The 55,710-nt window shown below is 62.8% G+C and carries 53 protein-coding genes (1 of these 53 only partly in view); 37 read left to right on the top strand and 16 right to left on the bottom strand.

The window, feature by feature from the left end; genetic code table 11:
* Positions 1–874: the end of an aminomethyl-transferring glycine dehydrogenase gene (gcvP, locus tag E2H86_RS04795; RefSeq protein ID WP_133325278.1), read on the top strand. The gene continues 2,000 nt to the left of window position 1, outside the view; only the last 874 of its 2,874 coding nucleotides appear in the window; its start codon lies beyond the left edge, outside the window; its stop codon occupies positions 872–874.
* Between the two features lie 13 nt (positions 875–887).
* Here the strand turns inward: gcvP and E2H86_RS04790 are convergent, their stop codons facing one another.
* The 3 genes from E2H86_RS04790 to E2H86_RS04780 form a co-directional block, all read right to left on the bottom strand.
* Positions 888–1,202 (bottom strand): DUF2388 domain-containing protein, encoded by a 315-nt coding sequence (locus E2H86_RS04790; RefSeq protein ID WP_133325266.1) that lies wholly within the window; start codon positions 1,200–1,202, stop codon positions 888–890.
* A gap of 88 nt (positions 1,203–1,290) precedes the next feature.
* Positions 1,291–2,976 carry a GspE/PulE family protein gene (locus E2H86_RS04785; RefSeq protein WP_133325264.1) on the bottom strand — a complete coding sequence of 562 codons (1,686 nt, stop codon included), beginning with the start codon at positions 2,974–2,976 and terminating at the stop codon, positions 1,291–1,293.
* A 92-nt stretch (positions 2,977–3,068) separates the two neighbouring features.
* On the bottom strand, positions 3,069–3,386 hold the full coding sequence (locus tag E2H86_RS04780; RefSeq protein WP_133325262.1) for a hypothetical protein: 318 nt from the start codon (positions 3,384–3,386) through the stop codon (positions 3,069–3,071).
* Between the two features lie 126 nt (positions 3,387–3,512).
* Between E2H86_RS04780 and E2H86_RS04775 the strand changes: the two genes are divergently transcribed.
* Entirely contained in the window at positions 3,513–3,983 is a 471-nt protein-coding gene (locus tag E2H86_RS04775) for an Lrp/AsnC family transcriptional regulator (RefSeq protein ID WP_133325260.1), read from the top strand.
* Between the two features lie 5 nt (positions 3,984–3,988).
* Here the strand turns inward: E2H86_RS04775 and E2H86_RS04770 are convergent, their stop codons facing one another.
* Entirely contained in the window at positions 3,989–5,356 is a 1,368-nt protein-coding gene (locus tag E2H86_RS04770) for a CYTH domain-containing protein (protein ID WP_133325258.1), read from the bottom strand.
* A 142-nt stretch (positions 5,357–5,498) separates the two neighbouring features.
* Between E2H86_RS04770 and argE the strand changes: the two genes are divergently transcribed.
* Both argE and argA read left to right on the top strand, forming a co-directional pair.
* Complete coding sequence (argE, locus tag E2H86_RS04765) at positions 5,499–6,641, top strand: acetylornithine deacetylase (protein ID WP_133325256.1); 1,143 nt, start codon at positions 5,499–5,501, stop codon at positions 6,639–6,641.
* Between the two features lie 125 nt (positions 6,642–6,766).
* Positions 6,767–8,065, top strand: coding sequence for an amino-acid N-acetyltransferase (gene argA / locus E2H86_RS04760; RefSeq protein ID WP_133325254.1), 1,299 nt, complete (start codon positions 6,767–6,769; stop codon positions 8,063–8,065).
* A gap of 153 nt (positions 8,066–8,218) precedes the next feature.
* On the opposite strand, the gene E2H86_RS04755 is transcribed toward argA, so the two are convergent.
* Complete coding sequence (locus tag E2H86_RS04755) at positions 8,219–9,595, bottom strand: glutamine synthetase family protein (protein ID WP_133325252.1); 1,377 nt, start codon at positions 9,593–9,595, stop codon at positions 8,219–8,221.
* A 574-nt stretch (positions 9,596–10,169) separates the two neighbouring features.
* Between E2H86_RS04755 and E2H86_RS04745 the strand changes: the two genes are divergently transcribed.
* The 7 genes from E2H86_RS04745 to E2H86_RS04715 all read left to right on the top strand — a co-directional run bounded on the left by E2H86_RS04745 (position 10,170) and on the right by E2H86_RS04715 (position 18,495).
* On the top strand, positions 10,170–11,528 hold the full coding sequence (locus tag E2H86_RS04745) for a glutamine synthetase family protein (RefSeq protein WP_133325250.1): 1,359 nt from the start codon (positions 10,170–10,172) through the stop codon (positions 11,526–11,528).
* A gap of 48 nt (positions 11,529–11,576) precedes the next feature.
* Positions 11,577–12,938, top strand: coding sequence for an aspartate aminotransferase family protein (locus tag E2H86_RS04740; RefSeq protein ID WP_133325248.1), 1,362 nt, complete (start codon positions 11,577–11,579; stop codon positions 12,936–12,938).
* A 168-nt stretch (positions 12,939–13,106) separates the two neighbouring features.
* On the top strand, positions 13,107–14,204 hold the full coding sequence (locus E2H86_RS04735; protein ID WP_133325246.1) for a polyamine ABC transporter substrate-binding protein: 1,098 nt from the start codon (positions 13,107–13,109) through the stop codon (positions 14,202–14,204).
* A gap of 175 nt (positions 14,205–14,379) precedes the next feature.
* On the top strand, positions 14,380–15,474 hold the full coding sequence (locus E2H86_RS04730) for a polyamine ABC transporter substrate-binding protein (RefSeq protein WP_133325244.1): 1,095 nt from the start codon (positions 14,380–14,382) through the stop codon (positions 15,472–15,474).
* A gap of 71 nt (positions 15,475–15,545) precedes the next feature.
* A complete protein-coding gene (gene potA / locus E2H86_RS04725; protein ID WP_133325242.1) occupies positions 15,546–16,688 on the top strand; it encodes a polyamine ABC transporter ATP-binding protein in 1,143 nt (380 codons plus the stop codon).
* On the top strand, positions 16,685–17,605 hold the full coding sequence (locus E2H86_RS04720; RefSeq protein ID WP_133325240.1) for an ABC transporter permease subunit: 921 nt from the start codon (positions 16,685–16,687) through the stop codon (positions 17,603–17,605). The genes potA and E2H86_RS04720 overlap by 4 nt, the downstream gene beginning before the upstream one ends.
* Positions 17,602–18,495 carry an ABC transporter permease subunit gene (locus tag E2H86_RS04715; RefSeq protein ID WP_133325238.1) on the top strand — a complete coding sequence of 298 codons (894 nt, stop codon included), beginning with the start codon at positions 17,602–17,604 and terminating at the stop codon, positions 18,493–18,495. Before E2H86_RS04720 ends, E2H86_RS04715 begins: the two co-directional genes overlap by 4 nt.
* Positions 18,496–18,601: 106 nt before the next feature.
* Here E2H86_RS04715 and E2H86_RS04705 read toward each other — a convergent pair whose 3' ends face one another.
* The gene (locus E2H86_RS04705; RefSeq protein ID WP_133325236.1) at positions 18,602–19,057 is read right to left on the bottom strand and encodes an REP-associated tyrosine transposase; all 456 of its coding nucleotides are present in this window, start codon (positions 19,055–19,057) and stop codon (positions 18,602–18,604) included.
* A gap of 321 nt (positions 19,058–19,378) precedes the next feature.
* Here E2H86_RS04705 and E2H86_RS04700 point away from each other — a divergent pair, with 321 nt between their 5' ends.
* The 11 genes from E2H86_RS04700 (at position 19,379) to E2H86_RS04650 (ending at position 31,470) form a co-directional block, all read left to right on the top strand.
* Positions 19,379–20,467: an efflux RND transporter periplasmic adaptor subunit gene (locus E2H86_RS04700; RefSeq protein WP_133325234.1), complete on the top strand. Its 1,089-nt coding sequence runs from the start codon at positions 19,379–19,381 to the stop codon at positions 20,465–20,467.
* Positions 20,464–21,528 carry an efflux RND transporter periplasmic adaptor subunit gene (locus E2H86_RS04695; RefSeq protein ID WP_133325232.1) on the top strand — a complete coding sequence of 355 codons (1,065 nt, stop codon included), beginning with the start codon at positions 20,464–20,466 and terminating at the stop codon, positions 21,526–21,528. Before E2H86_RS04700 ends, E2H86_RS04695 begins: the two co-directional genes overlap by 4 nt.
* Positions 21,525–24,578, top strand: coding sequence for an efflux RND transporter permease subunit (locus E2H86_RS04690; protein WP_133325230.1), 3,054 nt, complete (start codon positions 21,525–21,527; stop codon positions 24,576–24,578). The genes E2H86_RS04695 and E2H86_RS04690 overlap by 4 nt, the downstream gene beginning before the upstream one ends.
* A gap of 187 nt (positions 24,579–24,765) precedes the next feature.
* Complete coding sequence (gene oscA / locus E2H86_RS04685; protein WP_016489716.1) at positions 24,766–24,948, top strand: sulfur starvation response protein OscA; 183 nt, start codon at positions 24,766–24,768, stop codon at positions 24,946–24,948.
* A 48-nt stretch (positions 24,949–24,996) separates the two neighbouring features.
* Positions 24,997–26,004 (top strand): sulfate ABC transporter substrate-binding protein, encoded by a 1,008-nt coding sequence (locus E2H86_RS04680; protein WP_133325228.1) that lies wholly within the window; start codon positions 24,997–24,999, stop codon positions 26,002–26,004.
* Positions 26,005–26,088: 84 nt separating this feature from the next.
* Positions 26,089–26,907, top strand: a complete 819-nt coding sequence (gene cysT, locus E2H86_RS04675; RefSeq protein ID WP_133325226.1) for a sulfate ABC transporter permease subunit CysT — start codon at positions 26,089–26,091, stop codon at positions 26,905–26,907.
* A gap of 11 nt (positions 26,908–26,918) precedes the next feature.
* The gene (cysW, locus tag E2H86_RS04670; protein ID WP_133325224.1) at positions 26,919–27,791 is read left to right on the top strand and encodes a sulfate ABC transporter permease subunit CysW; all 873 of its coding nucleotides are present in this window, start codon (positions 26,919–26,921) and stop codon (positions 27,789–27,791) included.
* Positions 27,792–27,794: 3 nt separating this feature from the next.
* A complete protein-coding gene (locus E2H86_RS04665) occupies positions 27,795–28,784 on the top strand; it encodes a sulfate/molybdate ABC transporter ATP-binding protein (RefSeq protein WP_133325222.1) in 990 nt (329 codons plus the stop codon).
* 238 nt (positions 28,785–29,022) lie between these two features.
* Positions 29,023–29,604: an alpha/beta hydrolase gene (locus E2H86_RS04660; RefSeq protein WP_133325220.1), complete on the top strand. Its 582-nt coding sequence runs from the start codon at positions 29,023–29,025 to the stop codon at positions 29,602–29,604.
* Positions 29,605–29,668: 64 nt separating this feature from the next.
* Positions 29,669–30,499 carry a sigma 54-interacting transcriptional regulator gene (locus tag E2H86_RS04655; RefSeq protein ID WP_133325218.1) on the top strand — a complete coding sequence of 277 codons (831 nt, stop codon included), beginning with the start codon at positions 29,669–29,671 and terminating at the stop codon, positions 30,497–30,499.
* A 185-nt stretch (positions 30,500–30,684) separates the two neighbouring features.
* A complete protein-coding gene (locus E2H86_RS04650) occupies positions 30,685–31,470 on the top strand; it encodes a MetQ/NlpA family ABC transporter substrate-binding protein (protein ID WP_133325216.1) in 786 nt (261 codons plus the stop codon).
* A 290-nt stretch (positions 31,471–31,760) separates the two neighbouring features.
* On the opposite strand, the gene E2H86_RS04645 is transcribed toward E2H86_RS04650, so the two are convergent.
* The 3 genes from E2H86_RS04645 to E2H86_RS04635 all read right to left on the bottom strand — a co-directional run bounded on the left by E2H86_RS04645 (position 31,761) and on the right by E2H86_RS04635 (position 35,603).
* Entirely contained in the window at positions 31,761–32,582 is an 822-nt protein-coding gene (locus E2H86_RS04645) for an alpha/beta fold hydrolase (protein ID WP_133325214.1), read from the bottom strand.
* 23 nt (positions 32,583–32,605) lie between these two features.
* Positions 32,606–34,972 (bottom strand): penicillin acylase family protein, encoded by a 2,367-nt coding sequence (locus E2H86_RS04640; protein WP_133325212.1) that lies wholly within the window; start codon positions 34,970–34,972, stop codon positions 32,606–32,608.
* 64 nt (positions 34,973–35,036) lie between these two features.
* A complete protein-coding gene (locus tag E2H86_RS04635) occupies positions 35,037–35,603 on the bottom strand; it encodes a DUF6436 domain-containing protein (protein WP_133325210.1) in 567 nt (188 codons plus the stop codon).
* A gap of 98 nt (positions 35,604–35,701) precedes the next feature.
* Here E2H86_RS04635 and E2H86_RS04630 point away from each other — a divergent pair, with 98 nt between their 5' ends.
* Entirely contained in the window at positions 35,702–36,628 is a 927-nt protein-coding gene (locus E2H86_RS04630; protein WP_133325208.1) for an alpha/beta hydrolase, read from the top strand.
* A gap of 1 nt (position 36,629) precedes the next feature.
* Here the strand turns inward: E2H86_RS04630 and E2H86_RS04625 are convergent, their stop codons facing one another.
* Positions 36,630–37,382 carry a DUF2059 domain-containing protein gene (locus E2H86_RS04625; RefSeq protein ID WP_133325206.1) on the bottom strand — a complete coding sequence of 251 codons (753 nt, stop codon included), beginning with the start codon at positions 37,380–37,382 and terminating at the stop codon, positions 36,630–36,632.
* 110 nt (positions 37,383–37,492) lie between these two features.
* Here E2H86_RS04625 and E2H86_RS04620 point away from each other — a divergent pair, with 110 nt between their 5' ends.
* Together E2H86_RS04620 and E2H86_RS04615 are read left to right on the top strand one after the other, a co-directional pair.
* Positions 37,493–38,128: a 2OG-Fe(II) oxygenase gene (locus tag E2H86_RS04620; RefSeq protein WP_133325886.1), complete on the top strand. Its 636-nt coding sequence runs from the start codon at positions 37,493–37,495 to the stop codon at positions 38,126–38,128.
* Positions 38,115–38,618: a DUF523 domain-containing protein gene (locus E2H86_RS04615; protein ID WP_133325204.1), complete on the top strand. Its 504-nt coding sequence runs from the start codon at positions 38,115–38,117 to the stop codon at positions 38,616–38,618. Before E2H86_RS04620 ends, E2H86_RS04615 begins: the two co-directional genes overlap by 14 nt.
* 40 nt (positions 38,619–38,658) lie before the next feature.
* On the opposite strand, the gene E2H86_RS04610 is transcribed toward E2H86_RS04615, so the two are convergent.
* Complete coding sequence (locus E2H86_RS04610) at positions 38,659–39,141, bottom strand: transporter substrate-binding domain-containing protein (RefSeq protein ID WP_133325202.1); 483 nt, start codon at positions 39,139–39,141, stop codon at positions 38,659–38,661.
* Positions 39,142–39,337: 196 nt separating this feature from the next.
* On the opposite strand from E2H86_RS04610, the gene E2H86_RS04605 reads away from it, so the two are divergent.
* Positions 39,338–39,814, top strand: a complete 477-nt coding sequence (locus E2H86_RS04605; protein WP_133325200.1) for a DUF4399 domain-containing protein — start codon at positions 39,338–39,340, stop codon at positions 39,812–39,814.
* A 64-nt stretch (positions 39,815–39,878) separates the two neighbouring features.
* On the opposite strand, the gene serA is transcribed toward E2H86_RS04605, so the two are convergent.
* On the bottom strand, positions 39,879–41,108 hold the full coding sequence (gene serA, locus E2H86_RS04600; RefSeq protein ID WP_133325198.1) for a phosphoglycerate dehydrogenase: 1,230 nt from the start codon (positions 41,106–41,108) through the stop codon (positions 39,879–39,881).
* Positions 41,109–41,272: 164 nt separating this feature from the next.
* Between serA and E2H86_RS04595 the strand changes: the two genes are divergently transcribed.
* The 4 genes from E2H86_RS04595 to E2H86_RS04580 all read left to right on the top strand — a co-directional run bounded on the left by E2H86_RS04595 (position 41,273) and on the right by E2H86_RS04580 (position 45,414).
* Positions 41,273–42,670, top strand: a complete 1,398-nt coding sequence (locus E2H86_RS04595; protein ID WP_133325196.1) for an FAD-binding oxidoreductase — start codon at positions 41,273–41,275, stop codon at positions 42,668–42,670.
* 23 nt (positions 42,671–42,693) lie between these two features.
* Positions 42,694–43,359: a fumarylacetoacetate hydrolase family protein gene (locus E2H86_RS04590; protein WP_133325194.1), complete on the top strand. Its 666-nt coding sequence runs from the start codon at positions 42,694–42,696 to the stop codon at positions 43,357–43,359.
* 141 nt (positions 43,360–43,500) lie between these two features.
* Entirely contained in the window at positions 43,501–44,421 is a 921-nt protein-coding gene (locus E2H86_RS04585) for an SdiA-regulated domain-containing protein (RefSeq protein ID WP_133325192.1), read from the top strand.
* An 87-nt stretch (positions 44,422–44,508) separates the two neighbouring features.
* Positions 44,509–45,414 carry an SdiA-regulated domain-containing protein gene (locus E2H86_RS04580; protein WP_133325190.1) on the top strand — a complete coding sequence of 302 codons (906 nt, stop codon included), beginning with the start codon at positions 44,509–44,511 and terminating at the stop codon, positions 45,412–45,414.
* A gap of 94 nt (positions 45,415–45,508) precedes the next feature.
* On the opposite strand, the gene rpiA is transcribed toward E2H86_RS04580, so the two are convergent.
* Positions 45,509–46,183: a ribose-5-phosphate isomerase RpiA gene (gene rpiA / locus E2H86_RS04575; protein WP_133325188.1), complete on the bottom strand. Its 675-nt coding sequence runs from the start codon at positions 46,181–46,183 to the stop codon at positions 45,509–45,511.
* A 134-nt stretch (positions 46,184–46,317) separates the two neighbouring features.
* Between rpiA and ilvA the strand changes: the two genes are divergently transcribed.
* The 4 genes from ilvA (at position 46,318) to ptsP (ending at position 51,180) form a co-directional block, all read left to right on the top strand.
* The gene (gene ilvA, locus E2H86_RS04570) at positions 46,318–47,832 is read left to right on the top strand and encodes a threonine ammonia-lyase, biosynthetic (RefSeq protein WP_133325186.1); all 1,515 of its coding nucleotides are present in this window, start codon (positions 46,318–46,320) and stop codon (positions 47,830–47,832) included.
* Positions 47,833–47,878: 46 nt separating this feature from the next.
* Positions 47,879–48,304 (top strand): DUF2269 family protein, encoded by a 426-nt coding sequence (locus tag E2H86_RS04565; protein ID WP_133325184.1) that lies wholly within the window; start codon positions 47,879–47,881, stop codon positions 48,302–48,304.
* Between the two features lie 94 nt (positions 48,305–48,398).
* A complete protein-coding gene (locus E2H86_RS04560) occupies positions 48,399–48,878 on the top strand; it encodes an RNA pyrophosphohydrolase (protein WP_003249017.1) in 480 nt (159 codons plus the stop codon).
* A gap of 22 nt (positions 48,879–48,900) precedes the next feature.
* Entirely contained in the window at positions 48,901–51,180 is a 2,280-nt protein-coding gene (ptsP, locus tag E2H86_RS04555) for a phosphoenolpyruvate--protein phosphotransferase (RefSeq protein ID WP_133325182.1), read from the top strand.
* A 107-nt stretch (positions 51,181–51,287) separates the two neighbouring features.
* On the opposite strand, the gene E2H86_RS04550 is transcribed toward ptsP, so the two are convergent.
* Positions 51,288–52,034, bottom strand: coding sequence for an NRDE family protein (locus E2H86_RS04550; protein ID WP_133325180.1), 747 nt, complete (start codon positions 52,032–52,034; stop codon positions 51,288–51,290).
* 129 nt (positions 52,035–52,163) lie between these two features.
* On the opposite strand from E2H86_RS04550, the gene E2H86_RS04545 reads away from it, so the two are divergent.
* From E2H86_RS04545 to E2H86_RS04535, 3 genes are read left to right on the top strand one after another with little or no spacing between them, the layout of a single operon-like run.
* Complete coding sequence (locus tag E2H86_RS04545; RefSeq protein WP_133325178.1) at positions 52,164–52,946, top strand: sulfite exporter TauE/SafE family protein; 783 nt, start codon at positions 52,164–52,166, stop codon at positions 52,944–52,946.
* Between the two features lie 16 nt (positions 52,947–52,962).
* A complete protein-coding gene (gene lgt / locus E2H86_RS04540) occupies positions 52,963–53,769 on the top strand; it encodes a prolipoprotein diacylglyceryl transferase (protein ID WP_133325176.1) in 807 nt (268 codons plus the stop codon).
* A 51-nt stretch (positions 53,770–53,820) separates the two neighbouring features.
* Positions 53,821–54,792 carry a thymidylate synthase gene (locus tag E2H86_RS04535; RefSeq protein ID WP_133325174.1) on the top strand — a complete coding sequence of 324 codons (972 nt, stop codon included), beginning with the start codon at positions 53,821–53,823 and terminating at the stop codon, positions 54,790–54,792.
* Between the two features lie 39 nt (positions 54,793–54,831).
* On the opposite strand, the gene cadR is transcribed toward E2H86_RS04535, so the two are convergent.
* Both cadR and E2H86_RS26375 read right to left on the bottom strand, forming a co-directional pair.
* Complete coding sequence (gene cadR / locus E2H86_RS04530; RefSeq protein WP_133325172.1) at positions 54,832–55,275, bottom strand: Cd(II)/Pb(II)-responsive transcriptional regulator; 444 nt, start codon at positions 55,273–55,275, stop codon at positions 54,832–54,834.
* Between the two features lie 70 nt (positions 55,276–55,345).
* Positions 55,346–55,603 (bottom strand): transposase, encoded by a 258-nt coding sequence (locus tag E2H86_RS26375; protein ID WP_306767642.1) that lies wholly within the window; start codon positions 55,601–55,603, stop codon positions 55,346–55,348.
* Positions 55,604–55,710: the final 107 nt, after the last annotated feature.

Genomic DNA, 55,710 nt, shown 5'->3' with positions numbered 1-55,710 from the left:
CGAGGTGGTGCACCAGCACGGCGGGCAGGTGTACATGGACGGTGCCAACCTCAATGCCCAGGTCGGTCTGGCACGACCGGCGGACATCGGTGCCGATGTTTCGCACATGAATCTGCACAAGACCTTCTGCATTCCCCATGGCGGCGGCGGGCCGGGCATGGGGCCGATTGGCGTGCGCGCCCACCTCACGGCCTTCGTCGCCAGCCATCCGGTGGTTCCAGTGCCTGGTCTGGACCCGAACAACAGCGCGGTCAGCGCTGCGCCCTGGGGCAGTGCGAGCATTCTGCCGATCAGTTGGATGTACATCGCCATGATGGGACCGCAACTGGCCGATGCCAGCGAGGTGGCGATTCTCTCGGCGAACTACCTGGCCGGACAACTGGGCGGTGCCTTCCCGGTGTTGTACCGCGGGCGCAACCAACGCGTGGCCCATGAATGCATCCTCGATCTGCGCCCGCTCAAGGCGCAGACCGGGATCAGCGAAGAGGACGTGGCCAAGCGCCTGATGGACTATGGCTTCCATGCACCGACCATGTCGTTTCCGGTCCCCGGCACTTTGATGGTAGAGCCCACCGAAAGCGAGTCGAAAGCCGAGTTGGACCGTTTCATCGAGGCGATGCTGGCCATTCGCGAAGAGATCGGTCTGGTCCAGGACGGCACGTGGCCGGCAGAGGACAATCCGCTCAAGCACGCGCCACATACCTTGGCCGATGTGCTGGCGCCGTGGGACCGCCCGTATGGCCTGGAGCGCGGTATCGCGCCCAGTGCTCACGTGCGCCAGCATAAGTATTGGCCAGCGGTGAACCGGGTCGACAATGTCTATGGCGATCGTAATCTGTTCTGCGCGTGCGTGCCGCTGGAGGCGTATCGCTGAAGGCGATGGGGGCTTAGTCGGCCACCGCGTTCCTGGCCAGGATGGCGTTCGCCAGTTCCATGTCGGTGGCTTGCAGATCAGGTTGCTCGGCGCGCACCTGGCGCATTGCCGCCTCGAGGAACGGGCCGCGGATCTGACCGTCGCTGGCGACGAAGCTGCCGGCATCGTCCTGGGCGGCCATGACCAGCTTGTGATCACGGGAGGTGATGTAGGACGTGGCGGTGGTCGCGCCGGACGTCATGACATTGCGCCAGAAGGTGTCGGCCACGGCGGAGCCGAGAGGCAGGGAGACCAGGGCAGCGGCGGCGACGAGGGTGTTGAGACGCATGGTGAATTACCTCTGATGATGAGGGCGATTGGGTGCCGGTTAGTCATGTTGGTCCGGGCCAAGTTCCTCGTTCACAAGGATATTTTGTTCAGCCACAGACCCGCATGATTTCGCTTTCGCAGGTTGTCCCGCAGGCCACCTTGAGCTCCCCGCAGGCGCGCAGGTCCAGCATTCCCTCGGCCCGTGCCTGCTGGCGCAATCTGGTCAGGTCGGTGCCTGGCCCGATCAGGGTGCGTAGCCCGTCGCTCATCACCAATACCTCGTACAACCCGGTACGCCCCTGGAACCCCGTACCACGGCAATCGCGGCAGGCCTGGCCGTCGGTGGTGGCCCCGCAGCCCAGGCAATGGTTGCACAGTCTGCGCACCAGGCGCTGGGCCATGACGCCGATCAGCGTGGCCTTGATCAGGTAGTCGGCCACACCCAGTTCCTGCAGGCGGATGACCGCGGCACAAGCATCCTGGGTATGCAGCGTGGACAGCACCAGGTGCCCGGTCAGTGCCGCCTGTACCGCCACTTGGGCGGTTTCGCGGTCGCGGATCTCGCCGATCATGATGATGTCCGGGTCCTGGCGCAGCAGGGCGCGCACGCCGTTGGCGAAGCCAAGGTCAAGGCTCGGCTGGACCTGCATCTGGTTGAAGGCCGGCTCCAGGCGTTCGATGGGATCCTCGATGGTGCACAGGTTGACCTGCGGCGTGGCCAGTTGCCGGAGGCTGGTGTACAGCGTACTGGTCTTGCCAGAGCCGGTGGGCCCGGTGACCAGAACGATGCCTTGGCGCCGGGCCAGCAGGGCTTGCCACTGCGCCCGTTGCTCGCCTTCGAGCCCGAGTTGTGCAAAGCCTTGCTCAGGCTGTTGGCAGTCGAACAGGCGCAGCACCAGCTTTTCGCCAAAGGGGGTGGGCAGGCTGGACAGGCGCAGCTCGACCTCGCTACCGCCCGACAGCCGACGCTTGACGCGGCCATCCTGCGGCCTACGCTTTTCCGCCACGTCCATGCGTGCCAGGTGCTTGAGGCGGCTGACCAGCGCCACGGTCACGCTCGGTGGGAACCGGTACACGGTGTGCAGCAGTCCGTCGATGCGGTAGCGCAGGTGGCCCTGGTCGCGGCGGGGCTCGAGGTGGATATCGCTGGCGCGTTGATCGAGGGCGTACTGCACTAACCAGTCGACGATGTGCACGATATGCGCATCGTCGGCGCTGGCATCGGTCTGGCGCCTGCCCAGTTCCAGCAGTTGCTCCAGCTCGCCCAGGCTGGCGGCTTGTTGGTGCTGGGCGCCCTGCACCGAGTGGGCCAGGCGCAGCAGGGACTGCGCCAGTTCGCGCAATTGCAGCGGGCTGGCCAGTACGCGGCGAATCGGTTTGCCGAGGCTACGCGACAGGTCGGCCTGCCAGTCGTCCTGATAAGGCTGGGCGCTGGCGATGGTCACGGCGTCCGCATCGGCGGCCACGGCAAGAATGCCGTGGCGTTGGGCGAAGGCGGGCGACATCAGGCCGCCGACCTGGGCCAGGTCGATGCGTAGCGGATCGATGCGCAGGTAAGGCTGGCCGACCTTCTCGGCCAACCATCGACACAGGCGCTCGAGATCCAGCGGCTGGCCGGGTCGCTGGCGGTCCGCCAGGCGGGCGGCGGCAATGGCTTCCAGGGGGTGGGCGGCGGGGCGGTTGTTGGCCTGTTGCAACACGTGCAGGATGTCGTTGGCATCGAGATGCTGGTCGGCCAGCAGGGCATCGAGCACGCGGTGTAGATCGAGGGCGTGGTTGTGGGGATCGTGCATATCGGCGTCCGTGCCAGGTAGCGGGTGACTGAAGGCTAGTCGGCGATGCTGGACGCGAGGTGTTGAAACCGTTTCTGGGCGTTGCCGGGCCTTCAGACAGCGGCCAGTTCCACACGGGCCAGGTTGTCCAGGCTGACCTCGCAGACGCAGATCAGGTTGCGCATTTTTTGCGCGATCACCTGTGCCCGATGCCAGCTCAGGCCCGCAACGCCAACCTCGATGTCGAGCAGGTCCTCTCGCTGGCTGACCTGCACCCTGTGGGGCGTCAGGAACTGCAGGGCGAACAGGTTGAGCACGCGGCACAGGGTGTCGGGCTCGGCTTCGGCCTGCAGCCTGTAGTTGACTGTGCCGTGGTGGGCTGAGGCGGCCCAGACGTCGGTACGGGGCGAGGGGCGTTCGAGTGCGTTCATGCTGGTCTCCGCGAATGTGCGAGAAATTCTTGCACGCAGATCGGGGTATTTCTTCGCTATGATTCGATGAAAGTCCCTACTACGCGAATTGAACTAGTCGCCGAACATGATCCTGGAGAAAGAACGATGCAAAGCGTGTTGGATGCCTACGACCGGCGTATTCTCGAGCTGCTGCAGGAGGATGCTTCGCTGTCCAGCGCACAGATTGCCGAGCGAGTAGGACTTTCCCAGTCACCGTGCTGGCGGCGCATCCAGCGGTTGAAGGAGGAGGGAGTGATTCGGGGTCAGGTGACCTTGCTCGACCGCAAGAAGGTTGGGCTGAACACGCAGATTTTCGCTGAAGTGAAGCTCAACGCCCATGGGCGCTCCAACTTTACCGAGTTCACCGAGGCGATCCGTGGCTTTCCCGAGGTATTGGAGTGCTATGTGCTGATGGGATCGGTGGATTTCCTGTTGCGTATCGTCACGTCGGATATCGAAGCGTATGAAAGGTTCTTCTTCGAAAAATTGTCGAACGTGCCGGGAATACAGGAGGTGAACTCGATCGTGGCATTATCCGAGATCAAGTCCACCACCACTTTGCCGCTATCGCGCTGAACCCATCAGCCTTTGAGCAGGTGCTTCCAGCCGCGGCTCTGGTCGACTGCTCGAGCCTGCTCGACACGCGCTTCCAGCAGCTCGTCGCTCAGCGGTTGCTCGGCCAGTTCGTGCAGTTTTTTCAGGTCGCCATACAGGCGGTCCATCTGCGGCGCGTCGAGCACCTGGCGGGCATGGTGCAGCCAGGCCAGCAGCTGTTCGATGCGTGGCAGTTGCTCGGCCAGGTCTTCGGGGCGCTGGGTGTACAGCGGCAGTTTCAGTGCACGGCCTTCCTCGCCCAGCAGGTGCGCCAGCCAGCCGGCCAGTTGCGCCTTGCCCTGGCGTTCGCCACGGCCCTTGCGCTCGGCGGTCCAGGCGCGGGCCAGCAGCCAGCGCGAGGTGTTCAGGGAGAACTGGCCCCAGCGCACGTCTTCGAGCTCTTCGCTGAACTGCTCGGGCGCGACGCGGCGGACATCTTCGTCGTCATTGCCGGCCTGGACCAACGGACGCCAGTCTTCGAGCAAGGCATCCAGGCTGCTGCGCAGCTCGCGGGTGGTCGCCCGCGGCGCCGCCTGGCCCAGGCTGGTGACCAGCGCGCGCAGTTCGCTCAGGCACTGCACCCAGTCCTGCAGCAGGCGCCAGTGGCCGTTGTGGCGATACTGCTCGGCCAGGCGCTGGCTGCTGCCCAGCAACTGCCAGGCGAGCGCGGCAAAAGCATCGTCCAGGGCCATTTCCGCGTCCAGTTCGGTAGTGGGCAGGCTCAGGTCGTAGCTGTTGGGCTCGAGCAGGCGGTAGCCGCGTTCGGCCTTGCTGATATCGCAAGGCATCAGCGGCAGGCTGGCAGCAAGCTCCGAAGCCAGCTCCAGCAGGGCCTCCGGTGCGCCTTCACGGAGCTCCAGTTCCAGCTCGCAGATTTCTTCCTTGCGCTTGCCGGCAATCACGAAACCTTGGTCCAGCGCGGCTTCGATCACGACTTTGCTCTTGCCACGGCCCCAGGCGATCTCGGCGTATTCGCGGGTGAAGTCGGTGGTGAACAGTGGCTTGATGGTTTTCTTGTCGAGGCCGGCCAGTTGTTCTGGCCAGCAGGTGGCATCGAGCTTTTTCAGGTCCAGCTTGACTTTATCCAGCTGCCATTCGAATTCGTTGCGCTCGGACAGGCCGGCGACGCTCTGGCCGCGACACTTGAGGGTCTGGATGATGACTTCGCCGTCGCGGCGCAGGCGCAGGGCGACACGGGCGGCGCTGAGGTCGCGCGCGGGAGTGTCGAAGTACTGGTTGAGCAGTTCGCGGGTCTGCCAGCCTGACTTGTTGCGCTTCTTCAGCAGGGGGTGCTCGCGCAAGGCGGCGAGGGTCTCGCGGCTGGCGCGGAGCTTGAGTTCGGTTTCTTTGTGCATCGCAGGCTCGAAGGAGGGGCGTGATGCTGCAGAGTCTACAGGAGTCGGCAGTGGGCTGCCGGATTGCGCTGCTTTCTTCATCGGCTTGCCCTGCCAGAGCACGGCATTGTTATGATGGGCAACGCATCAGAGGAGTACGCGCATGCCGTTGCCGACACTGAAAGAGCAGTTCGCCGCACTGATCGCCGCGCCCTCGGTCAGTTGCACGCAGCCTTCGCTGGACCAGTCCAACCGCCAGGTGATCGACCTGCTGGCCGGCTGGCTGGAGGACCTGGGCTTCAGCTGCGACATCCAGCAGGTCAGCCCAGGCAAGTTCAACCTGCTCGCCAGCCGTGGTACCGGCCCTGGCGGTCTGGTACTGGCCGGCCATAGCGATACCGTGCCCTATGATGAGCAACTGTGGAGCAGCGACCCGCTGAAGCTGACCGAGACCGATGGTCGCTGGGTTGGTCTGGGAAGCTGCGACATGAAAGGCTTCTTCCCGCTGATCATCGAGGCCGTGCTGCCGTTGCTGGCGCAGGATTTCAAGCAGCCGCTTTTGATTCTCGCGACCTGCGATGAAGAAAGCTCCATGTCCGGCGCCCGTGCCCTGGCGGCGGCCGGCCAGCCACTCGGCCGGGCGGCGGTGATCGGTGAGCCCACTGGCCTGCGGCCGATCCGCATGCACAAGGGCATCCTCATGGACCGCATCGATATCCTTGGGCGCAGCGGTCATTCCTCCGACCCGAGTCTGGGCCACAGTGCCCTCGAGGCCATGCACGCGGTGATGGGCGAGCTGATGGGTCTGCGTCGCCAGTGGCAGGAAACCTACCGCAATCCGCAATTCACCGTCCCCACGCCGACCATGAATTTCGGTTGCATCCACGGCGGCGACAACCCCAACCGCATCTGTGGCCAGTGCGCCCTGGAGTTCGATCTCCGCCCGCTGCCGGGCATGGATGTCGAGCAACTGCGCGCCGCCATCGGTGAGAAGCTCCGACCAGTGGCCGAGCGCCATGAAGTGCGCATCGACTATGCGCCGCTGTTCCCCGCGGTACCGCCGTTCGAGCAGGTGGCCGACGCCGAGCTGGTGCGCGTGGCCGAGCGGCTGACCGGACATCGCGCCGAGGCGGTGGCATTCGGCACCGAAGCGCCTTATCTTCAGCAACTGGGTTGCGAGACCATCGTGCTCGGCCCCGGCGACATCGCCTGCGCCCACCAACCGGGCGAATACCTTGAAATGTCACGTATCGAGCCTACCGTGCGTCTATTGCGTGACCTGATCAGGCACTATTGCCTGCAGTAAACGTCCATCGAGTTGTTTCGTATTTGCCTAGAGGAGACCACGCGTGACCGCAAGCCTGTTCCGACGATGATCCTGAACGCCGTGTGACTCACCGTTCTCCGTCCACTTTATCCACAGGCCCTGTCATGCCCGAATACGTCAACTGGTTGCGTCATGCCTCCCCCTACATCAATGCCCATCGCGACTGCACCTTCGTGGTCATGCTTCCTGGCGATGGGGTGGAACATCCCAATTTCGGCAATATCGTCCACGATCTGGTACTGCTGCACAGCCTCGGTGTGCGGCTGGTACTGGTGCATGGCTCGCGCCCACAGATCGAAAGCCGCCTGGCTGCCCGTGGCTTGACCCCGCACTACCACCGGGGGCTGCGCATCACCGACGCGTCCACGCTGGACTGCGTGATCGACGCGGTCGGTGCGCTGCGCCTGGCCATCGAGGCGCGACTGTCGATGGACATCGCCGCCTCGCCGATGCAGGGCTCGCGCCTGCGCGTGGCCTGCGGCAACCTCGTCACCGCGCGGCCGATCGGCGTGGTCGAGGGAGTCGATTACCACCACACCGGCGAAGTCCGTCGGATCGACCGCAAGGGCATCGGCCGTCTGCTCGATGAGCGTTCGATCGTGCTGCTTTCGCCGCTGGGCTATTCGCCGACCGGCGAGATCTTCAACCTGGCCTGCGAAGATGTCGCCACCCGCGCGGCGATCGAGCTGGGGGCCGACAAGCTGCTGCTGTTCGGTGCCGAGTCGGGGCTGCTCGACGATAAAGGCAATCTGGTCCGCGAGCTGCGCCCGCAACAGGTGCCTCAGCATCTGGCGCGTCTGGGCAGCGATTACCAGGGCGAGCTGCTCGATGCCGCCGCCGAGGCGTGCAAGGGTGGGGTGCCGCGTAGCCATATCGTCAGCTACGCCGAAGATGGTGCGCTGCTGACCGAGCTGTTCACCCGGGGCGGTGGCGGTACCCTGGTGTCCCAGGAGCAATTCGAAGTGGTGCGCGAGGCGACCATCGACGATGTCGGCGGCCTGCTGGAGCTGATCAGCCCGCTGGAAGAGCAGGGCATCCTGGTTCGCCGCTCACGGGAGGTGCTGGAGCGTGAGATCGAACAGTTCAGCGTGGTCGAGCGCGAGGGGATGATCATCGCCTGTGCGGCGCTGTATCCGATCGCCGATTCCGAAGCCGGCGAGCTGGCCTGCCTGGCGGTGAATCCGGAGTACCGTCATGGCGGGCGCGGCGATGAGTTGCTCGAGCGCATCGAGAGCCGGGCGCGGCAGTTGGGCCTCACGACCCTGTTCGTGCTCACCACGCGCACCGCTCATTGGTTCCGCGAACGCGGCTTCGTGCCCAGCGGTGTCGAGCGGCTGCCGTCGGCACGGGCCTCGCTGTACAACTATCAGCGTAATTCGAAGATTTTCGAGAAGTCTCTGTAAGCCTGTACCGACCTCTTCGCGGGGCAAGCCCGCTCCCACTGAGAACTCACCGGATTGAAATCCCGTGCAGTGACTGTGTGAGCGGGCTTGTCCCGCGAAAAGGCCGGTGCGGTCGCGAACGAAAAACGCCGCCCTTGTGGGCGGCGTTCTTGCTTACACGGTGTGCAGGTACCAGTTGTACTCGAGGTCGGAGATCGAGTGTTCGAACTCCTCCAGCTCGCTCTCCTTGCACGCGACGAAGATGTCGATGTACTTCGGATCGATGTACTTGTTGAGGATCTCGCTGTCGTCCAGCTCGCGCAGGGCATCGCGCAGGTTGTTCGGCAGACTCTGCTCCAACTGCTCGTACGAGTTGCCTTCGATCGGTTCGCCCGGTTCGATCTTGTTGGTCAAACCGTGGTGCACGCCCGCAAGCACCGCTGCCATCATCAGGTACGGGTTGGCGTCGGCACCGGCCACGCGGTGTTCGATGCGCACGGCGTCCGGCGAGCCGGTCGGCACGCGCAGGGCCACGGTGCGGTTGTCCAGACCCCAGCTCGGTGCGTTCGGCACGTAGAACTGGGCGCCGAAGCGGCGATACGAGTTGACGTTCGGGCAGAGGAACGCCATGGACGCGGGCAGGGTCTCGAGCACACCGCCGACAGCGTGACGTAGCGCGGCGTTCTGCTCGGGATCCTCGCTGGTGAAGATGTTGTTGCCATCTTTGTCCAGCACGGAGATGTGAACGTGCAGGCCGTTGCCTGCTTGCCCTGGGTAGGGCTTGGCCATGAACGTGGTGTCCATTTCATGGTCGTAGGCGATGTTCTTGATCAGGCGCTTGAGCAGCACTGCGTAGTCACAGGCCTTGAGCGGGTCGGCGACGTGGTGCAGGTTGACTTCGAATTGGGCCGGGGCGCTTTCCTTGACGATGGCGTCTGCCGGAATGCCCTGCTCCTTGGCACCTTCGAGGATGTCCTGGAGGCAGTCGGCGTATTCGTCGAGGTCGTCGATCAGGTAGACCTGGGTCGATTGCGGACGCTTGCCGGAAATCGGCGAGCGTGGCGGCTGCGGGCGACCATTCACGTTCTCCTGGTCGATCAGGTAGAACTCCAGTTCGAATGCGGCGCAGATGGTCAGGCCCATGTCGGTGAACTTGCTCACCACCTGACGCAGCACTTCGCGCGGGTCGGCGAAGAACGGCTCGCCTTCGAGCTCGTGCATGGTCATCAGCAGCTGAGCGGTGGGGCGCTTCTGCCAGGGCTCGTTGGAGAGTGTGTCGGGGATCGGATAGCAGATGCGGTCGGCATCGCCGATATCCAGGCCCAACCCGGTACTTTCGACGGTGGAACCGTTGATGTCCAGGGCAAACAGGGAGGCAGGCAGGTTGATGCCTTTCTCGTAAACCTTGTGGAGGCTGGTGCGCTCTATGCGCTTGCCACGCACCACACCATTCATATCTGCAATCAGAAGGTCAACGTAGAGAACCTCAGGATGTTCCTTAAGGAACGCGTTCGCTTCGTTAAGCTGAACGGCACGCGGGGGTACCGACATGATGCAACACCTTTGTTGTTAAAAATATCAATCAAGGGGGGCTTGCAGGTCCAGTCAATCGAAAAGACATACTGATGTCAAGCCAACCCCATGATGCCCTGAAATGGCACATCGACGGCAGATTTGCTGCATATCGGGGCGTACCATTATCCGCTATTTCGCCTGTGTAGGGCTATCTCCGACAGTCCGTGTTTTATTTTTTACGGAGGTGTTGTGTAAAAAAATGAACAAGGCTAAGCTCGGTCACAACCCAGAACACAATAATACGAGGGTCACATGGTCCGCTTCTCGCGACCTGAAAGCGCTGCCTGCGCAGTGCAGTCGGGTGAATTCGCCGTACTTGCCCGCCTTCGAGGCGCGCTACCTACGCTGGCCGCAATAATTGACGGAAATGGCCATCAGGCCTCACGTCGACGTGACCCTTCGCACGCTCCAACCTCTTTCTGCCCAATCTGCTCATCCGAGGTACTCTGTTTTTCAGTGTATCCACTGTGCTCCTGCGCGGGGGTTTTTGCTTTAGCAATGTACTCCATCCAGAATCAACGCGCGGACAACCTTACCTCCTGAGGTATTTATGAGTAACAACCTCGACCAGCTCACCGATTGGTTGAAAGAGCACAAGATCACCGAAGTCGAATGCCTGATCAGCGACCTGACCGGCATCACCCGCGGCAAGATCTCGCCCACCAACAAGTTCATCGCCGAAAAAGGCATGCGCTTGCCTGAGAGCGTGCTGCTGCAGACCGTGACCGGCGACTATGTCGACGACGACATCTACTACGAACTGCTCGATCCGGCCGACATCGACATGATCTGCCGGCCCGACGAGGATGCGGTGTTCCTGGTGCCTTGGGCCATCGAGCCGACCGCCCAGGTGATCCACGACACCTACGACAAGAAGGGCAACCCGGTCGAACTGTCGCCGCGCAACGTCCTGAAGAAGGTGCTCAAGCTGTATGCCGACAAAGGCTGGCAGCCCATCGTCGCGCCGGAGATGGAGTTCTACCTGACCAAGCGCAGCGAAGACCCGGACTTCCCTCTGCAGCCGCCGGTAGGCCGCTCCGGACGCCCGGAAACCGGTCGTCAGTCGTTCTCGATCGAGGCGGCCAACGAATTCGATCCGCTCTTCGAAGATGTCTACGACTGGTGCGAACTGCAGCAGTTGGACCTCGACACGTTGATCCATGAGGACGGCACCGCGCAGATGGAAATCAACTTCCGTCACGGCGACGCCCTGCACCTGGCCGACCAGATCCTGGTGTTCAAACGCACCATGCGCGAGGCCGCGCTCAAGCACAACGTGGCCGCGACCTTCATGGCCAAGCCCATGACCGGCGAGCCCGGCAGCGCCATGCACCTGCACCAGAGCGTGGTCGACGTGGCCACCGGCAAGAACATCTTCTCCAATGAAGATGGCAGCATGAGCGAGCTGTTCCTGCACCACATCGGCGGCCTGCAGAAGTTCATCCCCGAGGCGCTGCCGCTGTTCGCGCCCAACGTCAACTCATTCCGCCGCTTCCTGCCCGACACCTCGGCACCGGTGAACGTCGAGTGGGGCGAGGAAAACCGCACCGTCGGCCTGCGTGTGCCGGATGCCGGGCCGCAGAGCCGCCGGGTCGAGAACCGTCTGCCGGGTGCCGACGCAAACCCCTACCTGGCCATCGCCGCCAGCCTGTTGTGTGGCTACATCGGCATGGTCGAAGGCATTGCCGCCAGCGCGCCGGTACAGGGTCGGGGCTACGAGCGACGCAACCTGCGCTTGCCGTTGACCATCGAGGACGCCCTCGAGCGCATGGAAAACAGCCGTGCGCTGGTGCAGTACCTGGGCAAGAAATTCATCACCGGCTACGTCGCCACCAAGCGCGCCGAGCATGAGAACTTCAAACGCGTCATCAGCTCCTGGGAGCGAGAGTTCCTGCTGTTCGCCGTCTGATCAACCCTGAGGCCGCCTGGCGGTGGCCGCTGGAAACTGGAGAGGCACATGAGCGTCAACAACCCGCAAACCCGTGAATGGCAAACCCTGAGCGGCGAGCATCACCTTGCACCTTTCTCTGACTACAAGCAGTTGAAGGAGAAGGGCCCGCGCATCATCACCAAGGCGCAGGGTGTGCATTTGTGGGACAGCGAAGGGCACAAGATCCTCGATGGCATGGCTGGCCTGTGGTGCGTGGCGGTGGGCTATGGTCGTGAAGAGCTGGTGCAGGCGGCCGAGAAGCAGATGCGCGAATTGCCGTACTACAACCTGTTCTTCCAGACCGCCCACCCGCCAGCGTTGGAGCTGGCCAAGGCGATCACCGAGGTGGCGCCCGAAGGCATGACCCATGTGTTCTTCACCGGCTCCGGCTCCGAAGGCAACGACACCGTGCTGCGCATGGTCCGCCATTACTGGGCGCTCAAGGGCAAGCCGCACAAGCAGACGATCATCGGCCGCATCAACGGCTATCACGGCTCGACCGTCGCCGGCGCCAGCCTGGGCGGGATGAGTGGCATGCATGAACAGGGCGGCCTGCCGATCCCGGGCATCGTGCACATCCCGCAACCTTACTGGTTCGGCGAAGGTGGCGACATGACCCCGGACGCGTTCGGCATCTGGGCGGCCGAGCAGTTGGAGAGGAAGATTCTCGAAGTGGGCGAAGACAACGTCGCCGCCTTCATTGCCGAACCGATCCAAGGCGCCGGTGGCGTGATCATTCCGCCCGATAGCTACTGGCCGAAGATCAAGGAAATCCTCGCCAAGTACGACATCCTGTTCGTCGCCGACGAGGTGATCTGTGGATTCGGTCGCACCGGCGAGTGGTTTGGCTCGGACTACTACGATCTCAAGCCCGACCTGATGACCATCGCCAAGGGTCTTACCTCCGGTTACATCCCCATGGGCGGTGTGATCGTGCGTGACAAGGTGGCCCAGGTACTCAGCGAAGGCGGCGACTTCAATCACGGCTTCACCTATTCCGGCCATCCGGTTGCAGCTGCGGTGGGCCTGGAAAACCTGCGCATCCTGCGCGATGAAGGAATCGTCGAGCGCGCTCGCACGGAAGTGGCACCCTACTTGCAAAAACGACTGCGTGAGCTGCAGGACCACCCACTGGTGGGCGAGGTACGCGGCCTGGGCCTGCTCGGTGCGATCGAACTGGTCAAGGACAAGGCGACTCGAAGCCGTTACGAAGGCAAAGGCGTGGGCATGGTCTGCCGCAACTTCTGCTTCGACAACGGCCTGATCATGCGCGCGGTAGGCGACACCATGATCATCGCTCCGCCTCTGGTGATCAGCCGCGAGGAAGTCGATGAGCTGGTGGAAAAGGCACGCAAGTGCCTGGATCTGACGCTAGAAGCGATCAAATGATCAGCTGCTAGGCTAGCAAAGTGACATTAAGTCGTTACAGGGGGCTGCTTTCCTTGAAACAGCGCCTTGTAACTTGCCAGACTAACGGCTGTTTCAGTCGCCCAGCGCTTGCACCATGGGACCTGGCTGCTGAACAGATGGCTAAATAAAAATTCTGGAGCATTACGCATGAAGAAAATGGGCAAGACGTTGCTGGCCGCCGCCCTGATGGGTGCCATGGCGACCGCTGTGCAGGCTGAGGACAAAGTGCTGAACGTCTACAACTGGTCGGACTACATCGCACCGGACACCATCGCCAAGTTCGAGAAGCAGACCGGTATCAAGGTCAAGTACGACGTTTTCGACAGCAACGAAACCCTGGAAGCCAAGCTGCTGGCCGGCAAGTCCGGTTACGACATCGTGGTGCCGTCCAACAACTTCCTGGCCAAGCAGATCAAGGCCGGTGTGTATCAGGAACTGGACCGTACCAAGCTGCCGAACTGGAAGAACCTGGACGAGGACCTGCTCAAGGCCGTGGGTGATGCCAGCGACCCAGGCAACAAGCACGCCTTCCCGTACATGTGGGGCTCCATCGGCATCGGCTACAACCCTGAGAAGGTCAAGGCCGCGCTGGGCGTGGACAAGATCGACTCGTGGGATGTCGTGTTCAAGCCGGAGAACATCGCCAAGCTCAAGAGCTGCGGCGTGAGCTTCCTCGATGCCCCGACCGAGATGCTGCCCGCTGCGCTGCATTACCTGGGCCTGCCGACCGACAGCACCAAGAAGGCAGACCTGAAGGCCGCCGAGGACCTGTTCCTGAAAATTCGTCCTTCGATCACCTACTTCCACTCGTCCAAGTACATCGGCGACATGGCCAACGGCAACATCTGCGTAGCGGTGGGCTACTCGGGTGACCTGGAGCAGTCCAAGGCCCGTGCCCACGAAGCTGGCGACAAGGTCAAGGTCGACTACGTCATTCCGAAAGAAGGCGCCGGTACCTTCTACGACATGGTCGCCATGCCCAAGGATGCCGAGCACAAGGAAGCCGCCTACAAGTTCATGGACTTCCTGATGCAGCCGGAAATCATGGCCGAAATCACCAACGCCGTGCGCTTCCCTAACGGTAACAAGGCCGCTACCGAGTTCGTCGACAAGGAAATCACCAGCGACCCAAGCATCTATCCGCCAGCTGACGTGAAGAAACAGCTGTATGCGATCGCTGCCCCTGAAGCAGCGGCCCAGCGTCTGATCACCCGCAGCTGGACCAAGATCAAATCGGGCAAGTAAGCCCGATGCGGTGCCCTCTGGGCCGGGGTTTTCCCGCCCAGAGGCAGTTAAAGGCAATTCATGATTGCGGCATCGAAGCTGCGAAGGTAAGTTGCGCGCCGGTTTTGCGTGAGCGGTCGCGCCCAGGCCTGTAAACATGCCGCCACCGAAGGCACTGATTGTGAGGACCACCCACTTGTCTATTTCTGTATTTCGCAAGGCCTTGATGGCTGGAGCGGGCCTGACGCTGGCATGCAGCGTCCAAGCGGCGCCTACGGTGCACCTGTACAACTGGTCCGACTACATCGGGCCGAACACCCTCGAAGACTTCCAGAAGGCCACTGGCATCACGCCCGTGCAGGATGTGTTCGACTCCAACGAGACGCTCGAAGGCAAACTGCTGGCCGGCAACACCGGCTACGACGTGGTCGTGCCGTCCAACCATTTCCTCGGCAAGCAGATCAAGGCGGGCGCGTTCCAGAAGCTCGACAAGAACCTGCTGCCCAATTATTCCAACCTGGATCCGGCGTTGATGAAGCGCCTCGAGAAGAACGATCCGGGCAACCAGTATGCCGTTCCCTATCTGTGGGGCACCAACGGCATCGGTTACAACGTCGACAAGGTCAAGGCCGTGCTGGGCGTCGATCACATCGACTCCTGGGCGGTGCTGTTCGAGCCTGAGAACATGAAGAAGCTGTCCACCTGTGGCGTGGCCTTCCTCGACTCGGCCGATGAAATGCTTCCCGCGGTGCTGCAGTACATGGGTCTGGATCCCAACAGCCGCGATCCCAAGGACTACAAGAAGGCTGAGAAGAAGCTGCTGGCGGTCCGTCCCTACGTGACCTACTTCCACTCATCCAAGTACATCTCCGACCTGGCCAACGGCGATATCTGCGTCGCGGCAGGTTTCTCCGGCGATGTGTTCCAGGCCAAGTCCCGCGCTGAAGAGGCGAACAAGGGCGTGAACCTGGCCTACGCGATTCCCAAGGAAGGCGGCAACCTCTGGTTCGACGTACTGGCGATCCCCAAGGATGCCAAGAACGTCAAGGAAGCCCATGCACTGATCGACTACCTGCTCAAACCTGAGGTTATCGCCCAGGTCAGCGACTATGTCGGTTATGCCAACCCCAACCCCAAGGCTGGCGACCTGATGGATCAGGATGTGAGAACCGACCCTGCGGTCTATCCACCGAAGGAAGTGCTGGACAGGATGTTCGTCAATGCTGAGTTGCCCCCCAAGGTGCAACGTCTGATGACCCGTAGCTGGACCCGAATCAAGTCGGGCAAGTAACAACTATCCAGGCCCGCCGCCTGCCTTGCGAAACAGGCGCGGGCACACAAATCTTGTTGGGAGTTTCACTCATGGCAGTTGCCTCCGGTGCCTATAAGAAAGCCCTCGAGGGTGACCAGCAACCCAAGCAGGTGCTGGTCAAGATCGATCGGGTCACGAAAAAGTTCGACGAAACGGTCGCCGTGGACGATGTTTCCCTGGAAATCCGCAAGGGCGAGATCTTCGCCCTGCTGGGCGGTTCCGGTTCCGGTAAGTCGACCCTGCTGCGCATGCTGGCCGGCTTCGAGCGCCCGACCGACGGGCGGATCTTCCTCGATGGCGTAGACATCACCGACATGCCGCCTTACGAGCGGCCGATCAACATGATGTTCCAGTCCTACGCGCTGTTCCCGCACATGACCGTGGCGCAAAACATCGCCTTCGGCCTGCAGCAGGACAGGATGCCCAAGGCCGAGATCGACGCGCGCGTCGCCGAGATGCTCAAGCTGGTTCACATGACCCAGTATGCCAAGCGCAAGCCGCACCAGCTGTCCGGTGGCCAGCGCCAGCGGGTGGCCCTGGCGCGCTCGCTGGCCAAGCGGCCCAAGTTGCTGCTGCTCGATGAGCCGATGGGCGCGCTGGACAAGAAGCTGCGCTCGCAGATGCAACTGGAGCTGGTGGAGATCATCGAGCGCGTCGGCGTGACCTGCGTGATGGTGACCCACGACCAGGAAGAGGCCATGACCATGGCCCAGCGCATCGCCATCATGCATCTGGGCTGGATTGCCCAGATCGGCTCGCCGGTGGACATCTACGAGACCCCCACCAGCCGTCTGGTGTGCGAGTTCATCGGCAACGTCAACCTGTTCGAGGCCGAAGTCATCGACGATGCCGAGGGGCACGCGATCATCGCCTCGCCCGAGCTCGAGCGTAAGATCTACGTCGGTCACGGCGTCTCGACCTCGGTCGAGGACAAGCACATCACCTATGCACTGCGCCCGGAGAAGATGCTGGTGACCACCCAGCAACCGGACTTCGAGTACAACTGGTCGCGCGGCAAGGTTCACGACATCGCCTACCTGGGTGGCCACTCGGTGTTCTACGTCGAGCTGCCGAGCGGCAAGATCGTCCAATCCTTCGTCGCCAACGCCGAACGCCAGGGCGCCCGCCCGACCTGGGGCGATGAAGTGTACGTGTGGTGGGAAGACGACAGCGGCGTGGTACTGCGGTCATGAAACTGCGCAAGCTCAAGCGAGCCTTCCAGCGCATTACCCCGCAGGGGCGGCACCTGGTGATCGGTGTGCCGTTCATCTGGCTGTTCCTGTTCTTCATGCTGCCGTTCTTCATCGTGCTGAAGATCAGCTTCGCCGAAGCCGACGTGGCCATCCCGCCATATACCGAGATTTACAGCTACGTCGAGGACAAGGTCCAGTTGGTGCTGAACCTGGCCAACTACGGGTTGCTGACCGACGATGAGCTGTACATCTCGGCCTACCTCGGTTCGTTGAAGATGGCGTTCTTCAGCACCTTGCTGTGTCTGCTGATCGGCTACCCGATGGCCTATGCCATCGCCAATGCCAAGAAGGAGACCCAGACGGTCCTGCTGTTGCTGATCATGATGCCGACCTGGACCGCGATCCTGATCCGCGTCTATGCCTGGATGGGTATTCTCAGCAACAACGGCTTGCTCAACGGCTTCTTGATGTGGCTCGGATTGATCGACCAGCCGCTGCAGATCCTCAACACCAACCTGGCGGTGTACATCGGCGTGGTCTATTCGTACCTGCCGTTCATGATCCTGCCGCTGTTCGCCAACCTGGTTAAGCACGACCCGAGCTTGCTCGAGGCTGCGTCCGACCTGGGCTCGAGCACCTTCAACAGCTTCTGGAAAATCACCGTACCGCTGTCGAAGAACGGCATCATCGCCGGCTGCATGCTGGTGTTCATCCCGGTGGTGGGCGAGTTCGTGATTCCTGAGCTGCTGGGCGGCCCGGAAACCCTGATGATCGGTAAAGTGCTGTGGCAGGAATTCTTCAATAACCGTGACTGGCCGGTGGCCTCGGCCTTGGCAGTGGTGATGCTGTTGATCCTGATCGTGCCGATCCTGCTGTTCAACCGTAGCCAGGCCAAAGAGATGGAGGGCAGGGCATGAAGCGCTTCAGTTTCTCCAAGCTGATGCTGGTGCTCGGCTTGCTGTTCATTTACCTGCCGATGCTGATCCTGGTGATCTACTCGTTCAACGCCTCGAAGCTTGTGACGGTGTGGGGTGGCTGGTCGGTGAAGTGGTACGTCGGCCTGCTCGACAACACCCAGCTGATGGGTTCGGTGATGCGTTCGCTGGAAATCGCCTGCTACACCGCGGTAGCTGCGGTGGCGTTGGGCACCCTGGCGGCGTTCGTGCTGACAAGGGTCACCCGCTTCAAGGGACGCACGCTGTTCGGTGGCTTGGTCACCGCGCCGCTGGTGATGCCCGAGGTGATCACCGGCCTGTCGCTGTTGCTGCTGTTCGTGGCCATGGCGCAGATGATCGGCTGGCCCGAGGAGCGTGGCATCGTCACCATCTGGATCGCCCACACCACGTTCTGCGCGGCCTATGTGGCGGTGGTGGTGTCGGCACGCCTGCGAGAGCTGGACCTGTCGATCGAGGAAGCGGCCATGGACCTGGGTGCCAAGCCGTGGAAGGTATTCTTCCTGATCACCATCCCGATGATCGCGCCGTCCCTGGCGGCTGGTGGGATGATGTCCTTCGCCCTGTCGTTGGACGACCTGGTACTGGCAAGCTTCGTGTCCGGGCCGGGCTCGACCACGCTGCCGATGGAGGTGTTCTCGGCTGTGCGTCTGGGCGTGAAGCCGGAGATCAACGCCGTGGCCAGTCTGATCCTGCTGTCGGTATCGATAGTGACCTTCCTGGTCTGGTACTTCAGCCGCCAGGCCGAGGAACGCCGTCGTAAAGCCATTCAGCAAGCCATCGAGGAGGGCGCTGCGGCCAACGCTTCGCAGCCGCAGGTCAAGCGCCCGGTCCAGGCAGCAGCTTCGGCCTGATCGGCCTGTTCGCGGGTAAACCCGCTCCTACAGGGTCATGTGCAGTTTTCAAGACCTGCGCAGTACCTGTGGGAGCGGGTTCACCCGCGAAGGCCCCACCACCGATTCAGAGCCATACAGCATCCCAGTGTGGATAGTCCCTGACATTTCTGACGAGCCCAGCCCGCAATGGGTTGGCAACGATGTACCTGGCTACGTGCCGGATACTCTCCTCGCGCCGCAGAGCGCGGTCCTGGTAGCCGGGTTGCCAGATGGGATTGTGCTTCACACCTGCCCGGCGTAATGCGATGCCGGTACGAGACTTGAACCTGCGCATCAAGGTAGCCAAAGTCACCTCCTTCAACTCAATCAACCAATGCAGATGGTCTGGCATGAGTACCCATGCTAGCGTCAGGCAATCCTGGGTTTGATGGGACAGGCGTAGCTGATTGATGACCAGACGAGCATGGTGCAAGTCATGGAACAGAGGCTCGCGCTGATGGGTCACGGTCGTGAGTAGGTAGAGTCTGCCGGGCTCCGAAAAGCGACCTTGGCGTAGCAGGTAGGATTCAGCTAGCGACATCGCGTTCGTCCTTGAAAGCAAATGGTTTGCGAACACTAGCGCTTCTGACAAGGGACTACAGGGGCTGATGGTTACTGGATATGGCTGGAGTGCGGCATGGGCCCCTTCGCGGGCAAGCCCGCTCCCACACGCGCTGCACTGGCCTTGAGACAGCGCGGTACCTGTGGGAGCGGGCTTGCCCGCGAAGGGGCCGGCAGCGCCAACCCATTCTTAGCCTGCGCCACACCACTGCTTCGCGCCCCGGCAATGATGTTTATCGAACCCTGATCTACGCTAAGAGTCGCATCTCACAAATCATTTGTGCGCAAGCTAGGAGCCTGCATGACGGTGACTCGTCCGCTGTTGGTCGTTGCCCTGGGGCTGTTGTCTGTGCTCGTCGGGTGTAGCAAGGAAGAGACTCCCGAGGTGTTGCCCCGGGTTGGAGTGCTGCAAGTCAAACCCACCGATTTCGCCGCGCGGGTGACGCTCACCGGTGACGTGCAGGCTCGCGTACAGACCGACTTGTCGTTCCGCGTCGGCGGCAAGATCATTTCGCGTAGCGTCGATGTCGGCGACCACGTCAAGGCCAATCAGGTGCTGGCGCGGCTCGACCCCAAGGACCTGCAGAACAATGTCGATTCGGCCAAGGCCGAGGTGTTCGCTGCCCAGGCCCGCGTGACCCAAACCAGCGCCGCCTTCGTCCGTCAGCAAAAACTGCTGCCCAAGGGCTATACCAGCCAGAGCGAGTACGACGCAGCCGAAGCCTCGTTGCGCAGCAACCAGAGCGCGCTCAAGGCCGCCCAGGCACAACTGGCCAACGCCAAGGAGCAACTGGGCTACACCGCACTGGTGTCGGAAGCCGATGGGGTGATCACCGAACGCCAGGCCGAGGTCGGCCAAGTGGTGCAGGCGACCATGCCGATCTTCAGCCTGGCCCGCGATGGCGAACGCGACGCCGTGTTCAACGTCTACGAGTCGCTGCTGGTGGCGCCGCCCAGCGATGCCGGGGTGATCGTGAGCCTGCTCGACGATCCCAAGGTCAAGGCCCATGGCTATGTCCGTGAAGTCACCCCGACCGTATCGGCACAGAGCGGTACGGTCGAGGTCAAGGTGGCGCTCAAGGATGTACCACCGCAGATGCAACTGGGCGCGCCGGTGACTGCCAGCACCAACGCCCAGGGCCGGCCGAGCATCGAACTGCCCTGGTCGGCGCTGACCAAGGCCTTGCATGAACCGGCGGTGTGGGTGGTCGGGGAGGGCGACAAGGTCGAACTGCGCAAGGTCGAGGTCACCCGCTACCTCACGGGCAAGATCGTCGTCGCCAGCGGGCTCAAGAGCGGCGAGACCGTGGTGGTCAACGGCGGCCAGTTGCTGCACCCGGGCATGCAGGTGGAAAAAGTCGACGGCAACGCCCCGGGAGGTGAGCTATGAGGCATTTGCCGTTGATGCTGGCCGCCAGCCTGCTGGCTGCCTGCGGTAGCGAAGAGCAAGCGCCGGAGCCGATCCGTCCGGTGCTGTCGATCAAGGTCGAGCCCCAGGTGCAGACGCAACTGGGCCGTTTCGCCGGCACCATCCAGGCCCGTTTCGAGAGCACCCTGGGCTTTCGCGTGTCCGGACGCATCGCCCGGCGGTGGCTGGATGTCGGCGCCCAGGTCAAGGCAGGGGATACCCTGGCCACCCTCGACCCGACCGATCAGCAGAACCAGTTGCGCGCTGCCGAAGGCGACCTGGCGCGGGTCCAGGCGCAATGGATCAACGCCCAGGCCGATGCGCGCCGCCAGCAACAGCTCTACGACCGGGGCGTAGGCGCCCAGGCCCAACTGGACATCGCCCAGACCAACCTCAAGACCACCGCTGCGTCGCTGGAGCAAGCTCGCTCGGCGCTCAGCCAGGCCCGCGATCAGCTCGACTACACCACCTTGCGCAGCGACCATGCCGCAGTGATCACCGACTGGAAGGCCGAAGCCGGGCAGACGGTCAGCGCCGGCGAGGCAGTGGTCACCCTGGCCCGCCCGGATGTGAAAGAGGCGGTGATCGATCTGCCCATCGGCCTCGCCGAGCAGTTGAGCAAGGGGCTGACTTTCACCGTCGCCTCGCAGCTGGAACCAAGCATCAACACCACCGCCAGCCTGCGTGAACTGGAGCCCCAGGCGGATGCCACCACCCGCACCCGACGGGCCCGGCTGACCCTGGCCAGCACCCCGGCGGCCTTCCACCTCGGCACCGCGATCAGCGTGACGCTCACGTCGCAGGTCACGCCGCGCAGCGAACTGCCTCTCAGCGCCTTGCTCGAGCGCGACGGCAAGCAGCAAGTGTGGGTAATCGACCCCGCCAGCAAGACCGTGACCACTCGCGATGTCGCCGTGATCGATCGTACCGATCAGACCTTCATCCTCGACGCTGGGGTTCAACCCGGGGAGCGAGTGGTGACGGCCGGAGTGAACAGCCTCAAGCCTGGCCAGAAGGTCGCCTTCGAAGAGGATGCACAATGAAAGGAAGCTTCAACCTCTCCGATTGGGCGCTCAAGCACCAGTCCTTCGTCTGGTACCTGATGTTCGTCGGCCTGTTGATGGGGATCTTTTCGTACTTCAACCTGGGCCGCGAGGAAGACCCTTCCTTCACCATCAAGACCATGGTCATCCAGACCCGCTGGCCGGGCGCGACCCAGGACGAAACCCTCTACCAGGTCACCGATCGCATCGAGAAGAAGCTCGAGGAGCTCGATTCGCTGGACTACACCAAGAGCTACACCCGACCTGGCGAGTCCACGGTTTACGTCTACCTGCGCGACACCACCAAGGCCGCCGACATCCCGCAGATCTGGTATCAGGTCCGCAAGAAGATCAACGATATCCGTGGGCAGTTCCCCGAAGGCATCCAGGGTCCAGGCTTCAACGATGAGTTCGGCGACGTGTTCGGCTCGATCTACGCCTTCACCGCCGACGGCCTGACGTTCCGTCAGTTGCGCGACTACGTGGAGCAGGCTCGGGCGGAGGTGCGCGATGTGCCCAACATCGGCAAGATAGAGCTGGTCGGCACCCAGGACGAGGTGCTCTATCTGAACTTCTCGACCCGCAAGCTGGCGGCCCTCGGCATCGATCAACGTCAGGTGATGCAGGCCTTGCAGGCGCAGAACGCGGTGACCCCGGCAGGGGTGATCGAGGCCGGGCCGGAGCGTATCTCGGTGCGTACCACCGGTCAGTTCGCCTCGGAAAAAGACCTGCAGAACGTCAACCTGAGGATCAACGACCGCTTCTTCCGTCTGGCAGATATCGCCGACATCGAACGCGGCTACGTCGACCCACCCTCGCCGATGTTCCGCTACAACGGCCAGCCCGCCATCGGACTTGCCATTGGCATGAAGGCTGGCGGTAATATCCAGGTGTTCGGTGCCGCGCTGAAGAAGAAAATGGACAGCGTGGTGGAGGACTTGCCGGTGGGCGTGGGCGTGCACACCGTGTCCGACCAGGCCGTGGTGGTCAAGCAAGCCGTAGGCGGTTTCACCAGCGCGTTGTTCGAGGCGGTGGTGATCGTGTTGGCGGTGAGTTTCGTCAGCCTGGGCATGCGTGCCGGGCTGGTGGTGGCCTGCTCGATTCCATTGGTGCTGGCCATGGTGTTCGTGTTCATGGAGTACAGCGGCATCACTATGCAGCGGATCTCGCTGGGGGCGCTGATCATTGCCCTGGGCCTGCTGGTGGACGATGCGATGATCACCGTGGAGGTCATGGTCACGCGCCTGGAAATGGGCGAGAGCAAAGAACAGGCGGCGACCTTCGCCTACACGTCCACGGCGTTTCCCATGCTCACCGGAACCCTGGTGACCGTGGCCGGTTTCGTGCCCATCGGGCTCAACGCGAGTTCGGCCGGCGAATATACCTATACGTTGTTCGCGGTGATCGCCGTGGCCTTGCTGGTGTCATGGGTGGTGGCCGTGTTCTTCGCCCCAGTGCTTGGCGTGCACATCCTCAGCGCCAGCAAGATCAAGTCTCACGAGGCCGAGCCAGGGCGCGTGGGCCGGGCCTTCGAGCACGGTCTGCTGTGGTGCATGCGCCATCGCTGGTTGACCATCATCGGTACGGTGCTGCTGTTCGTGCTGGCGATTTTCTGCGAACGCTTCGTGCAGAACCAGTTCTTCCCCTCATCCGACCGCCCGGAGATCCTGGTCGACCTCAACCTGCCGCAGAACGCTTCCATCGAGGAAACCCGCAAGGTGGTCGATCGGCTGGAGGCCAGGATCAAGGACGATCCGGACATGTTGCATTGGAGCACCTACATCGGACAGGGCGCGATTCGTTTCTACCTGCCTCTGGATCAGCAACTGCAAAACCCTTACTACGCCCAGTTGGTCATCGTCAGCAAGGGCTTGGAGGAGCGCGCGGGCATGATGGAGCGCCTGCAGAAGCTGCTGCGCGAGGAGTTCGTCGGCATCGGCACCAATGTCCAGTCGCTGGAGATGGGACCGCCGGTTGGCCGGCCGATCCAGTACCGGGTCAGTGGCAAGGACATCGACCAGGTGCGCAAGCACGCCATCGAGCTGGCCACCTTGCTCGACCATAACGAACATATCGGCGAGATGATCTACGACTGGAACGAGCCGGGAAAAGTGCTGCGCGTGGAGATCGCCCAGGACAAGGCCCGTCAGCTCGGGCTATCGTCCGAGGACGTGGCCAATGTGATGAACAGCATCGTCAGCGGTGTACCGATCACCCAGGTCAACGACAACATCTACCTGATCGACGTGGTCGCCCGCGCCGAGGACAGCGAACGTGGCTCGCCCGATACCTTGCAGAACCTGCAGATCCTCACCCCCAACGGCACCTCGATTCCGCTGCTTTCATTCGCCACCGTACGCTACGAACTGGAGCAACCGCTGGTGTGGCGGCGTGATCGCAAGCCCACCATCACCATCAAGTCGTCGGTGACCGGCGATATCCAGCCCACCGACCTGGTGGCCCAGCTCAAGCCGGAGATCGACAAGTTCGCAAGCGAACTGCCGCCCGGATACGAAGTGGCCACCGGCGGTACGGTGGAGGAAAGCGCCAAGGCTCAGGGGCCGATCCGCAAGGTCATCCCGCTGATGCTATTCCTCATGGCGACGTTCCTGATGATCCAGCTGCACAGCGTGCAGAAGCTGTTCCTGGTGATCAGCGTGGCGCCGCTGGGTCTGATCGGCGTGGTGCTGGCGCTGGTGCCCACGGGCACGCCGATGGGCTTCGTGGCGATCCTCGGGATCCTGGCGCTGGCAGGCATCATCATTCGAAACTCGGTGATCCTGGTGACCCAGATCGACGAGTTCGAGGCTCAGGGCCTGGCGCCCTGGGATGCCGTTGTCGAAGCCACCAATCACCGCCGCCGTCCCATCCTGCTGACGGCTGCAGCGGCGAGCCTGGGCATGATTCCGATTGCCAGGGAGGTGTTCTGGGGGCCGATGGCCTACGCCATGATCGGCGGGATCATCGTCGCCACGTTGCTGACGCTGTTGTTCCTGCCGGCGTTGTATGTGGCCTGGTACAAGATCCGTGAGCCGCAAAAACAGGGCTGAAGCCCGGCGCAATCCCCTGTAGGAGCGGGTAAACCCGCTCCTACAGAGTCCGGTTTATTTTTGGTTATATAAAAATTCTTAATCAGTATTTTTAAGAATAACTCAGCCTCACTACTATCGCCCTCAAGCCAGGCGCAAATCCTCCTTCGAACCTCTGCCCGGCCCCCTTATTCACAGGAGAACGAGCATGAGCGCATCGCTGCGTAGCATCGACGGCCAGGACGAAGCCACCATTCTGCGAGAGATCCAGAGCGCACTGCGCGATCTGCGTTTCGGTGCGGTGGAGATCACCGTGCACAACGCTCAGGTGGTTCAGATCGAGCGCAAGGAGAAGTTCCGCCTGCAACAGCCCGGCAACAAGTCCGGCTGATTTCGCGCTACCTCCAAAACTAGAAAAATGCCAATCGGGAGCTTCACCATGTCCATCCGCCGTTATGCGCTCGCTGCCCTGGCCAGCGCTGTTTTTGCCGGTTCCGCCATCGCCAAGGACTACGAACTGCTCAACGTGTCCTATGATCCGACCCGTGAGCTGTATCAGCAGTACAACGCAGAGTTCATCAAGCATTGGCAGCAGTCTCATCCCGACGACAAGGTCAAGATCCAGCAATCCCATGGCGGTTCCGGCAAGCAGGCGCGTGCCGTGATCGATGGCCTGCGGGCCGACGTGGTGACTTTGGCCCTGGCCGGCGACATCGACGAGATCGCCAAGCTCGGCAAGACCCTGCCGCAGGATTGGCAGACCCGGCTGCCGGACGCGAGCACGCCCTATACCTCGACCATCGTGTTCCTGGTGCGTAAAGGCAACCCCAAGGGCATCAAGGACTGGGGCGACCTGATCAAGAAAGACGTTTCGGTCATCACTCCCAACCCGAAGACCTCCGGTGGTGCCCGCTGGAACTTCCTCGCCGCCTGGGCCTACGGCCTGAAAGCCGGTGGCAGTGAGGCCAAGGCCAAGGAATACGTGCAGGAACTGTTCAAGCACGTGCCGGTGCTCGACACTGGCGCCCGTGGCTCGACCATCACCTTCGTCAACAATGGCCAGGGCGACGTGTTGCTGGCCTGGGAAAACGAAGCCTTCCTGGCATTGAAGGAAGAGGGCGGCGCCGACAAGTTCGACATCGTCGTACCGTCGTTGTCGATCCTCGCCGAGCCGCCAGTGGCCGTGGTCGACAAGAACGCCGAGCGCAAGGGCAACACCGAGATCGCCACCGAGTACCTCAAGCATTTGTACAGCCCGGCTGGCCAGAAGATCGCTGCCGAGAACTTCTATCGACCACGGGACGAGAAGGTCGCTGCCGAGTTCGGCAAGCAATTCCCGAAACTGGACCTGGTGACCATCGACAAGGACTTCGGAGGCTGGAAAACCGCGCAACCCAAGTTCTTCAATGATGGTGGTGTGTTCGACCAGATCTATCAGGCACAGTAAGGGCTGCCAAGCAGCGCCAGGATTTGAAAGCCTGCACCGGCCCGGGATTGCCTCCGGGCTTCGTGCGTTCAACCAGGGATACTTATGTCACGTCGCATTTCCCCCGTCATACCCGGCTTCGGGCTGACGCTGGGCTACACCTTGGTGTACCTCAGCCTGATCGTGCTGATACCGCTGGCCGCCATGTTCGTGCATGCCGCCCAGCTGACCTGGGAGCAGTTCTGGAACATTGTCAGTGCGCCGCGTGTAATCGCGGCGCTCAAGCTGAGTTTCGGCACCGCTCTGTTTGCCGCCCTCATCAATGGTGTGATCGGCACCCTGCTGGCTTGGGTGCTGGTGCGCTACACCTTTCCTGGGCGCAAGATCATCGATGCGATGATCGACCTGCCGTTTGCCTTGCCCACTGCCGTGGCCGGTATCGCGCTGACTGCCCTGTACGCGCCGGCTGGCTGGGTCGGGCAGTTCGCCACCGACCTGGGCTTCAAGATCGCCTATACCCCGCTGGGTATCACCCTGGCGCTGACCTTCGTCACCCTGCCGTTCGTGGTCCGCACGGTGCAGCCGGTGCTGGCGGACATCCCGCGTGAAGTGGAAGAGGCCGCCGCCTGTCTGGGCGCCAAACCCTGGCAGGTATTCCGCCACGTGTTGGCGCCGGCATTGCTGCCAGCCTGGCTGACCGGCTTCGCCTTGGCCTTCGCCCGGGGTGTCGGCGAGTACGGGTCGGTGATCTTCATCGCCGGCAACATGCCGATGAAGACCGAGATCCTGCCGCTGCTGATCATGGTCAAGCTCGACCAGTACGACTACACCGGCGCCACTGCCATCGGCGTCCTGATGCTGGTGGTTTCCTTCATCCTGCTGCTGCTGATCAACCTGCTGCAGCGCCGCATCGAAACCCCTTGAAGGAGGCCGGCATGTCCAGTTCGTCCCTGAGCGTAAGCGCCGCCGCCAATGCCGCCCGCCGCGGCAGCGCCACGTCCCGGCGGATCCTGATCGGCCTTGGCTGGCTGGTGTTCGCGCTGTTCCTGTTGCTGCCGCTGGTGATCGTGGTGTCGCAGGCGTTGAAGAACGGTTTCGGTACCTTCTTCGAGGCCATTCTCGAGCCCGATGCCTTGGCCGCCCTCAGGTTGACCCTGCTCGCCGTGGTCATCTCGGTGCCGCTGAACCTGGTATTCGGCGTCAGTGCGGCGTGGTGCGTGAGCAAGTACACCTTCCGAGGCAAGAGTGTGCTGGTCACGCTGATCGACCTGCCGTTCTCGGTATCGCCGGTGATCGCCGGTCTGGTCTATGTGCTGATGTTCGGTGCCCAGGGCCTGTTGGGGCCTTGGTTGCAGGACCGCGACATACAGATCGTGTTCGCCCTGCCCGGCATTGTCCTGGCGACCATCTTCGTCACCGTGCCCTTCGTGGCCCGCGAGCTGATCCCGCTGATGCAGGAGCAGGGTACCCAGGAGGAAGAGGCCGCTCGCCTGCTGGGTGCCAATGGCTGGCAGATGTTCTGGCATGTGACCCTGCCGAACATCAAGTGGGGCCTGATCTACGGCGTGGTGCTGTGCACTGCGCGGGCCATGGGTGAGTTCGGCGCGGTGTCGGTGGTTTCGGGCCACATCCGCGGTGTGACCAACACCCTGCCGCTGCATGTGGAGATCCTCTACAACGAGTACAACCATGTCGCGGCCTTCAGTGTGGCCAGCCTGTTGCTGATCCTGGCGCTCTTCATCCTGCTGCTCAAGCAGTGGAGCGAGAACCGTATTAACCGCCTGCGCCACAGCGCAGCGGAGGAATAATTCATGTCGATCGAAGTTCGTAACGTCAGCAAGCGATTCAACAGCTTCCAGGCCCTGGACAACATCAACCTGGATATCAACAGCGGTGAGCTGGTGGCCCTGCTGGGTCCGTCCGGTTGCGGCAAGACCACCTTGCTGCGCATCATCGCCGGCCTGGAGACCCCCGATACCGGCAATATCGTCTTCCATGGTGAGGATGTATCCGGCCACGACGTGCGAGATCGCAACGTCGGATTCGTGTTCCAGCACTATGCGTTGTTCCGCCACATGAGCGTGTTCGACAACGTCGCCTTCGGCCTGCGCATGAAGCCTAAAGGCGAGCGCCCGAGTGAGAGCAAGATCGCTGAAAAGGTGCACGAGCTGCTGAACATGGTTCAGCTCGACTGGCTGTCGGATCGCTACCCCGAGCAGCTGTCCGGTGGCCAGCGCCAGCGCATCGCCTTGGCCCGGGCCCTGGCGGTGGAGCCCAAAGTGCTGTTGCTCGACGAGCCGTTCGGTGCCCTCGACGCCAAAGTGCGCAAAGAGCTGCGCCGTTGGCTGGCGCGCCTGCACGAAGACATCAACCTGACCTCGGTATTCGTTACCCATGACCAGGAAGAAGCCATGGAAGTGGCCGACCGCATCGTGGTGATGAACAAGGGTGTGATCGAGCAGATCGGCTCACCGGGCGAGGTCTACGAGCAGCCTGCCAACGACTTCGTCTATCACTTCCTCGGCGATTCCAACCGCCTGGCCTTGAGCGAGGGACATCATGTGCTGTTCCGTCCGCACGAGGTGTCGCTGTCGCGTCACGAAACCGAAGGGCACCACGCTGCGCAGGTGCGTGACATCCGACCGCTGGGCGCGACCACGCGGGTCACCCTGAAGGTGGAAGGGCAGAGCGAGCTGATCGAGGCCGAAGTGGTCAAGGACCATGACAGCCTGGCCGGTCTGGCCCGTGGCGAGACACTGTTCTTCCGACCCAAGGTTTGGCAGAAAGTGGCGGATATCTGAGGCGAAGTCGTTGCATGAGAACCCAGGGGCCGCTTTGCGGCCCTTCGCGGGCAAGCCCGCTCCCACAGGTTTGGCGCAAAGTTCAGTAACTGCGCCATCCTGTAGGAGCTAACCGGGGCCGTTCTGTTTCTGCGGTTAAAACATAAGGTTATTAATAAATAGCTTCTTATTCCTTTACTGATATATCCGCCGCCGTGATACTGGAGGCCAAGCACGCAAACTTCACGGAGGCGTCCCCATGCGCAATGAGTCGATACGCTACCTGATCGTGCCGGGCTGGCAAGGGTCCCCAGACAACCATTGGCAAAGTCACTGGCAGCGCACCCTGCCCAACAGCTTCCGGGTCGAGCAGGAGGATTGGCTGACCCCACAGCGTGGCGACTGGGTGCAAGCGCTGGAGCAGGCGATTGTCGCCGACCGCTCGCCGGTGATCTTGATCGCCCATAGCTTGGGCTGCATCACCGTCGCCCACTGGGCCGCACGCGCCAATTCGGCTCTCCTGCGGCGGGTTCGTGGTGCTTTGCTGGTGGCCCCTGCGGATGTAGAGCGGCCCACTTGCGCACCGGCCCTGCGCAATTTCGCGCCGATCCCACAGCAGCCGCTACCCTTCCCCAGCCAGGTGGTCAGTTCGGACAACGACCCGGCGGTAAGCGTGCCTCGGGCACTGCACTTGGCCCAAGCTTGGGGGGCGGAGGCGGGCTTGTTGACCAATGCCGGGCACATCAACGTCAAGTCAGGTCACGAGCGTTGGGAGCAGGGCTTCGCCTACCTCTATCGCCTGCAAAGCCGCATCGAGCAGCGGGCGCTGCGTCGCGCCTGATCGTCCCTACCGCTCACCGATTGCCTGACACCCGGCCCCGCAAGGTCTGGGGTGGGAGTTTTTCATGTCGCTGCATAATCCATTCGGCCAGCCCCTGCTGACCTTTCCTGAGCTGGACAAGAGCCCATTGAGCATCCGTGCCAAGGCGCTGGTGTTCATCGACCCGCGCTCACGGCAGTTGCGCCAAGCCCTCGAACGCCTTGCACCCCAATCGCTGCCTGTACTGGTGCGGGGTGAAACCGGCACCGGCAAGGAATTGCTGGCCCGGCAGATCCACCGGGCCAGCGATCGCGGCGGACTGTTCGTATCGGTCAATTGCGCCGCCATCAGCCCCACCTATGCCGACGCCGAGCTGTTCGGTTACACCGCAGGCGCTCACGGAGGTACGGCGGGTAGCCGCGCCGGCTGGTTCGGCTCGGCCAACGGTGGCACGTTGTACCTCGACGAAATTGCCGACTTGCCGCTGGCGATCCAAGGCAAGTTGCTGGCTGCCCTGGAAAACCGCGAGGTGACCCGCGTCGGTGCGCACCAACCGCAGCCGGTGGACGTGCGTCTGGTAGCGGCGACCAGCATCGACCTGGCGCGAGTTGTTCGCGCCGGGCGTTTCAATGAGCGCCTGTACCTCTACCTGCGCGAAGGCACCTTGGAGCTGCCGCCGCTGCGCGAGCGTCAAGGGGACATTCTGGCGCTGGCCGAGTACTTCGTGGGTATCTACAGCGCACGTCTGCAACGTGAGGTGCCTTTGATCAGCGAGGCGGCCCAGCACGCGCTGGAGGCCCACGCCTGGCCCGGCAATACCCGTGAGCTGGAGAACGTCGTGCATTTCGCCTTGCTGGTCAGCGATGGCCCGGAGCTCCTGCCGGAACACCTCGACCTGCCGAATGCCGCGAGTTAGACGCAGCCGCAGCGGTTCATAAGCAATTGTCAGGATGGCAGGTTGTTTTTGTTATAAGAGCTTAAAAAAAAGATATTGTTGCGGAATAAAAAATCTCGGTATCGTCCGCTTCACGCCCGCAGGCCTGGCCGCGGGCACCCAGACATCGCCATTGAACATGGCGCCTCGCTCGAATAAGGAAGACCATGAAGAAGACCCTGTTGACCACGGCCCTGGCCGCCGCCCTGTCGTTCGCCGGCCTGGCCAGCGCTGCCGAGAAACTGGTGGTTGCCGCGACCCCGGTACCGCACGCCGAGATCCTCGAACTGATCAAGCCGACCCTGGCCAAGGAAGGCGTGGACCTGGAGATCAAGGTCTTCACCGACTACGTGCAACCGAACGTGCAGGTCGACCAGAAACGCCTGGACGCCAACTACTTCCAGACCCTGCCATACCTGCAGAACTTCAACGAAGGCAAAGGCACTCACCTGGAAACCGTGATCGGTGTGCATGTCGAGCCGTTCGGTGGCTACTCGAAGAAGGTCAAGAGCCTGGACGAGCTCAAGGAAGGCGCCACCGTCGCCATCCCTAACGAGGGCAGCAACAGCGGCCGTGCCTTGCTGCTGCTACAGAAGGCCGGGATCATCACCCTGAAAGATCCGAAGAACGCCCTGGCGACCCCCAAGGACATCGCCGAGAACCCGAAGAAGCTGAAGTTCCGCGAGCTGGAGTCGGCCATGCTGCCGCGCGTGCTGGACCAGGTCGATCTGGACATGATCAACACCAACTACGCGCTTGAAGCCGGCCTGAACCCGGCCAAGGATGCCTTGGTCATCGAAGGTAGCGACTCGCCTTACGTGAACTTCCTGGTTGCCCGTCCGGACAACAAGAACAGCGAAGCCATCCAGAAGCTGGCCAAGGCACTGACCAGCCCGGAAGTGAAGGCCTTCATCGACCAGAAGTACCACGGTGCGGTGCTGCCTGCGTTCTGATCGGCTGCTGGACCCTAACGAAAACGCCGACGCATTTGCGTCGGCGTTTTCGTTTGTGGCTGGCCTAGCGCGACCCGCCCAGGGCCCGGCGTAACGCGATCAGCCACAGCAGTTGTTCGTTCGGATCATCCAGGCAGGCGTTGTTCATCAATTATCGTCCTTGTTGGTTTGATGGGCGTGCGACGACGTGGAGCGCAATCTTTTGAGACGAGACGGGAACGAAAGTTTCAATCGAGGCCGCCGCGTGCGCTCTTTTCCTTACCGAGCGCAGCGACTTCAGCCGGGGAGCGTCACGCAGACCGTTGCGGTAGCCAGTTCAGCAGAAAATCATTCACCACCTTGGGATTCTCCAGGCTCGAGATATGACCTGCATACGGAATCTGCGCAGCCAGGCAGCCGATGATGCGTGCCATCTCGTTGGATTCCTCGGGGGGACGCGGAATGTCCTGGTCGCCACACAGCACGATCGTTCGTTCGCCGTGCAGCTCGCCCAACCGTGCCAGGAAGTCGGGCCGTCCAAAGATCACCCGGCCCATCGGGTCGAGGCTTTGCCGGATCACTTCTGCACTGCTCGACTTGAGCGCTGCGCGGAACGCCTCGCGCACGTGCGGCACCGTCTCGCCACCGGCGTGGAAGAAGATCGGCACGATGATGTCCAGCAACGGATCGGAGAAGCAGCCAGCGGCGCTGGCCGCATCCAGCAGCCCGAAGTACTTGAGCCGGGTAGCTTCGGGCTCGGCGCCGAGGAAGGTGTCCATCAGGACCAGGCGATCGACCCTGTGCGGATGTTCGATGGCCAGTTGTGCGCCCCACATGCCGCCTACCGAGAGGCCGACCAGGTGGCACTGGTCGATGTCCAGCGCATCGAGCAGGGCCAGATGCTGGCGAGTCAGAGCGCTCATGTCGGTGGTGCTCGCGGGCGGGGCATCGGAGTCGCCATGGCCCCAGAGTTCGGGCACGATCACCCGAAAGTGTCGGGACAGCGCGTCGATCTGCGGCTGCCACATCGCTGCCGACCAGAGGTAGCTGTGGCCGAGCAACACTGGGAAGCCCTGGCCTTGGTCGACATAGCTCATGCGTGCGCCGTCGATCTCGATGAAGTGTTTTTGCATGCGAAAGCCTCGATCTGCAAGGGTTAGCGACTGGGAACCAGGCGCAGAGTACTCTCGGCAGGGATCACCGCCATCAGCGCCTTCTGATACTTGCCTTGTATATAGCCTTCGGCCTGGTCGGAATAGTGCTTGTCGAACGGTACGCCGCTTTGCCCGACCGGATTGGCGGTCAGTGCCTGGCTGGCATCGGCGAAGTCGATCAGGCGCCGGGTGGAAGGGCCGTAATTCACTGCCCATGGCGCCGGACCGATTTTCGCCGACAGGTTGTTCGGCACCTCGTGAGTGCCGGGGGCGGCGAACGGGCCGACGTTGAACAACAGGTTCAATGGCTTTTGGCTACCCAGCGGGTGGTTATGGGTCAAGGTGTGCGCCTTGCCCCACTGCCAACTGGCGGGGTCCCTGCCCAGGGCGGTGCGTAGGTGCTCCAGGCTGTTGCGCCAAGCCATGCGCACGATGGCGGTGCGATCGGTACGCTCGCTGGCGCCCCGCAGATTCCACCAGGGCGACTGGGCATCGGCGGCCAGGCGCGGCAGGGCCGTATCGATGGCGCGGGTGCTGATCAGCACCGGGAACCAGGTGTCGCCGAGTTCGTCATGCAGGGCCGCGTAGGCGAGCTCATAAAGGAACTGGTTGAACAGCGTGGCGCTGGTGGAGTCCAGCGGGTAGTCGCCGCGCCAGGCTGCCAATTGCTCGACCAGTTCCTTTTCCTCGTCGCCTTCGGCGATGCCGCGCAGGGTCGACAGCAAGGGTGCCAGAGTGCGCGGGCCATAGTCGTTGCTGGTGTCCAACTGCAGCGCCTGACTGTTCTGGGTATCCCATTTGACGTCGGGGTTGGCCAGTTGCCGGTCCAGTTGGCGACCCCGGTCCGGCAGGTTGTAGTAGCCCGGGATCGGCACCACCGCAGGTGGTTGGAAGTTGGCCGAAACGATGTAGCCGCTGGTGGGATTTTCCTGCTGTGGATTGACGCTGAAGGGGTAGAAGCCGAGTTTGTCGGCTTGCGCGCTGCTGCCGTCGAGGATGAACATCGGCTCGGCCCCTTCGGCGCGAATCGGCAGTTTCGCCGCCGCCCACCAACCTATATCGCCACGGGCGTTGGCCCAGACCAGGTTGAGCCCCGGGGCCTGAATCTTCTCGGCAGCCTCGCGCATCTTCGCCAGGGTGTCGGCGCGGTTAATCTGATAGAAGCCTTCGAGCAACGGATTCTCGGTTTCCAGGAATGCCCACCACATGGCGATCGGGACGCTGCCGGCGGTAGCGCCCAGCACCGAGTTGACGATCGGGCCGTGGGGCGAGCGGCTCAGGGTGAGGGTAACCGGCGCTTCGCCTTTGACGGCGATGGTCTGCTCGGTCTTTTGCAGGTTTTGCCACTGGCCGTGGACCAGCACCTGGTCGGGGTTGTCGGGGTTGGCCTTCTCTGCGATCAGATCGACGTCGTCATTCTGGAACATCGTCAAGCTCCAGCCGAAGTCACGGTTGTGGCCGAGCAAGGCGAACGGATTGAGCGCCTGAAAATAGCCGTACAGGTTGAAGTCCGGCGCCGACAGTTCGGCTTCGTACCACACCGCCGGTACGGCGAAACCGATATGAGGGTCGCCAGCCAGCAGCGGCTTGCCGCTGCGTGTGCGGCTGCCGGCAACGGCCCAGGCATTACTGCCCTCGAATGCCGGGATGCCGGCGGCCTGCAGCGCGTCATGGCTGACCCGCGCCAGGGCCTCGAGGCTGCGCCAGTCGGCAGCGGCCAGAGGGGCGGCGAGCTGGCCTTGTGGCTGCCAGGCCAGGTCGAAGATCTTCAGGTAATCGGGGCCGAGTTGGTCGCGCACATAGGTCAGTGCAGGCTCGGTACGGAAAGCGGCAGCGAAGCTATAGGCCAGGTAGCCGGCAACGCTCAAGGTGTCCTCGGCGGTGAATGGCCGGGGAGGGATGCCGATCAGGTCGAACTCGACGGGACTGGGGTGGCTGTCCTGCCACGCGTTGATCCCCTCCAGGTAGGCCTGCAGGGCTTGCCAGGCGGGGCTCTGATGATCCAGGCGGGCGACCATGGCGGCGGCCTGTTCGCGGATGCGCAGGCTGCGGAACAAGGTATCGCTGGGCACCAGTTTGCTCCCCAGCACCTCGGCCAGTTCGCCGCGGGCCAGGCGACGCACGATCTCCATCTGGAACAGACGGTCTTGGGCATGCACGTAGCCGAGGGCGCGGTACAGGTCCTGCTGGTTGCGCGCCTGCAGGTGCGGCACGCCGCGGGCGTCGTAGCGCACGCTGACCGGGGCTTGCAAGCCGGCGATGGCGACCTCGCCCTGGCGTTGCGGCAACTTGCCCTGCATGTACCAGTAACCGCCCGCGCCGACGGCGACCGCCACCAGCACGGCCAATAGGATGAAGCTGCGTTTCATCGGATCTCCTTGGATACGCGAGGGTAAGGCCGGAACCAGTCTTCGCCTGGCCCGCGCACAGAGCTTAGTCGTTCCAGGGGCAGTAGCAGCCTACGGCCAACGTGTTGGAGGCGTTGACCGGACGGCCCTCCTGCAATGCCTGGATGATCGGTTCGACGAAGCTGTTGCTGGCATTGCACACCGCACCTTCGCTGTAGGGGCCGAAGTAGGCGAGTTTGCCTTGGCGGTCCCAGATCGCCACGGCGGGCGAGGCGGGCAGGTGTTCGCTGCCGGGTAAGCTGGCGATGGCCTGCAGGCGTTCCAGGTTGGCGGGTAGTTGGCCATGGCTGCCGGGCTTTTGCAGCACGTGGAAGCTCACCCCCCGATCGGCGAAATGCTCGATCAGTTCGCCCAGGTGCTGCTGGTTGCCGACATTGCACGGGCAGGCCGGGTCCCAGAAGTGCACTACGCGGATCGGTCCAGGGCCGGCCAGTTCTGCGGGCAGGCGCAGTTGGCTACCGTCGAACAGGGTGGCCTGTGTTGCGAACGGGCGCAGGTAGCGAGCTTGAAAGCTGCTGTACGCCAGCCAGAGGACGACGGCACAGAGCACGAGCACGAGGGCCACGCTTAGTTGTCTGATTCGAGTGGGCATGGGATCCCTGATGCGGGTGGAAAGCGCCCAAGCTTGCCACGATGCCGGCCAGAGCTGAATATCGCAGGTCAATACTTGCTGCGTTGTGGATGTACCCGATGCCCGCTGCTTTTCACCCTGACCTTCTGCGTGCCAGCCTGGCTCCCCTTGTCGAGCGACGACCGTTGACCGAACAGTCCCGCGACTACCAGCGCTTCTATGGCCTCGATCTGCCCGCGCAGAGCTGGTTGGGCCGCTTTCAGGTGGCCGGGTTCGATGTGGTCGGGCAGGCCTGGTTGCCCGAGCGCCCGAGCGCGACGCTGGTCTTGCTGCATGGCTATTACGACCACATGGGGCTCTATCGGCATGTGATCGCGTGGGCGCTGGCGCGCGGCTTTGCGGTGATCAGCTGCGATCTGCCAGGCCACGGCCTGTCCAGTGGCGAGCGCGCCAGCATCGGTGACTTCGGCCAGTACCAGCAGGTGCTCGATGCCTTGTTCGAACAGGCCCAGGCCTTGAACTTGCCGCGCCCGTGGCATCTCTGCGGGCAGAGCACCGGTGGCGCCATCGCGGTGGACCATCTGCTGCACAAGGGTGCCCAGAGTCCGATCGATGGCCAGGTGATTTTGCTTGCGCCGCTGGTCCGCCCGCGCGCCTGGAGGTGGTCGAAGTTCAGTTACCGGGTGCTTCGCCACTTCGTCAACGGCATCGAGCGCCGCTTCAGCGAGAACACCAACGATCCTGCCTTTCTGCCGTTTCTCGAAGCCGACCCGCTGCAACCACGACGTCTGCCTACTGCCTGGGTCGGTGCGCTGATCGCCTGGGTCAAACGTATCCAGGCGGCGCCGCACAGCACGCGGCAGCCGTTGATCGTGCAGGGGGAGGCCGATGGTACGGTGGACTGGCCGTACAACCTGCAGGTGCTCAGGGCCAAGTTCAGCGAGCCGCAGATTCTCATGCTGCCCGAGGCACGCCATCACCTGGCCAACGAGCTGCCGGGGATTCGCCAGCGCTACTTCGACTTTCTCGACCAGCGGCTGGGCTGACCTACTTCAGGTCCGCCGCGCTCTGACCCACGGCAAGGCCGGCACGTACCGCAGCCACTGCCGCCTGGTAGTAGGCCTTGCCTTCCGGCGATTCGGCGAAGGTGGCGAACTCTTCGAGCTCGGCGTCGGACAGGTCGCGGTAAACGTACAGCAGGGTGTTATTGAGGTCTTCGCCGATCTGCTGCATCAGGCGCTGGCGCTGGCCGTCGAGCAGCCCCTGGGCCTGGCCGCCACCGAACAGCCCGGGGAGCATCGAACTGAGGCTGTCGGCGGCCACGCCGGCAATGGCCAGGCTGACCTCGGCACCGGCCTCGCGCGCGGGCAGGGCTTGGGCCAGATGGCCGATGATCAGCAGGCGATCGTCGCTGGCCTGGATCTTGGGCAGGCCCTTGGCGTTCTTGGCCAGTTGGTCCTTGCGCGTGGCCAGCAGCTCGGCGGCGACCACCTTGCGGCCCAGCGGCGACTGGAAGAAGGCCAGGGCCGGCGCAGGATTGGCCAGGGTGGCGCGCAACTGGGCCTGGGCGCGGCGGTCCATGGCCTGGGCCTGGAAGCGCTGGTTGCTGTTGTTGACCAGTGCCTGGTAGACCGCTGGCGGCAAGCTGTTGCGATAGCGCTGCTGGGCCGCGCTCAGCGCATCGCTGAAGTGGGCGCGCTGATCGGGCCAGCCGGCGGCCTTGTACAGCTGATCGAGGCTATCTGCCCAGACAGGCATGGTGCAGATCATCAGCAGAAGCAGGGAAAACAGACGGCGCATTCAGGACTCCTGTCGGCAGGAGGCTATTGTCCTTGGCTCGGCGCAGGTTTGTCGAGATACCGTAACGCTTCTCGGCCAAGTGGCGCTGTGCGAGTGCAGGGCGAATGGATATGATGCGCGCCATGCAAACCTCCCTCGAATATCCGATGCTATCGGCCGTCGTCGATGACCTGGCCACCCGTGGCTGGTCCCAGCAGGCCCTCTTTCTGCCTGCGGCCCTGGCGCGCGCGCTGGCGGCCGAATGCCGCCGGCGTTATGCCGATGGCGAGCTCAACCCCGCCGGGGTCGGGCGCGGTGCCGCCCAGGAGGTCCGTGAAACGATCCGCGGCGACCAGATCCAGTGGATCGACCCTGGTCAGGCCGAAGCCTGTGACCAGTATCTGGCGGCGATGGATGAGCTGCGCCAGGCCATCAACCAAGGACTGTTTCTGGGACTCGAGGATTTCGAGTGCCATTTCGCCTTGTATCCGCCAGGGGCCTTCTATCGTCGCCATCTGGACCGTTTCCGCGACGACGACCGGCGTATGGTTTCGGCGGTGTTCTACCTCAATGAAGACTGGCAGCCCGAGGACGGCGGCCAGTTGCGTATGTTCCTTGCCGGTGATGTCGTCCATGACGTGCAGCCACAGGCCGGTTGCCTGGCGGTGTTCTTGTCCGGCGATGTGCCCCACGAGGTACTGCCCGCCGGTCGTGAGCGTCTGTCGTTGACCGGTTGGTTCCGGCGCCGTGGCAATGACCCGTTCTGAGCTGCCCAAGGTGCTGGTCAGCGCCTGTCTGCTGGGCCAACCGGTGCGCTATGACGGGCGCAGCAGTGGACACCCCGATCTGTTGCAACGCTGGCAGGGCGAAGGCCGGGTGGTGCCGTTGTGCCCCGAGGTGGCCGGCGGCTTGCCGACGCCGCGCCCGCCTGCGGAGATTCCCGGCGGGCAGGGCGGTGAGGTGCTCGATGGAACAGCGGTCGTGGTGACGGTGATCGGTGAAGATGTCAGCGCCGCCTTTCTTGCCGGGGCGCGGCAGGCCCTGGCGCTGGCGCGCAAGCATGGGATCCGCGTGGCGGTGCTCAAGGCGGGTAGCCCTTCGTGTGGCAACCGCTTGACCTATGACGGCACGTTCAGTGGTGTGAAGGTGCCGGGGGAGGGTGTGACCGCCGCATTGTTGCGGCGCGAGGGGGTGCTGGTGTTCAGCGAGTTGGAGCTAGAACAGGCGGAGGTGGCGCTGGCTGGCCTCACGGAGTAGGTCTGTGCCGGCCTCCTCGCGGCACAGACCTACACCGAAGTTACTGCCCAGCCGCCGACTGCTGCGCGCCCTTCAACCACTTCTGCTCCAACGCCGCCATGCGCCCGTCGTCCTGTATCCGCTGCAGAGCATTGTTGACCGCACTTTCGAACGCCGGGTTATCCTTCTGGAACGGAATCACCAATTGCTGGCTGCTGTAGGGTTGGCTCACGTCCAACTGCTCGCCTTGCTTACTCTTGGCTTGGTTCAGGCTGATGTCGTACTTGCCGTTCTCGACGCCTGCGATGGCTTCGTCCGCGGGCGCTTCGATGAACTCGGCGCGCAAGTCCAGCTCCTGGGCCAGCGCTTGGCCAACCTCTATTTCGAACCCAGTCAGGCGGTCGTTCTCCCTGAAGGCATACGGCGCGTTGTCGGCTTGCACGACGATGCGCAGCTCCCCTCGGTCGGCGATTTCGTCTATCAGCTCGGCGTGCGCCAGCGGCGTGATCAATGCTGCCAGCAGTATGCCTAAGGTCGAGCGCATGGATGCCCCTTGTCTTGTGAAAATGAATACTGTTCGCCCCGACTTTCTTCCTCGTCGCGGTCGAGCGCAGCCTATGACTGCGAAGCTTGGACGTTGTTTAACCCTAACTGAAATATTTGTCTTTGTGGGCTATGGTGAACTACCGCTGTCGTTCGTCCATAGATGGCGGTCAATGTATGAATCACAGGAGAAGTGAATGAACAGCCTATTTTCGCGTGCTGCCGTCGCCGGTCTGCTCATGGGGGCCTCGGTATTGGCCAGCGCCGCGGACGCCCTGAAGAGCCAGGAGCCGCCCAAGGATGCCAAGGTCGTCATCGTTTCCCCCGCCGATGGCGCCACGGTCGACAAGACCTTCACGGTCAAGTTCGGCATCGAGGGCATGGAGCTCAAGCCCGCCGGCGATCAGACCCCGCATACCGGCCACCATCACCTGCTGGTGGATGTGGACAAAGAACCGGTGGTCGACATGCCACTGCCCGCCAGCCTGATGCCGGAGAGCGGCACCCCATTGCCAGCCGGTCCGCAGGTCCTGCACTTCGGCAAGGCACAGACCGAGGCGACTATCACCCTCACGCCAGGCAAGCACACCCTGCAACTGGTGCTGGGCGATCAGTACCACGTGCCGTTCAAACCGAGCGTCGAGTCGAAGAAGATCACCGTCGAGGTGAAATAGTCCCAGGCGCATGAACGAAGAAGGGAGGCCACCAGGGCCTCCCTTCTTCATGCCGCGATCAAGCTCAGAACAGTACGCGCGAGCGGATGGTGCCCTTGACGTGCTGCAGCTTCTCTTGCGCCAAATCCGAATACTCGGCGTCGACGTCGATCACCACGTAGCCGACTTTCTCGTTGGTCTGCAGGAACTGACCGGAGATGTTGATGCCGTTCTCGGCGAAGACCTGGTTGATCTCGCTGAGCACGCCCGGAATGTTCTCGTGGATGTGCAGCAGGCGGTGCTTGCCAGGGTGTGCTGGCAGAGCCACTTCAGGGAAGTTGACCGACGACACCGAGGTACCGTTGTCGCTGTACTTGACCAGTTTTTCAGCCACTTCCAGGCCGATGTTGGCCTGGGCCTCGGCGGTGGAGCCGCCGATGTGTGGGGTCAGGATCACGTTATCCAGGCCACGCAGCGGGCTTTCGAACTCTTCGTCGTTCGAGCGCGGCTCGACCGGGAAGACGTCGATGGCAGCGCCGATCAGGTGCTTGTCCTTGATGGCTGCCGCCAGGTGATCGAGCTCGACCACGGTACCGCGGGCGGCGTTGATCAGGATCGCGCCCTTCTTCATGGCGCGGATTTCCTTCTCGCCGATCATCCACTGGGTGGATGGCAGCTCAGGTACGTGCAGCGAGACGATGTCGGCCAGGCCCAGCAGCTCGTTGAGGCTGGTGACCTGTACGGCGTTGCCCAGCGGCAGCTTGGTCAGCGGGTCGTAGAAGTACACCTGCATGCCCAGGTTTTCGGCCAGGACCGACAGCTGGGTACCGATCGAGCCGTAGCCGACGATGCCCAGCTTCTTGCCACGGATCTCGAAGGAGTTGGCCGCGCTCTTGATCCAGCCACCGCGGTGGCAGGAGGCGTTTTTCTCGGGGATACCGCGCAGCAGCAGGATGGCTTCGGCCAGCACCAGTTCGGCCACCGAGCGGGTGTTCGAGTAGGGAGCGTTGAACACGGCGATGCCGCGCTCGCGGGCCGCTTCCAGGTCGACCTGGTTGGTGCCGATGCAGAAGCAACCGACGGCGACCAGTTTCTTCGCACAATCGAAGATCTCTTCGGTCAGCTGGGTGCGCGAGCGGATACCGATGAAGTGGGCATCGGCGATCTTTTCCTTGAGCTCGGCTTCGGGCAACGAACCAGTGAGGTACTCGATGTTGGTGTACCCGGCGGCCTTGAGGGTATCCACTGCGTTCTGGTGGACACCTTCAAGAAGAAGGAACCTGATCTTGCTCTTGTCGAGAGAAGTCTTGCTCATCTGCGTAAACCTGTATCCCGGAGAAAAAATGGCGAGGGGTGAAACGGCGTCGGCCTTAGCACGAACAGCGGGAGCGCTATGCTAGCATACGCGACACAATCTGAGCTTATCCCGACAGGTGAAGTGTGCTCAGGGTGACTATGAATAAGTCGAGAGTTCCTGCGATGACCCACCCTGCGGTAATTGACGAGCTGATGACCCTTGTAGACCCTGGCAAGGTCCTGACCGACGCCGCGTCCCTGGAGGCCTACGGCAAGGATTGGACCAAGCACTTTCCGCCAGCGCCGTCGGCCATCGTCCTGCCGCGCAGCATCGAACAGGTGCAGGCGATTGTCGCCTGGGCCAATCGCCATCAAGTGGCCCTGGTGCCCTCGGGGGGGCGTACCGGCCTCTCGGCTGGCGCCGTAGCGGCCAATGGCGAGGTGGTGGTGGCCTTCGACCTGATGAACCGCATCCTCGACTTCGATGCCTTCGACCGCACCGTGGTCTGCCAGCCGGGCGTCGTCACCCGCCAGTTGCAGGCATTCGCCGAAGAGCAGGGCCTGTATTACCCGGTTGACTTCGCCTCGAGTGGTTCCAGCCAGATCGGCGGAAACATCGGCACCAATGCCGGCGGGATCAAGGTGATCCGCTATGGCATGACCCGTAATTGGGTAGCCGGCCTGAAGGTGGTCACCGGCAAGGGCGAGTTGCTGGAATTGAACAAGGACCTGATCAAGAACGCCACTGGCTATGACCTGCGCCAGCTGTTTATCGGCGCCGAAGGCACCCTGGGCTTCGTCGTCGAGGCGACCATGCGCCTGGATCGGGCCCCGCGCAACCTGACTGCGATGGTCCTCGGTACGCCGGATTTCGACTCGATCATGCCGGTGCTGCACGCGTTTCAGGGGCGTCTGGACCTGACCGCTTTCGAGTTCTTTTCCGACAAGGGGCTGGCCAAGATCATGGCGCGCGGCGATGTGCCCGCGCCGTTCGCAACCGATTGCCCGTTCTATGCCCTGCTCGAGTTCGAGGCCAGCAACGAAGATGTGGCGAATCAGGCCCTGGCCACTTTCGAGCACTGCGTCGAGCACGGTTGGGTACTCGATGGGGTGATGAGCCAGAGCGAGACCCAACTGAGGAACCTGTGGAAGCTGCGCGAGTATCTGTCCGAGACCATCTCCCACTGGACCCCGTACAAGAACGACATCTCTGTCACCGTTTCCAAGGTGCCGGCGTTCCTGCGCGACATCGACGCCATCGTCAGCGAGCATTACCCGGACTACGAAGTGGTCTGGTACGGCCATATCGGTGACGGCAACCTGCACCTGAACATCCTCAAGCCCGAGCACATGAGCAAGGACGCGTTCTTTGCCTCCTGCACCAAGGTCAACAAGTGGGTGTTCGAGATCGTCGAGCGCTACAACGGCTCCATTTCTGCCGAGCACGGCGTGGGCATGACCAAGCGCGACTACCTGCACTACAGCCGTTCGGCCGAGGAAATCGCCTGCATGAAGGCAATAAAGGCCGTGTTCGACCCTAACGGCATCATGAATCCGGGTAAGATCTTCGCTCCCGTATAAAAGCAGTAGCAAAGGAGTCGGCCATGAGTTACCAGCACCAGTACGTAGACGGCACGCGCATCCACTTCCCGCTGGGCAAGGTGGTGTGCATCGGCCGCAACTATGCCGAGCATGCCAAGGAGCTGAACAACCCCATCCCCAGCGAGCCGCTGCTGTTTATCAAACCCGGCAGTTGCGTGGTGCCGCTGGAAGGCGGATTCAAGATCCCGACCGACCGTGGGTCGGTACACTACGAGGCGGAAATCGCCGTGCTGCTGGGCAAGCCGCTGTCTTCCAAGGCCACCGAGGAAGAAGTGCTGGACGCCATTTCCGGCTATGCCCCGGCCCTGGACCTGACCCTGCGCGACCTGCAGTCCAAGCTCAAGGAAAAGGGCCTGCCGTGGGAGCTGGCCAAGAGCTTCGACGGTGCCTGCGTACTGCCGCCATTCGTCAGCGCCGCGAGCTTCGAAGATGTCACCGACATTCCGGTGCGCCTGACCATCAACGGTGAGGTTCGCCAGGATGGCAACAGCGCCATGATGCTCAACCCCATCGTGCCGATCATCCAGTACATGGCTGCGCACTTCTCGCTGCAGGCCGGCGATGTGATCCTCACCGGCACCCCGGCCGGTGTCGGTGCATTCAACGTCGGCGACAAGCTGGTGCTGGAGTTGCCAGGGGTTTCGCGCTTCGAAAGCCAGGTGCTCTGAAGCGTTACCTTTTCGAGAGTGTTCTTGCCGTGGCTCCGGCAAGGGCGCTCGCGACCAAAAGCCCATTGCTGATGTTTGCGTTTTTTTCACAACCTATCCGGATAATGCGCGGATCTACGCACATTTCTCCAGGAACTCCGCATGCCCACACCCTCCAGCGCTCAGCCAACCCCCAAGCGCCGTTTCTTTCTGCGTTGGCCGTTTGCCCTGGTGGTCTTGGCTGTCATCGCCTATGGCGTGGCAGCCGCGATGCACTGGGACGACCGTGGCGTGTTGTGGATCAAGGAGGGTTTCGAGAGCAAGGTCGAACAGCGCGAAAGCGTCTGGTTGCCGGCCTATCGTGTGGATATCGACGGCAAGGCCTTCGGCGATGAAGACGATGAGGCCTCTGACCTGGCCTTCAATCCCAAGACCCGCACGCTGTTTGCCGTGATGGGCAAGAACCCGTTCCTGATCGAGCTCAGCCTTGAAGGCGATGTGCTGCGCAAGATGCCCCTTCAGGGTTGGGAAAACCCCGAGGGGGTGGCGGTGCTGGAGGACGGGCAGTTGGCCATTGTCGATGAGCGGCGCCACGACCTGACCCTGGTCCAGATCGACGCCAGCACCACTGCGTTGAACCGCACCGACTTCCAGAGCTATGACCTGGGCAAGTCGGTCAAGAGCAACAAAGGTTTCGAGGCCGTAGCCTGGGATGCCGTGCGCAAGCGTCTGGTGATCGGCGAGGAGCGACCGCCGCGCCTGTTCACCTGGAACACCGATGGCCGCAGCGCGCTTGCTGGCGATAAAAAGCCCCTGGCCAACGACGAGCTCGACCTGCGCAACCTTTCGGCGTTGAACGTCGACCCCCGCACCGGCCACCTGCTGCTGCTGTCGGCCGACTCGAACATGCTGCTGGAGCTGGACGAGCAAGGCCAGCAGGTCAGTTTCATGACCCTTCTCGGTGGCTTCAACGGCTTGGCCGATACCGTTCCGCGCGCCGAAGGCGTGGCCCTGGATGACCAGGGCAACCTGTACATGGTCAGCGAACCCAATCTGTTCTATCGGTTCAAGAAAACCCAATAGGCCCTTCGGATTTTTCCGACGCGGTTATTAAGATTGTTTTCAGTTGCGCATGGTTGAATGGGCCTTCCCTACGTTGAGCCTTCTACCATGCGTCGTCCCGTTCGTTTGTTGTTCGTTTCTGGCCTGGCCGTGCTGCTGTTGCTCGGCGGTGTGGTCGCCCAGGAGTTTCGCCTGTTCGAACGGGGCTGGTTCAACATCAAGACCTGGTGGCAGCCTGCGGAGCAGGGCATCAGGCTGGACCGCTACCAGGTGGTGGTCGAGGCACGCCCCATCGAGGGGCTGGACGCCGACATTTCGGCGCTCACCTATGACCCCGACCGAAAGACGCTTTTCACCGTCACCAACAAGCGGCCCGAGCTGATCGAGTTATCACTCGATGGGCACATTCTGCGACGTGTGCCGCTGATCGGTTTCGGTGACCCCGAGGCAGTGGAATACGTTGGTACCGACAGCTACGTGATCACCGACGAGCGCCAGCAGCGATTGATCCGGGTGCGGTTGGAGGAAGACACCGGATATCTCGATGCCGCTGACGGCGAGCAACTGACCTTGGGCATCGGCCTCAATGGCAACAAGGGTTTCGAGGGCCTGGCCTACGACTCGCAGGGCAAGCGCCTGTTCGTGGCCAAGGAGCGTGATCCGATGCTGATCTACGAAGTGCATGGTTTCCCCCACGACAATCCCGAACAGCCCTACGCGGTGCATGTGGTGCAGGACCGCAAGCGTGATGCGCGGCTGTTCGTGCGGGACCTGTCGAGCCTGCAGTTCGACGAGCGCAGTGGTCACCTGGTGGCGCTATCGGATGAGTCTCGGTTGGTCCTGGAGCTGGATGTGAAAGGCACGCCCTTGAGCACCCTGTCGCTGCGCAAGGGGTCTCAGGGCTTGAAGCGGACGGTGCCGCAGGCGGAAGGGATCGCGATGGACGAGGCGGGGACCATCTATCTGGTCAGTGAGCCAAACCTTTTCTATGTCTTCAGGTTGCCGGCCGATTGATGGGTCGTGGGCGTCTTCTTCGCGGGGCAAGCCCGCTCCCACAGAAACCCGCTGCCGGAGTACCTGTGGGAGCGGGCTTGTCCCGCGAAGGGCATCACTCGGCCTTGAGGCTCTTGACGCCTTCGGCAGTGCCCAGCAACAGCAGGTCAGCCGGCCGCGCGGCGAACAGGCCGTTGGTGACCACACCGACGATGGCGTTGATCTGTGCCTCGAGCTCCACCGGGTTGGTGATTTGCAGGTTGTGCACGTCGAGGATGACGTTGCCGTTGTCGGTCACCACGCCTTCGCGGTAGACCGGGTCGCCGCCCAGCTTGACCAGCTGGCGCGCCACATGGCTGCGGGCCATCGGAATCACCTCGACCGGCAGGGGGAAGGCGCCCAGAACCGGGACCAGCTTGCTGCCGTCGGCGATGCAGATGAAGGTCTTGGCCACGGCCGCGACAATCTTCTCGCGGGTCAGCGCCGCGCCACCGCCTTTGATCAGGTTCAGATGGGCGTCGCTCTCGTCGGCGCCGTCGACGTAGAACTCCAGTTCGCTCACGCTGTTCAGCTCATAGACCGGGATGCCATGGCCCTTCAGGCGCGCAGCGGTGGCTTCGGAGCTGGCGACCGCGCCGTCGAAGGCGGTCTTGTGCTGGGCCAGGGCGTCGATGAAGAAGTTGGCGGTCGAACCGGTGCCGACGCCTACGACGCTCTTTTCATCCAGCTTGGGCAGAATGAAGTCGACAGCGGCCTGGGCGACGGCCTGTTTGAGTTGGTCCTGGGTCATGCGGGCTCCGAAAGGGGCGGGGGAGGTTTTCGAGGGGGCTAGTATAACGGCTCGCGCGGCTTTGCTGTGGTCGCCCGACGTAGCGCTGGGGTAGACTCCCAGGCCTTGTCCCGCGGCCCAGTGATGCTTTCCCGATGCTCGAACAGTACGTCAAGAAGATCCTCACCTCGCGCGTTTACGACGTCGCGGTAGAAACCCCGTTGCACAGCGCCGGGCAACTGAGCAAGCGGCTGGGCAACCAGGTGCTGCTCAAGCGCGAGGACCTGCAGCCGGTGTTCTCGTTCAAGATCCGCGGCGCGTACAACAAGCTCGCTCAGTTGAGCCCCGAGGAGCTGGCCCGTGGCGTGGTCACGGCGTCCGCTGGTAACCATGCCCAAGGCGTGGCCTTGGCAGCCCGTGAGATGGGAATCAAGGCCACCATCGTGATGCCCAGGACCACCCCTGAGATCAAGGTCGAGGGTGTGCGTTCGCGGGGTGGCAAGGTGGTGCTGCATGGTGATTCGTTCCCAGAGGCACTGGCCTATTCGCTGAAGCTGGTGGACGAAAAAGGCTACGTCTACATCCACCCCTACGACGATCCGCATACCATCGCCGGGCAAGGCACGGTGGCCATGGAAATCCTTCGCCAGCACCCCGGGCAGCTGGACGCGATTTTCGTGCCGGTCGGCGGTGGTGGCCTGATTGCCGGTATTGCGGCGTACGTGAAGTACCTGCGCCCCGAAGTGAAGGTGATCGGCGTCGAGCCGGACGACTCCAACTGCCTGCAGGCAGCGATGGCCGCCGGCGAGCGGGTGATCCTGCCGCAGGTCGGGCTGTTCGCCGATGGGGTGGCGGTGGCGCAGATCGGCCAGCACACCTTCGACATCTGCCGTCGCTACGTGGACGAGGTGATCACCGTCAGTACTGATGAGATCTGTGCGGCAATCAAGGATATCTACGACGATACCCGCTCGATCACCGAACCTGCCGGCGCGTTGGGGGTTGCGGGCATCAAGAAGTACGTCGAGCTCAAAGGCGTCAGCGGACAGACCCTGGTCGCCATCGATTCGGGCGCCAACGTGAACTTCGATCGCCTGCGCCATGTGGCAGAGCGTGCCGAACTGGGCGAAAAGCGCGAAGCGATCATCGCCGTGACCATTCCCGAACGCCCGGGCAGCTTCAAAGCATTCTGCGAGGCCATCGGCAAGCGACAGATCACTGAGTTCAACTACCGCAAGCACACCTCCGACGAGGCGCACATCTTCGTCGGCGTGCAGACCCATCCGGAGAACGACCCGCGTGCGGCTCTGGTCCAGCAATTGATCGACCAAGGCTTCCCGGTCACCGACCTGACCGACAACGAACTGGCCAAGCTGCACATCCGCCACATGGTCGGCGGTCATTCGGCCGGGGCCAGCGATGAGATCGTACTGCGCTTCGAGTTCCCCGAGCGGCCTGGTGCGCTGTTCAACTTCCTGGCCAAGCTGGGCGGGCGCTGGAACATCTCGATGTTCCACTACCGTAACCACGGCGCCGCCGACGGGCGTGTGGTGGCTGGCCTGCAAGTGCCGGAGGACGAGCGCCACCTGGTGCCCGCAGCCCTGGCCAAGATCGGCTACCCCTACTGGGACGAGACGGAAAACCCGGCTTACCGGCTGTTCCTGGGTTAAGCGGCTAAGCTTGGCCTGACGATCGCCTGTACAAGGACATGCTGACATGGAACACCTGACGACCCTGAAAGCCTTGCACATCGCCGCCACCGCAGTCTTGCTGCTGGGCGCGCTGGGGCTGGTGGTGTGGACCGTGCTCGCCCGCCGCCGGGGCGACGCCGAGGCTTATGCCAAACTGCTGCGCAGGCCGCTGGTGTTCGTCTGGCTGGTGATGGGGCTGTGCCTGCTGAGCATGCCGTTCAGCGGCTGGTGGCTGGTGCATCTGGTCGGTTGGCCGCTGGGGCAGACCTGGGTGCTGGCTTCCAGCGTCATCTATACCGTTGGCGCGCTTGCCGTGTGGTGGCTGCTGGTGCGCTTGAACCGGCTGCGCAAGGCCGAGGTGGTGGGATTGCGTTTCACCTTGGCATTGGCGGTATTCAGCGGGGTGTGTTTCCTGTCCATTGCCGGGTTGATGGGCGCCAAGCCGGTCTAACGGATCGTTGCTGTGCATAAGCTTGGCCGGCGCGTTGCTGCGCTCGCAGGCTTTGTGGAACAATGCGGTGACATGCGTTTGCGAGGTTGCTGCCGTGATCGACCCGGATGGTTTTCGCCCCAATGTAGGGATCATTCTCACGAATGATGCCGGGCAGGTGCTATGGGCTCGACGGATCAACCAGGATGCCTGGCAATTCCCTCAGGGTGGCATAAACCCTGACGAGACGCCGGAAGATGCCCTGTACCGTGAGCTGAACGAAGAAGTCGGCCTTGAACGCGACGATGTGGAAATTCTTGCCTGCACCCGAGGCTGGTTGCGTTATCGTTTACCCCAGCGCCTGGTGCGTACCCACAGCCAACCGCTGTGCATCGGGCAGAAGCAGAAGTGGTTCCTGTTGCGCCTGGTGAGCAACGAGCAGCGGGTGCGGATGGACCTGACCGGCAAGCCCGAGTTCGACGGCTGGCGCTGGGTCAGTTATTGGTACCCGCTGGGCCAGGTGGTGACATTCAAGCGTGAAGTCTACCGCCGTGCCTTGAAAGAGCTTGCACCGCGTCTGCTGACGCGCGACTGACGACGGAGTTCGACCCCGAGCCATGCTCAATACGCTGCGCAAGATCGTCCAGGAAGTGAACTCCGCCAAAGATCTCAAGACGGCGTTGGGGATCATCGTCTTGCGTGTGAAAGAGGCCATGGGCAGCCAGGTCTGCTCGGTCTATCTGCTCGATCCGGAGTCCAACCGCTTCGTGCTGATGGCCACCGAAGGCCTGAACAAGCGTTCCATCGGCAAGGTCAGCATGGCCCCCAACGAAGGCCTGGTCGGCCTGGTCGGCACCCGGGAAGAGCCGCTGAACCTGGAAAACGCCGCGGCCCACCCGCGTTACCGCTACTTCGCCGAAACCGGTGAAGAACGCTTCGCCTCCTTCCTCGGGGCGCCGATCATCCACCACCGACGAGTGGTCGGAGTTCTGGTCATCCAGCAGAAAGAGCGCCGCCAGTTCGACGAAGGCGAGGAAGCCTTCCTCGTCACCATGAGCGCTCAGCTCGCCGGGGTCATCGCCCACGCCGAGGCCACCGGTTCCATCCGTGGCCTGGGGCGCCAGGGCAAGGGTATCCAGGAAGCGCGTTTCGTCGGTGTACCGGGATCGCCCGGTGCCGCAGTGGGTCGCGCGGTGGTCATGCTGCCGCCGGCTGACCTTGAAGTGGTACCGGACAAGACCGTCGAAGACATCGACGCCGAACTTGCACTGTTCCAGAACGCCCTCGAAGGCGTGCGTGCCGACATGCGCAAACTGTCGGCCAAGCTCGCCACCCAGTTGCGACCCGAAGAGCGTGCGCTGTTCGACGTGTACCTGATGATGCTCGAGGACGCCGCCCTCGGCGGTGAGGTGACCGAGGTCATCAAGACCGGCCAGTGGGCCCAGGGCGCCCTGCGCCAGGTGGTCGGCGAGCACGTCAACCGCTTCGAGCTGATGGACGACGACTACCTGCGCGAGCGTGCCTCCGACGTCAAGGACCTCGGTCGGCGCCTGCTCGCCTACCTGCAGGAAGCCCGTTCGCAGTCGCTGGTGTACGCCGACAACACCATTCTGGTCAGCGAGGAGCTGACCCCGGCCATGCTCGGCGAAGTGCCCGAGGGCAAACTTGCCGGCTTGGTGTCGGTATTGGGGTCGGGCAACTCCCACGTTGCCATTCTCGCCCGGGCCATGGGTATTCCCACGGTGATGGGCCTGGTCGACCTGCCGTATTCCAAGGTCGACGGCATCGAGCTGATCGTCGATGGTTACAAGGGCGAGGTCTTCACCAACCCCAGCGAGGTGCTGCGCAAACAGTACAGCGATGTGGTCGAGGAAGAGCGCCAGCTGGCCCAGGGTCTGGATGCATTGCGCGAGCTGCCCTGCGTGACGCCCGATGGCCAGCGCATGCCGCTATGGGTCAACACCGGCCTGCTGGCCGACGTCGCCCGCGCCCAGCAGCGTGGCGCCGAAGGGGTGGGTCTGTACCGCACCGAAGTGCCGTTCATGATCAACCAGCGCTTCCCCAGCGAGAAGGAACAGCTGGCGATCTACCGCGAACAGCTGGCAGCGTTCCACCCGTTGCCGGTGACCATGCGCACCCTCGACATCGGCGGTGACAAGGCGCTGTCGTATTTCCCGATCAAGGAAGACAATCCGTTCCTGGGCTGGCGCGGCATTCGCGTCACCCTCGACCACCCGGAAATCTTCCTGGTGCAGACCCGCGCCATGCTCAAGGCCAGCGAGGGCCTGAACAACCTGCGCATCCTGTTGCCGATGATCTCCGGCATCCACGAGCTCGAGGAAGCGCTGCACCTGATTCACCGTGCCTGGGGCGAGGTGCGGGACGAAGGGACCGATGTACCGATGCCTCCGGTGGGGGTGATGGTGGAGATCCCGGCGGCCGTTTATCAGACCAAGGAACTCGCCCGTCAGGTGGACTTCCTCTCGGTCGGATCCAACGACCTGACCCAATACCTGCTGGCCGTCGATCGCAACAACCCGCGGGTCGCCGACCTTTACGACTACCTGCATCCGGCCGTCCTGCAAGCGCTCTACACCGTGGTGCGCGATGCCCACGGCGAAGGCAAGCCGGTGAGTATCTGCGGCGAGATGGCTGGTGATCCGGCGGCGGCGATCCTGTTGATGGCGATGGGTTTCGACAGCCTGTCGATGAACGCCACCAACCTGCCGAAGGTGAAATGGATGCTGCGCCAGATCAACATGAGCAAGGCCAAGGAGCTGCTGGCCGAGGCCATGAGCCATGACAACCCGCAGGTTATCCACAGCTCCCTGCAGCTGGCATTGAAGAATCTCGGCCTGGCACGAATGATAGGGCCGGGGGCCGACAAGCCGCTCTGAGGTCTGCGCCGGCCCTTTCGCGGGACAAGCCCGCTCCCACAGGCACCGCACTGTTCTCAAGGGCAGCGCGGCAGCTGTGGGAGCGGGCTTGTCCCGCGAAGACGGCATCAGACCTCCAGGCAAACCTCTCCCAGATGCCCCCCGAACGGCCCGAAGCTACGCTCCACCAGCCGCCGTCTACCCCGATCATCCACGATCAGCACCGTACTCGCCCGAGTGCCATAGGTCTGGCTGGCAATGAACACGCTCGACAACAGCTTCTCCGTGGCCAGACCCACGCCCGTTTGCGGCAGATCGGCATCCGCCGCGGTTTCCCCATCGGCCAGCAATGCCAGCAACTGCTGCGGGTCCGCCTTCTCCAGCAACCCCTCCAGCCCCCTGCGCGCTTTCACCAGCTTCGGCCAAGGCGTATCCAGCCCGGCATTGGACAGGCCATACACCCCAGGTTCGAGCAGTCGCGGCGCCGCCTCGCGCGCATGCAGATAGCCCAGTTGCCGGCCATCGCCCACCAACAAGTTGAACCCCGAATATTGCCCGCTGCGGCTGGCCGCTTGGTCAAGGTAGGCCTCGACCCCAAGCTCGCCCTGTAGATACGCCGCCACCAGCTCGCCACGCGAGCGCGGCCCCAGCGGTTGCCCGGGGTCGCGAATATTGGTCAATGCAGCGAAGCGCCCTTGCGGGCCGACGCCGAGCCAGGTGCCTCCGGCTTCCAGGTCACGCCCGGCGTGCACCCCAGGCGCGTCTTCCCAAGCGCCCAGCGCCTGGGTCGGGCGGGCATAGAACTCGTCGCGGTTGGCCGCGACGATCAGCGGCAGGGCATGCCCGGGCCGCCAGGCGAATACGATCAGACACATAGGTGTAACCCCCGTATTTTCCTCCACTCTACCGAGCGTGGCCTTGGCGATCCATCCTGACACAGAGTTCACTAGAGCCGCGGGGCCGGCTTCCGTTACCATGCCGCATCGATTTCTCGGGGACGACGAATGGAGTTCGTACTCTATCTGCTGTTGGGCGCCTGTGCTGGCGTGCTGGCCGGGCTGTTCGGCGTGGGCGGCGGTATCATCATCGTGCCGGTCCTGGTGTTCAGTTTCACCCTTCAGGGCTTCGACACTTCGGTACTGACCCACCTGGCGGTCGGCACCTCGCTGGCGACCATCGTTTTCACCTCGATCAACGCCGTGTTGGAGCATCACCGCAAGGGCGCGGTGCAGTGGCCGATCTTCGCCTGGATGACGCTCGGTATCCTGCTCGGCGCCGGCGTCGGCGCCAAGACCGCTTCGTTGATTCAAGGACCGCAATTGCAGAAGATCATCGGTGTGTTCGCCCTGGTGATCGCCGCCCAGATGGCCCTGGACTTCAAGCCCAAGGCCAGCCGCGGCACGCCCGGCAAACCGGCGCTGGTCGGCATGGGCGCGGTGATCGGCTGGGCCTCGGCGATCTTTGGCATCGGCGGCGGCTCGTTGACCGTGCCGTTCCTGACCTGGCGCAGCCTGCCGATGCAGCAGGCGGTGGCCACCTCATCGGCCTGCGGTCTGCCGATCGCTCTCGCCAGTGCCTTGAGTTTCATGCTGCTGGGTTGGCACGAAGAGCATCTGCCGCCGCATAGTCTGGGGTTCGTGTACCTGCCGGCATTGATCGGCATTGCCGTGACCAGCATGTTTTTCGCCCGTTTTGGCGCGCGTCTGGCGCACAAGTTATCGCCACGCCTGCTCAAGCGTCTGTTCGCTGCGTTGTTGTTCTGCGTAGGTCTGAGCTTTCTGATTTGAACCAAGAGGAATACCCATGCTGCCTTACCCGCAGATAGATCCCGTGGCCGTGGCCATCGGGCCGCTGAAAATCCACTGGTACGGCTTGATGTACCTGATCGGCATCGGCGGCGCCTGGCTGTTGGCCTCACGCCGGCTGAACCGCTTCTACCCGACCTGGAGTCGAGAGAAGCTCTCCGACCTGGTGTTCTGGTTGTCGATGGGGGTGATCGTCGGTGGTCGCCTGGGCTATGTGCTGTTCTACGACCTGCACGCCTACCTGGCCAACCCGACGCTGATCTTCGAGGTCTGGAAGGGCGGCATGTCGTTCCATGGCGGCTTCATCGGCGTGATGCTGGCGGCGCTGTGGTTCGGCAAACGCAACAACAAGTCGTTCTTCGAGCTGATGGACTTCGTCGCGCCACTGGTGCCGATTGGCCTGGGTGCCGGACGCATCGGCAACTTCATCAATGCCGAACTGTGGGGCAAACCCACCGACGTGCCTTGGGCGATGATCTTCCCGCCGTTCAGCGACCCGGCCCAACTGCCGCGTCACCCCTCGCAGCTCTACCAGTTCGCCCTGGAAGGCGTTGCGCTGTTCGTCATCCTCTGGCTGTTCTCGCGCAAGCCACGGCCCACCATGGCGGTTTCCGGCATGTTCGCGCTGTTCTACGGCATCTTCCGTTTCATCGTCGAATTCGTCCGCGTGCCGGATGCCCAGCTCGGTTACCTGGCCTGGGGTTGGCTGACCATGGGTCAGATTCTTTGCGTGCCGATGATCCTGGCTGGCCTTGGCCTGATCTGGTGGGCTTATAATCGCAAGCCCACGGCGAAACCCGCCTGATTATTCCCACGGCAGGGGTGATCCCCCTGCCGTTTTTGCTACAGGTAAGCCATGAAACAGTATCTGGACCTGGTCCGCGACGTCATCGACAACGGCACGCTGCAGGAAAACCGCACCGGTGTCCGCACCATCAGCCTGCCGGGCGCCATGCTGCGTTTCGACCTGCAGAAGGGCTTCCCGGCCATCACCACCCGCAAGCTGGCGTTCAAGTCGGCGATCGGCGAGATGGTCGGTTTCCTGCGCGGCGTGAAGAACGCCGGCGAATTCCGTGAGCTGGGCTGCAAGGTCTGGGATCAGAACGCCAACGAGAATGCCCAGTGGCTGGCCAACCCGTTCCGCCAGGGGCATGACGACCTCGGCGAGATCTACGGCGTGCAATGGCGTCAGTGGCCCGGCTACAAGCGCATCGCGCTGAGCAACCCGGCCGCCATCGAGATGGCCGAGAAGGCGGGCTTTCGCAAGATCGCCCAGGACGAGGAGGATGGTCAGGCGTTCGTGATCCTGTACAAGGCCATCGATCAGGTGCGCCAGTGTCTGGACACCATCGCCAACGATCCCGGTAGCCGGCGCATCCTGTTCCACGGTTGGAACTGCGCGCAGTTGGACGAAATGGCCCTGCCGCCGTGTCATCTGCTCTACCAGTTCCACCCGAATGTCGAGACCCGGGAAATTTCCCTGACCCTCTACATCCGCTCCAATGACTTGGGCCTGGGCACGCCGTTCAACCTCACCGAGGGTGCTGCGCTGCTGTCGCTGTTCGGCCGGCTGACTGGTTACACCCCGCGCTGGTTCACGTACTTCATTGGCGATGCCCATGTATATGAGAACCACCTGGAAATGCTCAACGAGCAGCTCAAGCGCGAGCCGCTGGAAGCGCCGAAGCTGGTGATCAGCGACCGTGTGCCGGATTTCGCCAAGACCGGGAAGTACGAGCCTGAGTGGTTGGAGATGATCGAGCCGAGCGATTTCAGCCTGGAAGGTTATGAGCACCATGCGCCGATGACGGCGCCGATGGCGGTCTGACGTAATCGCCGGCAAGCCGGCGATTGGCCCGCAGGCTCTTCAATGTCCGTGGCTGCGCCCGACGTGCGAATGCTCGGTGTCCGGCACCGAGACTGCGCCGTTCTCTTCCAGTCGCTGCAGGATCGCGCACTCATCCCCTTGCGCGGGACAGCGCTGGCGCAGCTCCACCAGTTGCGAGCGTAACGCCAGCAACCCATCGATCCGCGCCTGCACGTGCTCGATATGTTCATCGATCAGCGCGTTGACGCTGCCACATGAGTCATCCGGGCTGTCGCGCAGGCGCAGCAGACTGCGAATTTCGTCGAGGGTCATGTCCAAGGTGCGGCAGTTGCGGATGAAGGTCAGCCGTTCGACGTGGGCCTGGGTGTACTGCCGATAGTTGCCCTCGGTGCGCGCCGGCGCCGGCAGCAACTGCTCGCGTTCGTAATAGCGAATGGTCTCGACGGGGCAGTCAGTGGCCTTGGCCAGTTCTCCGATTTTCATAGGTTTTCTCCGCGAGATACCCCGTACTTTAGTGCGGGGAGGGATAGCGAGGCGTGCGAACTGCGCGCCCTTACGCCGGTCTGTCTTGCTCCTCGATGTAGCGCCGAACCCCGTCCAATGGCGCACCGCCTACGCTGCCGACGAAATACGACGCCGACCACAACGCATCCCCCCACCAGGCTGGTTGCATCAATTCCGGGAAATAACACGCAATGAATTCTCCACTAGACCAACCTTGAAAAAACCAGGGTAAACGCGCTATTTTGCTGAATAATATGGATAAAGGCCAATCCAGAATGAAAACCACCAAAACCCTCCAGTTGCGCATCAAGGACAGGCATGCGCCGGTTCTGCGCGCGTGGGCGCGGTCGGTTAACACTGTCTGGAATTACCTGAACGAATTGAGCTATCGCAACATCCGTGACCATGGGCGAT

It is taken from the genome of Pseudomonas putida (assembly GCF_004357765.1).
Lineage (GTDB): Bacteria > Pseudomonadota > Gammaproteobacteria > Pseudomonadales > Pseudomonadaceae > Aquipseudomonas > Aquipseudomonas putida_U.
The sequence above is the reverse complement of the archived record's forward strand: the minus strand, read 5'-3'. Positions and strand labels throughout refer to the sequence as shown.

Excerpts from the sequence above, each read along its gene's own strand:
- E2H86_RS04790 (WP_133325266.1), bottom strand. The coding sequence starts at position 1,202 with ATGCGTCTCAACACCCTCGTCGCCGCCGCTGCCCTGGTCTCCCTGCCT.
- E2H86_RS04580 (WP_133325190.1), top strand. The coding sequence starts at position 44,509 with ATGCGTCGTCCCGTTCGTTTGTTGTTCGTTTCTGGCCTGGCCGTGCTG.
- E2H86_RS04640 (WP_133325212.1), bottom strand. The coding sequence starts at position 34,972 with ATGAAACGCAGCTTCATCCTATTGGCCGTGCTGGTGGCGGTCGCCGTC.
- E2H86_RS04700 (WP_133325234.1), top strand. The coding sequence starts at position 19,379 with ATGACGGTGACTCGTCCGCTGTTGGTCGTTGCCCTGGGGCTGTTGTCT.
- E2H86_RS04590 (WP_133325194.1), top strand. The coding sequence starts at position 42,694 with ATGAGTTACCAGCACCAGTACGTAGACGGCACGCGCATCCACTTCCCG.
- E2H86_RS04690 (WP_133325230.1), top strand. The coding sequence starts at position 21,525 with ATGAAAGGAAGCTTCAACCTCTCCGATTGGGCGCTCAAGCACCAGTCC.
- potA (WP_133325242.1), top strand. The coding sequence starts at position 15,546 with ATGGCAGTTGCCTCCGGTGCCTATAAGAAAGCCCTCGAGGGTGACCAG.
- oscA (WP_016489716.1), top strand. The coding sequence starts at position 24,766 with ATGAGCGCATCGCTGCGTAGCATCGACGGCCAGGACGAAGCCACCATT.
- E2H86_RS04775 (WP_133325260.1), top strand. The coding sequence starts at position 3,513 with ATGCAAAGCGTGTTGGATGCCTACGACCGGCGTATTCTCGAGCTGCTG.
- E2H86_RS04665 (WP_133325222.1), top strand. The coding sequence starts at position 27,795 with ATGTCGATCGAAGTTCGTAACGTCAGCAAGCGATTCAACAGCTTCCAG.
- E2H86_RS04610 (WP_133325202.1), bottom strand. The coding sequence starts at position 39,141 with ATGCGCTCGACCTTAGGCATACTGCTGGCAGCATTGATCACGCCGCTG.
- E2H86_RS04545 (WP_133325178.1), top strand. The coding sequence starts at position 52,164 with ATGGAGTTCGTACTCTATCTGCTGTTGGGCGCCTGTGCTGGCGTGCTG.
- ilvA (WP_133325186.1), top strand. The coding sequence starts at position 46,318 with ATGCTCGAACAGTACGTCAAGAAGATCCTCACCTCGCGCGTTTACGAC.
- E2H86_RS04695 (WP_133325232.1), top strand. The coding sequence starts at position 20,464 with ATGAGGCATTTGCCGTTGATGCTGGCCGCCAGCCTGCTGGCTGCCTGC.
- argE (WP_133325256.1), top strand. The coding sequence starts at position 5,499 with ATGCCGTTGCCGACACTGAAAGAGCAGTTCGCCGCACTGATCGCCGCG.
- E2H86_RS04785 (WP_133325264.1), bottom strand. The coding sequence starts at position 2,976 with ATGCACGATCCCCACAACCACGCCCTCGATCTACACCGCGTGCTCGAT.
- E2H86_RS04620 (WP_133325886.1), top strand. The coding sequence starts at position 37,493 with ATGATGCGCGCCATGCAAACCTCCCTCGAATATCCGATGCTATCGGCC.
- E2H86_RS04735 (WP_133325246.1), top strand. The coding sequence starts at position 13,107 with ATGAAGAAAATGGGCAAGACGTTGCTGGCCGCCGCCCTGATGGGTGCC.
- cadR (WP_133325172.1), bottom strand. The coding sequence starts at position 55,275 with ATGAAAATCGGAGAACTGGCCAAGGCCACTGACTGCCCCGTCGAGACC.
- E2H86_RS04635 (WP_133325210.1), bottom strand. The coding sequence starts at position 35,603 with ATGCCCACTCGAATCAGACAACTAAGCGTGGCCCTCGTGCTCGTGCTC.
- rpiA (WP_133325188.1), bottom strand. The coding sequence starts at position 46,183 with ATGACCCAGGACCAACTCAAACAGGCCGTCGCCCAGGCCGCTGTCGAC.
- E2H86_RS04550 (WP_133325180.1), bottom strand. The coding sequence starts at position 52,034 with ATGTGTCTGATCGTATTCGCCTGGCGGCCCGGGCATGCCCTGCCGCTG.
- E2H86_RS04770 (WP_133325258.1), bottom strand. The coding sequence starts at position 5,356 with ATGCACAAAGAAACCGAACTCAAGCTCCGCGCCAGCCGCGAGACCCTC.
- E2H86_RS04645 (WP_133325214.1), bottom strand. The coding sequence starts at position 32,582 with ATGCAAAAACACTTCATCGAGATCGACGGCGCACGCATGAGCTATGTC.
- E2H86_RS04740 (WP_133325248.1), top strand. The coding sequence starts at position 11,577 with ATGAGCGTCAACAACCCGCAAACCCGTGAATGGCAAACCCTGAGCGGC.
- E2H86_RS04615 (WP_133325204.1), top strand. The coding sequence starts at position 38,115 with ATGACCCGTTCTGAGCTGCCCAAGGTGCTGGTCAGCGCCTGTCTGCTG.
- E2H86_RS04655 (WP_133325218.1), top strand. The coding sequence starts at position 29,669 with ATGTCGCTGCATAATCCATTCGGCCAGCCCCTGCTGACCTTTCCTGAG.
- E2H86_RS04595 (WP_133325196.1), top strand. The coding sequence starts at position 41,273 with ATGACCCACCCTGCGGTAATTGACGAGCTGATGACCCTTGTAGACCCT.
- E2H86_RS04605 (WP_133325200.1), top strand. The coding sequence starts at position 39,338 with ATGAACAGCCTATTTTCGCGTGCTGCCGTCGCCGGTCTGCTCATGGGG.
- E2H86_RS04720 (WP_133325240.1), top strand. The coding sequence starts at position 16,685 with ATGAAACTGCGCAAGCTCAAGCGAGCCTTCCAGCGCATTACCCCGCAG.
- E2H86_RS04565 (WP_133325184.1), top strand. The coding sequence starts at position 47,879 with ATGGAACACCTGACGACCCTGAAAGCCTTGCACATCGCCGCCACCGCA.
- E2H86_RS04705 (WP_133325236.1), bottom strand. The coding sequence starts at position 19,057 with ATGTCGCTAGCTGAATCCTACCTGCTACGCCAAGGTCGCTTTTCGGAG.
- E2H86_RS04680 (WP_133325228.1), top strand. The coding sequence starts at position 24,997 with ATGTCCATCCGCCGTTATGCGCTCGCTGCCCTGGCCAGCGCTGTTTTT.
- E2H86_RS04585 (WP_133325192.1), top strand. The coding sequence starts at position 43,501 with ATGCCCACACCCTCCAGCGCTCAGCCAACCCCCAAGCGCCGTTTCTTT.
- E2H86_RS04630 (WP_133325208.1), top strand. The coding sequence starts at position 35,702 with ATGCCCGCTGCTTTTCACCCTGACCTTCTGCGTGCCAGCCTGGCTCCC.
- E2H86_RS04745 (WP_133325250.1), top strand. The coding sequence starts at position 10,170 with ATGAGTAACAACCTCGACCAGCTCACCGATTGGTTGAAAGAGCACAAG.
- cysW (WP_133325224.1), top strand. The coding sequence starts at position 26,919 with ATGTCCAGTTCGTCCCTGAGCGTAAGCGCCGCCGCCAATGCCGCCCGC.
- E2H86_RS04660 (WP_133325220.1), top strand. The coding sequence starts at position 29,023 with ATGCGCAATGAGTCGATACGCTACCTGATCGTGCCGGGCTGGCAAGGG.
- E2H86_RS04780 (WP_133325262.1), bottom strand. The coding sequence starts at position 3,386 with ATGAACGCACTCGAACGCCCCTCGCCCCGTACCGACGTCTGGGCCGCC.
- lgt (WP_133325176.1), top strand. The coding sequence starts at position 52,963 with ATGCTGCCTTACCCGCAGATAGATCCCGTGGCCGTGGCCATCGGGCCG.
- cysT (WP_133325226.1), top strand. The coding sequence starts at position 26,089 with ATGTCACGTCGCATTTCCCCCGTCATACCCGGCTTCGGGCTGACGCTG.
- E2H86_RS26375 (WP_306767642.1), bottom strand. The coding sequence starts at position 55,603 with ATGCGCAACTGGAGGGTTTTGGTGGTTTTCATTCTGGATTGGCCTTTA.
- serA (WP_133325198.1), bottom strand. The coding sequence starts at position 41,108 with ATGAGCAAGACTTCTCTCGACAAGAGCAAGATCAGGTTCCTTCTTCTT.
- E2H86_RS04650 (WP_133325216.1), top strand. The coding sequence starts at position 30,685 with ATGAAGAAGACCCTGTTGACCACGGCCCTGGCCGCCGCCCTGTCGTTC.
- argA (WP_133325254.1), top strand. The coding sequence starts at position 6,767 with ATGCCCGAATACGTCAACTGGTTGCGTCATGCCTCCCCCTACATCAAT.
- ptsP (WP_133325182.1), top strand. The coding sequence starts at position 48,901 with ATGCTCAATACGCTGCGCAAGATCGTCCAGGAAGTGAACTCCGCCAAA.
- E2H86_RS04715 (WP_133325238.1), top strand. The coding sequence starts at position 17,602 with ATGAAGCGCTTCAGTTTCTCCAAGCTGATGCTGGTGCTCGGCTTGCTG.
- E2H86_RS04535 (WP_133325174.1), top strand. The coding sequence starts at position 53,821 with ATGAAACAGTATCTGGACCTGGTCCGCGACGTCATCGACAACGGCACG.
- E2H86_RS04625 (WP_133325206.1), bottom strand. The coding sequence starts at position 37,382 with ATGCGCCGTCTGTTTTCCCTGCTTCTGCTGATGATCTGCACCATGCCT.
- E2H86_RS04755 (WP_133325252.1), bottom strand. The coding sequence starts at position 9,595 with ATGTCGGTACCCCCGCGTGCCGTTCAGCTTAACGAAGCGAACGCGTTC.